The sequence below is a fragment of the Candidatus Zixiibacteriota bacterium genome, assembly GCA_018820315.1.
Taxonomy (GTDB): domain Bacteria; phylum Zixibacteria; class MSB-5A5; order JAABVY01; family JAHJOQ01; genus JAHJOQ01.
The window spans coordinates 1-54,285 of the sequence record JAHJOQ010000004.1; the positions used below are offsets into that span (position 1 = coordinate 1).

The window sequence follows — 54,285 nt, forward strand, 5'->3', positions numbered from 1 at the left end:
ATCATCCACAACTCTTGACAATATCTCAAATATTACGCTATCGAAGTCGTTCGCGGTAGACTGTGAACTGGCAAACGTCTAGAGGCTGTCCCGTAAGCTTCCTGTCGGTCGATTTGCAGGTCGAATGGTCGATACTGTCTTTCCCGCAAATGCGGGAACCTATTGAAAGAGCAGCCGTTAAATGGGCACCCGCCTGCGCGGGTGTGACACCACCGGCTTCTTTTCAAACGCTTACCGAGCTTGCGAGACAGCCTCTCTACATCAGCCGCACACCCGTAGTACAAAAAGAAAGCCGCATCGTAAAGATGCGGCTTCAACTATATGCTAACTCCAGAAGTCAGCTACGACGGGATTTTGCCGCCCGCGAGTCTGATTCGGTTCTCAGCGCGACGAAGAGCATTTGTAGCGCGCGTAATATCGACATCGGTACTGTGCAGTCCAATCCGCTCTTTGGCGCGAGTGTATGCCGATCGCGCGCGATCAAGATCGATTTCATCGATGAACTCGACAGCGTCGGCGAGGATTGTCGCAACATTATCGGAGACCTCGAGAAATCCGCCCGCAACCGCGGCAGTTCTCTCTTTATCATCTGATTCAGAAATTGTAATTTTGCCTGGTTTGAGCGCAGTGATCAGCGGTGCATGATGCGACAGAACACCGAGATATCCCTCGCTGCCCGGAACCACTATTCCTTTGACGTCGTGCTCATAGAGCACTTTTGCCGGTGATACTATCGATAGCTTAAACATACCGCTATGCCTTCTTCATCTTCTCGGTCCGCTCCAGAACCTCGTCGAGCGTTCCTGCCATATAGAAAGCCTGCTCAGGAATGTCATCGCACTTGCCCTCGACCAGTTCCTTGAATCCGGCAATCGTATCGGCAATCTTGACATATCTGCCGGAACGACCGGTGAACTGTTCAGCCACGAAGAAGGGCTGCGAGAAAAACCGCTGAATCTTCCTTGCTCGAGCCACTACCAACCTGTCATCCTCGGAAAGTTCGTCGATGCCGAGAATCGCGATGATATCCTGCAGATCTTTATATCTCTGCAGAATCTGCTGTACAGCTCTTGCGACCAGATAATGCTCCATTCCAACAACTGCCGGATCGAGAATTCTGGAGGTCGATGCAAGCGGATCGACAGCGGGATAGATTCCGAGTTCTGCAATCTGACGTGACAACACCGATGTAGCATCGAGATGCGCGAATGTCGTTGCCGGAGCAGGGTCTGTCAGGTCGTCTGCCGGTACGTAAATCGCCTGCACCGATGTGATCGAACCCGCCTTGGTCGATGTGATTCTCTCCTGCAGTGCGCCCATCTCTGTTCCGAGAGTCGGCTGATATCCGACTGCTGACGGCATACGTCCGAGCAGCGCGGATACTTCAGAGCCGGCCTGCACGAAACGGAAGATGTTGTCGACGAACAGGAGCACGTCCTGATGCATCTCGTCACGGAAATACTCGGCCATTGTCAGACCGGAGAGTCCGACACGGAGACGAGATCCCGGCGGCTCGTTCATCTGACCGTAACACATACAAGTCTTCGGCAACACGCCCGACTCTTTCATTTCGAGCCAGAGGTCATTGCCCTCACGCGTACGCTCACCGACGCCGCAGAACACTGAATAGCCACCGTGCTCCTGCGCGATGTTACGGATGAGCTCCATGATAATGACGGTCTTGCCAACGCCGGCGCCACCGAACAGACCGACCTTTCCACCCTTCACGTATGGCTCAAGCAGGTCCACGACCTTGATTCCGGTCTCGAACTGCTCGGTCTTGGTGTCCTGGTCCTGGAATGTCGGCGGGGGATGGTGAATCGGAAGTCTCGGCGTGTCCGCTGGAATCGGACCGAGCTGATCGATCGGCTCGCCAAGCAGATTGAAGATTCTGCCGAGAGTAACTTTACCAACCGGCACCGAAATCGGAGCACCGGTATCGATCACTTCCATATTTCTTACCAGACCGTCTGTCGAACCAAGAGCAACACATCTGACGACGTTGTCGCCGATGTGCATAGCGACCTCAACAGTCAGGTTGATGCCTCTCTCCTGATCTATGATCTTGATGGCATTGAGGATATTGGGCAGCTTATCGGCGTCGAACTCGCAGTCGACTGTCGGCCCGATCACCTGCACAATCTTCCCTTTGTTGCCAGAGACTAAGATATCGCTATTTACCGCCATGAAAACAAACCTCTATGTTAATAACATTCTTTTCGCAATGACCGAAAAACTATCCTTTCAAGGCCTCGGCACCGGAAACGACTTCGAGGAGTTCCTTGGTAATTGTTGCCTGGCGTGCCTTGTTCATGACAAGCGTCAGGTTATCTATCATCTCTCCGGCGTTTTTGGTCGCAGATCCCATAGCGATCATACGCGTGCCGTGCTCCGAAGCCAGCGCCTCAGCCATAGACATCTGTGCAACGGTCTGGGCATAGTTCGGAAGGAGCGCGGCATAGATGCTCGCAGCATCCGGCTCGAAAATATACTCTTTGCCCAAGTGTGCTTCTTCGCCGACGCCGAATTCCTGTTCGATCGGAAGAAACTGTTTGCGCGCAATCCTGAATCTCGCTGTCGAGATGAAGGCCGTGTACAGGAACACAATCTGGTCAACCTCGCCGGAGACAAAACTATTCGTCAGAAAATACGTCATGTCCCTGACCTTGGCGAGATCCATATTGCCTGAAAAATCGAGATATGATGCGACAATCGAGACATTTCTCCTGCGGAAATAATCGCGACCTCGTTTGCCAACACACACCAAATCAAGATTCTCCGGTGCGTAGTCCTTCCTGAAAGCCTCCGCGGTTCTGATCAGATTGGAATTGTACGATCCGCAAAGTCCTCTGTCAGACGTGAAGAGCACGAGAGTCGTCTTCTTCACTTCCCGTTTCTCGAAAAACGGATGAGTCACCTGACCCGACGCCGAAGAGAGATGCCCAAGCATCTCGACCATCTTCTCGGCGTACGGTCTGTAAGACTCTATTCTCTGCTGAGCGCGTCGGAGTTTCGCCGCAGCGACCATTTCCATGGCCTTGGTGATCTGCTTGGTCGATTCAACCGCGCGGATACGTTTCTTTAAGTCTCTAGTAGTAGCCATTGTAACTCTCGGCTTAGAGTCTACTCAGTGATCTTGAACTTGCTATTGAATTCCTCAAGCGCCTTCTTCATCTTCGCCTGAGTATCATCGGAAATCACATTCTCCTTAGCGATTGTGTGACTGATGTCGGGATAGTCCTTATCCATGAATTCGAACAGCTCTGTTTCGTATCTTGCAAGATCGGGAACCGGTATCTTATCGAGGAATCCCTCACTACCGGCCCAGATAATGATAACCTGCCTTTCCTGCAGCATCGGTACATACTGCCCCTGTTTCAGGATTTCAACCATTCTTGCGCCTCGATTAAGCTGAGCCTTCGTCGCTTCATCGAGATCTGAGCCGAACTGTGCAAACGCGGCCAGTTCACGGAACTGCGCGAGATCGAGACGGAGACCGCCGGCGACTTTCTTCATCGCCTTGGTCTGTGCATTACCACCGACACGCGATACCGAGATACCGACGTTGATTGCAGGACGTATACCGGAATAGAACAGGTCAGACTCAAGGAATATCTGCCCGTCAGTAATCGAAATCACGTTAGTCGGAATGTATGCCGTTACGTCGCCTGCCTGAGTTTCGATAATCGGCAATGCCGTTAGCGAACCACCACCCAGCTCGTCATTCAGTTTAGCAGCTCTTTCGAGCAAGCGCGAATGCAGATAGAAAACATCTCCCGGAAATGCCTCACGTCCCGGCGGGCGTCTCAGCAATAGCGAGAGCTGTCGATATGCCGTAGCGTGCTTAGAAAGGTCATCGTATATACAGACGACGTGGCGTTTCGTATGAAGAAACTCTTCGCCGATTGCTACCCCGGCATAGGGCGCAATAAACTGCAGCGGTGCGGGGTCGGTTGCGCTGGCAGCAACTACTGTCGTGTACTCCATCGCGCCATGCTTGCGTAGCGTTTCCACTACCTGTGCCACCGTCGACGATTTCTGACCGATAGCGACGTAGATGCAGAACACGTCGGTGTTCTTCTGATTGATAATCGTATCAATCGCAAGAGCCGTCTTGCCTGTCTGACGGTCGCCGATAATGAGCTCGCGCTGTCCTCGACCAATCGGAATCATCGAATCGACAGCCTTCAGACCGGTATGAAGAGGCTCCTTCACCGGCTGGCGCTGCACCACGTTCGGCGCGATTGTCTCGATATTGCGAAATTTATCAGTTGCTATCGGACCAGCGCCGTCGATCGGCTGACCGAGCGGATTGACAACTCTGCCGACCATTGCGTCGCCGACCGGCACAGATGCAATTCGACCTGTCCTGCGGACTGTGTCGCCTTCTTTGATGCCTGTGTCCGAACCGAAGATCACAACACCAACATTGTCTTCTTCGAGGTTGAGAATCATGCCCATTATGTCTCCGGGGAACGTCACAAGCTCCGACATCATCGCATCTTCGAGTCCCCAAACTCGGGCAATACCGTCACCCACTTGCAAGACAGTGCCGACAGACTCAAGCTCGAGCTTGGTCTCGTACTTGGCAATCTCCTGCTTTATTATAGAACTGACTTCTTCAGGTTTTAAGGCCATCTGAAACTCCGTATCTTTAAACGAATCTTTTTTCCGAGCCTGTGTACGCCGAATCCGCGCCTAATGCACCTTCAATGCCTGGAGTTGATCCCTCAAAACACTGAGGCGATACCTGATTGACATATCGATTATCTTGTCTCCAAGGAATACAACCACGCCGCCTATGATCGACGGATCGACCGCCGTCCGTAGCATGATTCTCTTTCGCGTCTTGGATTCAAGTTTCCGAGCGAGAGTCTCTTTCTGCTTCTCATCCATGGGAACAGCCGTCACAACCTTAGTTTTGACATATCCTCTGTACTCGAGAACAAGATTCTCGAATGCCTCAGCGATGTCGCGCAGGTAAGGGTTACGCCTTTTGGTGACCACGTGCATCAGAAACTCTTCAAATTCTCTCGAGACTTTGCCGGAGAACACATTTCGCATTACAGCGAACTTATCATGATCCCTGACCTGGGGTGCTGCAAGAAAGCGCAGCAGAGATTTGTCGGCGCTGAGCAGATTATCGAGATCACGCATCTCCTCAGCCAGTCTGTCAATCAAATTCTTTTCAAGCGCAAGAAGAAACAACCCATGCGCGTACCGTTTGGCAACTTCAGCAGCAATCATTAAATCTTCTCGACCTCGTTAATGAACCCTTCGATCATCTGACGATGCTTCGCTTCGTCAAGCTTCTCATTGATCATCTTCTCAGTAGCTGAGAGTGTCATCCTGACGATATCGAGCTTAAGCTGAATCTTCGCCTTGTCGACATCGCGGGAGAGCTCTTCCTTGGCTCTTTCGATCAACTCGCGAGCTTCGTTACGGGCGGTATCCTTGATTTCGGCAGCCACATTCTGGCCGTCGCGGATAGCCTCCTGAATCTTCGCGCGAGCATCGACCTCGGCTTCTTTCATGCGCTGTTCGTAGTCGACGCGCAACTTCTCAGCCTTCTTGAGCTCGTCAGATGCCTTATCAAAGTCGCCCTGAATCTTCTCGCGGCGTTCATCGATCATGCCGAGGAGAGGCTTCCAGGCGTATTTCTTCAGAATCAAAAGGGCGATGACAAAACCGATAATATGGGTCAGTATCTGTTGCCACTCAATGCTAATCACAACAGACTCCTGTTAAGCGTAAGACAGTTTAGTTCCACAATGGGCGGGCATATCGTCCGCCCATGTGCAAAACCTGTTATTAGCCGATCTTGCCCGATAGAACGAAAAATCCGACTAGCGAGTAAATCGTGAGCGCCTCGATCAGAGCGGCACCGATAATCATGCCGAGCTGAATCTTACCAGCCGCTTCAGGCTGACGCCCCATGGCTTCCATCGCTGAGCCGACCGCACGGCCGAGACCCAAACCGGAACCGATAGCCGCAAGTGCCAGACCGATCGGCAACGAGAAACCTAATGCTGTTTGAACGTCCATGAGTCCTCCAAAAGAGTTAATTCAATCAATGTTCTTCTGATTCATGATGTTCGTGTGGCAGCATGAGTGAGAAATACACAGCCGCCAGAAGACTGAACACCAAAGCCTGTATTGTCGATGTTAATAATGCCAGGAATATGAACGGTACATGAAGCGGCAATCCGACCGGCGAATGGATAACCGCCATTATCATAACGCCCAGCCCCACAAACGCCGCAATCAGAACATCCTCCCCGGTGATGTTGCCGAAAAGACGAAGCGCCAGTGAAAACGGTTTTGCAAGCTCGCCGATAATATGAATCGGCAGGTTGATCGGCACGAGAACCCACGAATAGACGTCTCTCGGTTCGCCCATCAGATGGAAGCACCACTTCCCGATGCCGAGATGCCTGATAGCGCTTCCCTGGACATGCAGGAAAACACAGATCGCGAGCGCCGCAGTCGTATTCACGCTCGATGTCGAGGAGTGCAGACCCGGTATTAATCCCGCGAAATTCATCAGCAGAATATAGATAAACAGCGTACCAAGGAATGCTACATATTTGGGACCATATCGCTCGCCGACCACACCGATGAAAAAGCCCGAAAGCCCGTCGACGAGCATCTCGACAGCCGCCTGCAGACGCCCCGGGATCATTTTCTGATTCCTGTAGACATAGAGGGCGATTGCGCACATCACGAAGAGTATGAAAAACGCGAAAACGATGTTTTCGTTCGTGTGTAGCCAGTGTACAACGCCGTGTGTCGGGTGATGAAGTGCCTGATTGGTCAGAGTTATTACGTTTGGAAGCTCAGGAGCACCCTCGGAGGCATGCTCGGCTGCATGCCCGGCGGCAGCATGGACCGTATCGGCAACATGTTCGCTCTTAGACGACAGAATCATCCACAGAGGCAATAGCTTCATTGCTGTGCTCCATTCTTACTGTCGGCCATTTTCATCCAACGTGCGCTGGCAAGCTCGCGACCGATGACTTTCAAAACAACTATTGCAAAAAGAAGCGTAAATCCGACAAGAAGTGAGGTTACCGGGACTATGTCTGCTTTGAGTATCAGGTATCCGATCAAGTAGAGTATGGGAAACTTGATAGCAGAAAATAGAAAAATCGAAACCGGTCTTCTATCGCGCAGAGTGACTGTCTGTTCGATAAGTCCTCTAACAAACCAGAGATTCACGCAGTTGAAGACCAATCCTATAGCAATGCCGAGCGAATAGTTCCAGTCGTAGTAGACAGCGCCAAAAATCAATATGAACGCCGAGACTACAAGTGAAGTCTTTATTACTCTGCCGATAAACTCAAGACCCATTGCAAGCGATCCGTTTGTGTTGAACAAGCCTCACTCAGAAAGTCACTGTTCGTTGCTCTCACGCGAAACCTGTTTAACTATCCTGTAGACTTCTTTTCCTGCAGCTATGAAACCGAAGAGAATCAGCACCCACATCAGGTATGGTTCGGTTTCGAATTTTTTATCAAGCCAGTGCCCGACGAAGTAACCGATCAAGGGCCCGACCGCCATGATTGCGGGGATTACACCGATAAGCGATAACTGTCGGTAGAGCTTGGCTTTCTCCTTCTTGTCGTTGTTGTTTCTCACCACGAAAATTTGGATGCTAATATAAAGGCGCATACGGGGATGTCAAGTATTTTGTGAAAAAAATAACAGACTCGTGAGGGTTATCAGCGCATACCGACACAACCACCGCACACCCGCCGTCGCAACACACTGCAATATAGAGAGTTACAGCGCACGACCATAAGAGCATCAAACTGGACTGGCGGGAGGACTGTCGAGATTATGCCAGCATTGCATGTGTCCCGCGCCCCGGCGGTGCTGTCAGGAGACTGTCGTGTGATTGTGAGATTGAACGCCGACAGTTTGAGTTTCGCTTAGGCCGGATGGGAAGCCGTCGATGTAACGTTTTAGGTAGATCGTGAATTTCGTCCCGCGCCCCGGCGATAAGTCGACTTCAATCCGTCCACCAAGATTCTCCAGAATTCGTCTCACTATCGGCAGGCCGAGTCCGGTGCCTCTTTTTTTCGTAGAGAAGAAGGGCTCAAAAATCCTGTTCTTGACAGATGGGGGCAATCCGGGACCATTGTCTGCGACGGACAGTCTCACCCATTCAAGATCGGCTGGTTCTTTGGCAGAGCCTCCCCTGTCAGGATTTTCAATCTCGACTACAATCGTGCCATTTGAGTCACCGATGGCTTCTACGGAGTTCATCAATAGATCAAGCATGAACTGCTTGAACATATCCTCATCGCCGGCAATGTACTCGGTCGTGCTGAACGGTTCGTACTCGAGGTTGATCCCGTCGTGATACGCGGTGTGATGCCTCACAATGTCGAAAACGTCAAGGATCAGATGATTGATTTCCACTTTTGTGAATGTCGGACGTTTCACACGAGCGTAATCGAGGAATTCGCGGAGTATGTCGTTGAGTCGGGATGATTCCTTCAGGATCAGATTCATCAGACGATCGTTTTCGCCCACAAGCATCAGCTCATTTTGAAGAACTTCGACCGAGCCCGATATCGCTGCCAGAGGGTTGCGAATTTCGTGAGCTATGCTGGCGGCCAGCTCACCGACAGCCGCAAGACGATCCGCCCGCCGCATCCTTTCTTCGGTTTCCTTTGCACTGGTAAGATCCTGGAATACAGCTACCACACCCCGCACGCCGAAGCGATCATCCCCGAGAATCGAGGTCGAAATCCCTACAGGAATCTCTGCCCCATCCTCTCTTTGTATCGATATCTCTGCTCTAATATCCTGCTGGGACGATTTAAGAACCGCGAGCACTCTCTCGGCGAATTGCGGCATCCTCTCCCTAAAGACATTGAGGCAGTTCTTCCCCTTGATTTCACGTTCCCTGAATCCAGTTATCTCTTCCGCGGCTTCGTTGAAGTAGACAATCCTTCCGGAGTTGTCGACAGTAATCAAACCTGAACGAAGATGTCTTAGAATCTCATCTGTCTCCAACCTAACCTGCTTCAGATTTTCCGATGCGGTCAGCAACTGACGATCCTTCACTCTCACCCTGTCAGCAAGATAGCCCGCTATGAAGGCAGTCAGATAGAATATGCAGAGATGGATGAATACGGTGAAAAAGATGTCATCATTCGCAGTATAGAGATTCTTCAGCACCCCCAAAGTAATCGTCTCACTCACGACTGATCCGCTTGCAAGCCAGATGGCAGCCGAATACGCTACCGACGCCAAAGTCGCTACAGCCAGCGTTCCGACAAGTCGGTATGCCAGAGACGCCGAAACGATAGTCAGCAGAAACAAACCTGCAAAGGGGCTGGAGAGATGTCCCGAATTATATACAATGACCGATTCGAGGCAGAGTTCTGCCGTCAGTTGCATGAGAATCAGGGGACGATTAAACGCGGAAAGGAAGCCGCGTTTCCTGAGCAGCATAGATGTGAAGAAGACAAGCGTGACAACGCTGTAGATCAGAAGCGGCCGGAACACCTCGAGTTGAGTGCGCATAGACAGCAGAATACTTCCGAACACAACCAGAAATACGACAAGCCTGAGAGGTAAGAACCAGGTGTTGTAGACATCAAAATGTTGAGTTCGTTCTCTGCGCATGGCACACAAAAGCATCTCCGGCCTTAACCGGAGATGCTCTTTCTGGATCTAAGTCTTCTAATTTATCTTACCGATGATATCGAACATCGGCAGATACATTGCAATCAGAATTCCACCTATTACGGCGCCCATCACGACGATCACAACAGGCTCAATCAGCGATGTCAGCGCTGCCACCGCAGCATCCACTTCTTCGTCATAGAAGTCTGCTATTTTGTTGAGCATATCGTCAAGACCGCCCGTCTTTTCACCGACTGAAATCATCTGTACGACCATCGGAGGAAATACACCCGACTCTTTCAGAGGCCCGGTGATCGTATCACCTTCGGCGATTGCCACGGTCGCTTTCTTGATTGCATCATGCACAACTCTGTTGCCGGCGGTTCTGGCAGTCGTATCAAGAGCGTCAAGAATCGAAACACCCGATGAAATGAGCGTACCGAGAGTTCTCGAGAATCTCGCCACGGACGACTTGCGAATCAGAGTACCGATAGCCGGGATTCGCAACTTTAATTTGTCAATTTGCAGGCGTCCGTTAGAAGTTCTGCCAATCAATCTGTAGGCTACTACCATCGCAACGATAGCCAAAATGAATGCCCAGAAGTACTCATTCAGGATGTTTGAGACATTGAGCACGATCTGGGTCGGCGCAGGCAACTCGGCACCAAGATCTGAGAACATCTTCGCGAACACCGGGACGATGAATTTCAACATAGCCACGGTGACACCGATAGCAACAATGGAGACCACGATTGGGTACACCATCGCGCCTTTCACCTTGCGAGCGAGTTGATCCGCCTTTTCGCGGTAATTCGCGAGCCTTACGAGGATGGTATCGAGCGCGCCACCGACCTCGCCTGCCTCTACCATGTTGACGTAGAGATCATCGAACACCTTCTTGTGTTTGCGCAGTGCCTCCGAAAGTGTCGTTCCTGACTGCACCGACTCCTTGATCTGCCCTACGATCTTGCGGAGTTCGGCAGCCTCCATTTGCTGAGACAGAATGTCGAGGCACTGAACCATCGGGAGACCGGCGCCGATCATCGTGGAGAATTGTCGAGTAAACCGCGAGATGTGGATCTTCTTGATGCCGGTGCCTATCTTGATGTTCAGTTCCGATGCCTTCCTGGAAACTGACGTCACGAGGATGCGATTACTCCTGAGCATCCTTTGAAGATCGGCTTTGTTCTTAGCCTTGAGCTGTCCTTGTACGGCGACTCCTGTCACCGACTTTCCTTTGTATTCAAAGACGGGCAAGGTTACCTCCTTGCATTAAATAGAGTATTCACTATGCCGGAACTCCCGCCGTACGACGGGAAATCATTTCGTTCAACTCAGTCGGGTTGGCACTCCTGGCCAGTGCGTCACCAACAGTTATCTTCCGTGTAAGATATAGTTCTGCCAGCGAATCATTCATCGTCCTCATGCCATATTTCTGGCCAGACTGTATCATGCTGTATATCTGGTGCGTCTTGTCGTCTCTGATTATGGCGCGAATAGCCGGTGTTGCCACGAGAATCTCAGTGGACAGACATCTTCCTCCGCCGATCTTCGGAATGAGTTGCTGTACCACAATCGCCTGCAGGACGAACGACAGGGTCACTCTTACCTGATCTTGCTGACTGCTCGGGAAAACGTCAATGATTCTATTGATCGTCTCTGCGGCCGAGTTTGTGTGAAGTGTCGCGAACGCCAGATGCCCCGTTTCGGATATCTTGATTGCCGATTCAATCGTTTCGAGATCGCGCATCTCACCAATGAGTACGACGTCGGGATCCTCACGCAATGCGTACTTAAGCGCTTCGCCGAATGACTTGGTATCCGCGTAAACTTCCCGCTGGTTGATAATGCAGTTGATATGACGATGCAGGTACTCGATCGGGTCTTCGACTGTCAGGATATGCTCCTGTCGTTCACGATTTATCTTGTCGATAAGAGCTGCAAGAGTTGTCGATTTTCCGCTGCCTGTAGGCCCGCAGACAAGCACAAGTCCCTTTGGCATCTTGGCAAATTCAGCGACGGTCATTGGCACGCCAAGATCCTCAAAGCTCCTCACCTTGTAGGGAATCTGTCTGATGGCAACTGCGACGTTACCTCGCTGCACAAAGACATTGCAACGAAACCGCGAGAGGTTCTCAATTCCGAATGACAGATCGAGCTCGCTTTCCTCTTCAAATTTAAGCCTCTGCCTTTCGTTCATCATTGAATAGCCAAGTTTCTTCGTCATTTCCGGTGTCAGCGTGTCAACATCAAGCTTCACAAGCTTGCCGTCCACTCTCACAACGGGAGGAACGCCGACAGTCAGATGCAGGTCAGAGGCGTTTCTCTTGACCATCATTTCCAGCAATTCGCGAAGCGACAGCATATTATCTCCTCACATTCTTCTTTCTATTATCCATGTGGAATCTTCTCAATCACCTGTTTTTCACATCTATTGATCACTGGCTGTCGTAGCCAGAACCTCCTGAAGATTAGTCATTCCGGTCTTGAGTTTCATGATGGCGGCCTGTCTTAGTGTCAGCATATGTTCCTCCTTGCAGGCTTGCTCCCTCAATTCCGGAACAGAGGCGCCCTGCAAGATCATGCGCTCGAGCGTGGCGGTAATAGGCATGACTTCAAAGATACCGTTTCTGCCCGACATACCGCTATCGCCGCAGTCTTTGCAACCCTTGCCTTCGTAGACTTCGAATGTTCCGATTTCCTCTTCTGGTATACCGATTCGAAGGAGCTGTTCCGGGGCGACTTTTACCGGTCTCTTGCATTTCTTGCAGAGCAACCGCACCATTCGCTGCGCCATTATCAACTTGGTGGATGATGCCACCAGGAACGGCGGAATGCCCATATCTATCAGACGACTTATCGTAGACGGCGCATCATTCGTGTGCAATGTTGCGAACACAAGGTGACCGGTCAGAGCGGCCCGGATGGCGATCTCTGCCGTTTCGGTGTCTCGAATCTCACCGACCATTATGATATCGGGGTCCTGGCGCAGAAATGAACGCAATGATGATGCGAATGTCAGGCCGATATCCGACCGCACCTGCACCTGATTGATGCCATCGAAGTTAAACTCGACGGGATCCTCGGCAGTCATGATGTTGACATCGGTCGTATTCAACTGTTTGAGAGCCGAATAGAGCGTGGTCGTCTTACCCGACCCTGTCGGACCGGTTACGAGGATTATTCCGAATGGAAGGTGAATGACCCGGTCAAATGCTTCAAGGGATGATCTCTCGAAGCCGAGTTGCGTCATGTCGACCATGAGCGATCTCGGATCGAGAATACGCATGACCACCTTCTCGCCAAAAATAGTCGGAAGTACTGATACACGAAGGTCGACAGTCCTTTCGGCTACTTTCACCTTGATTCGACCATCCTGCGGCAGACGCCTTTCCGAAATATCCAGATCGGCCATGATCTTCACGCGCGAGATAATGGCAGCTCGATACTTGAACGGAAGCGGTGCCATCTCCGAAAGCTTGCCATCTTTACGAAAGCGCACCCTAATCCGCTTTTCGTAGCACTCGATGTGGATGTCCGACACTCCCTTACGGATAGCATCAGCGACCATCGAATCGACAAGTTTAACAAGCGGCTTGTCCTGAACCTGCGACTGCAAGTCCTGATCCGATAGAGAATCCTCGCGGGATTCAATCACTTCCAAATCGGATTCTTCAATATCCCTGATTATATCAGAGAAGCCATTTGACTCGATGTAGTAGGAGTCGATTGCCTTCGATATCGCCGCTTCGGGAGATATTACCGGCTGGACATTGCATCCGGTTATGAACTTGACGGCATCCAGAACATAGATATTGTTCGGGTCGCTGATCGCGACCACCAGCGTACGATTGATCTTCGATACAGCAATGACATTGAATTTGCGCGCGATATCGACCGGTATCAGCTTGACAACGTCTGGATTGAGTTCGATATCCGACAGCTTCACCGCACCGATATTGAGCTGCTTGCCGATGAATGTTGACAACTCATCCTCATCACCGACCACTCCCATGCGAATGAGAATTTCGTCGAGCTTGCCCTTGCCTTCTCCATGAAGCTCTAGCGCTTTGGTTAGCTGGCCCTCAGATATTCTGCCAGCCTTGAGAAGCATGTTGCCCAGTTCGTCTGTCATTGCGACAGAAGTCCTTCCTGTTTGCCTGATTCAGGGTCGGTCAATCACATCAGTCATGAAAGATGTCATCGAGCTTGTCGCCGGCTGACGCCGTAAATTCATCCGTCAACCCATTGCTGTCAGCACTTCCCTTTGCCAGGGTGTCGGCGAAGATCTGTTCGAGATCGACCGAAGCCTCCTTAGCATAGAGTCTGACCATGCCGATTGTCGTTCGATCATCGAATACCACAACCAGAATGCTGCGGTCTCCAACAAGCGACATGTGAATGTGGTCACGTTTGCCCTGGTGGAACAGGACCGAAAATTCGGGTTCTCCGACCAGCTTCGCGATCTCTCTGGTAGATGCAAAGCTACCGGCCAGAAGCGCTGCAAGCGACGTGGTATCGAGCGATTGTGTGAATCCCTGCCGAGTGACAAGGTGCCCGTCTTTGTCCACCAGAAGCGCGCATTTCGCCTCCGACCCCTTCAACAATTTCTTCAGGGTGAGATTGATTCTCTCGGTCTCAGCCTGATAGATTATCAAACTGTCATCCGTCACGGTGTATCCTCCTGGTTTCAACCTCTCCGAAATAGCCAGCGGAAAAGGAAGAACCCTTTCTTTTTTCGTCTCTTCTGACGCAGCGATTTCTGCATTGTAGGCACAGAGAACGCATCTATTCCATTGTTATCCGTCACATCCGCAGACAATTCATCATCGGGCTGCTGATTGAATGACGGCAATTGCCCGTAGAGCTGATCCTCAGTCTTACCTGAATCGGAGTCTTCGGTCTGTGATGTATCATAACTCGCTTCCGAGCCGGACATGCTTTCGTCGCTGATGTCTGTGATTCCCACAGGTCTGAGCTGATTCTCTCTGATAACCGGAATTCGATCGGTCTGATTCGCATGCACCGCATCTGGAGCCGACGTCGGACTCTCAGCAACCTCGATATCGATCGATACTCCCGCCAGGCTCTCATGGGCACTGGTCCGAGTGTATTCGTCAACCGATGATGGCAACACGCTCCCAGCGTGACCATCGCCCAAACTTGATTCTTCGCTGGCAGCAAGCGCACCGTACCCATGAGCCGGCTGAGTCGACGGTCCTGAATGACCTGAAGTGCTCGCAGAAGTCGCAGCTGCTGGCACGCGGACAGAATCGTCGCCGCCTCCCGACCCTGGAATATCATCGTCGGCTGAAAGCTGTGCGTCCTCTACCCGTTCCGACTGTTCTGAATCTTTGGCGTCGGGGGACTTCTTGGCTTTGTCGAGAACGAGTTTGATCACAAACTTGAGGGTATCGAAAACTCCGACTCCATTGGGTGCCGCGGCTTCGAATACCGGCCAACCGAGCTCGTTCATGAGCTGATTCAGTTCGTCAACCGACATCACATCCGGCAGATCGCGCTTGTTGTACTGAAGCACTATCGGGATGCTGCTCAGTTCGACACCGTATTCAGCGAGGTTCTCTTTGAGGTTGTTCAGGCTTTCCACGTTTTCATCAGCCTTGGCGCGCTGACTGTCAGCCACAAATATTATCCCGTCCACACCTCTCAGGACGAGTTTGCGAGTGGCGTTGTAGAAAACCTGTCCAGGCACGGTGTAAATCTGAAACTTGGTCGTAAATCCGTTGATATCTCCGATGTTAATCGGCAGAAAATCGAAATAGAGTGTTCGGTCGGCATCGGTAGCAAGGCTTATAAGATCGCCCCTTGTTTTTCCCGGGACCTTGCTGTGGATATATTGCAGGTTGGTCGTCTTGCCGGATAATCCCGGACCATAGAAGACGATTTTGCAACTGACTTCGCGAGTATTATAATTGATGACTACCATGAATGATGTGCCCTTCTCACACAGTCTTAATTCTTGACATTGCATGCTTCATTTCGAGTCGAATCAACCCGATGTTGACTTCGGGATCGGCTGTGACAACGAGAATGCCGGTCTCATTGGAAGACATGAACAGCTTTCCGTTCGCTGCCTCGATCGTAATCTGCGAAAGTTCCTCATCACTCAGTCGTTCGAGCGATTTGTTAACATTTGCGGTAATTGATGCCGCAATAGCACCGACGGTCTCGTCCTGGAAACGTGCGTCGAGATCGGCTGCTATCACGATGCCGTCATGCCCGACTACCATAGATCCGGTCACACCGCTGGTGCGATTGATATCTTCAAGAACATCATACATAGTATTCCTCCGGAACCCTTTGAAAGCTCGCGTCTGGGTATTTAGTCTCAAATGTTTTCTTTATCATTTCAACCGCCTGGCTGATTCGCACCTTCTCGAGCTCCTCAGACTGACGATCAGCGCCTACTAAGAGCCACATTCCGCAAACCTGCACCGAATGGAGCCTGTATGTGTCCAGTGAAAGGTCGAATCCCTGCAGCACCAGATTCCCGGCCCTGAGTAGCGTTGACTGAACTTGCTCACTGAGCAGGCGCCCTATGGGTGCCCACACATCACGATGTACAAGCTCATCGCCGGCGTACGCAACCGGCAGGCCTTCCGTATCAAGCAGCACGCAGAACCGCACCGCCGACAACTCGAAGACGTGTTCAACAGCATGGTCGAAACTCTTCGGCGAAGATTCAAATGTGTCAACGGCCGGCTGCATCGGGATCACGCGTCCCCTCAGGGGGTTCTTCGATACGTATTCCGGTTCGTGCCTGACTTGCTCGGGCTGAATGGACTCAGTTAAGCTGGACTCTGAAAGTGGAGTTATCGAGAATCTGCTCTTGACCTTCTGCCTTGACATTCCAAGCAGTGGTCTCAGTATGGTCAGCATAATGAATGGCGCACTCAGGGTATGCAACAGCACTGCAGGCTTATAAGAACTGAGACCTGAAGCGAAAGCCGTACCGACACTGATGCCATTCATGAGAACCAGCAGCAGTGCGAATCCGACTCCGGCACAAAGTCTGAATCCGAAACATATCATCAGCGAATATGATAGACCTTTCGCTGTCGGATCGTCATTGATTGTCCAAAGTACGACACCGAAGTAAAGGAATTCGAGAATCATCCACAAAATCGGCGATATATCAAACCCGACTCCAAAGTTCTTCGGATAGAAAATGAGCGGCAATACGATCACGATTAGAAAGAGCAACACGGTGTGCCGTGTTTCCTGAGCTTGTAACTGCATTTTATCCTCTATCAATCCCTTCTGAGTGAATCTGATATCCTAAGAAGCTTCTGTTTCAGGGAGCCTATATTCACTTCTGATTTGCACACCCCTACGAGGATCCTGGAGTCGATGACTGCCATGGCATACTTATATGTGCTGGTTTCCACGAGAATCTGCTGCAGGGATCCGAACGAAACCGAATCGAGACTTGCAGTGACATATCTGACAATTTCCGCCATCTCCGCAGCGTTTTCGTCCAGGGCATAATCATCCGGCGCTATCGAGTTCTCGACAAGACCTTGCGAATTGACCAGGAACGCTGCACGCATATTGGGATATTTCGCCACTGTTTCCAGGGCGCGGTCGAAAGTCATCGGTTGGTCATCAATTCCATCATGCTGGACTTCCGGGCTTCTCTCAGCTCTGAGACTCTGGTTGTAGAACTCTTTGGTCGCGGCGAGTGCAGCCTTCTTATCGGCTCTGCCATCGTCGATCTCAGATTGGAGCGTACGGTAGTACTCATTTCGCGAATCCGTCGATTTCAATTTATCGAGTACAACCTGTGCTTTGGCGAAGAACCCACGCTTGATCAGTATTTCGACCTCCAGAAGATCAGTTGTGCGTGTCCGGCCCTCAAGCCGGATAGCCTCGGCCAGTTCTTTTTCGGCCCAGTCATACATCTTGCGATCGAAGCAAATCTTAGCCATCACCAGCCTTCCGCCACCGTAATCCGGATGCATCCTCAGGCCCCGATGGCAAGCCTTGAACGCGCCGTCAAGCTCACCTTTCTTCCGAAGAGCATCGGCGAGCGCAGCGAATATTTGGGACTGGGGATTTTCCTTGAGAATTCTATCGCATTTCTCAATCCGGTCGTCAATTTCCACTGTATTTAGCATTTTGTTCCCCGGTGAATGTCGCCTAAACGGCTCTTCAACTCAGAACCTTCCGTATCTTTGAGACTCCGATCATGATCGTTGCCAGACCGAGTAGTCGAATCACCATTGCCGTGTACTGCCCGACATTCGCCACATCGAGAATGTTGAGCAAGGACACAGCTTCAGCTATCAGAAGGATTATGAACGATACCGCAAGTATCTGCCAGGCCGCAGCCATCTCTCCGCCCCGAAGAGATGAGAATATCTTCAGTGCCACGAAAAAGCAAATTGCGGCAAGCAGAAGCATCAGGGCCACGAGAAGTCCCTCGGTGATACCACTGCCTCCGGGCTGAACTCCCGCATACGTTACGGCGGGGGTGAGCCACACGGAAACGCCGGCTATAACTGAAAAGAGCAGTCGGTTCATCGCTAACCTCATGTCATAAAGATTTTCTTGCTGTCCTTAAGGACCTGAAAGATATTTTCCTCAAGTTCATACTTCGAACTCACACTGCGCCGCTCGGCAAGAGGGATTGATATCTCTTTCTTGATCTCCGATTCCAGGGAGCGAAGCACATTTGTTCCGAGCATCGATCCGACAAACGCGAGCTGCTCTCCAAGGATGTGGTTCAGACCCGATAGCAGTTTGTGGAGTCTCGCCTCCTTGGGGATCTTATTTGCGGTTCGTCGAAAATTCTCGAAATTCGTCTTGAAATCGGACGATCCGAGCCCGGTGAAATACGCCCAGACACCTTTGCGATATGCCGCAAACATATTGGTGATGCACGAATTATCGGGGCCGAGCTTACGTTCCAGCTTTCGGCGAATCGAGTCGAAACAGGCTGTATACAGGCGCAGAACCAGCCACCACAGTTGCTCTTCCTCATCCGTGTCCTCTTTTTCCGCGGCGGCTTTGACGCCTGAGACTATAACAAGATTCGAGAGTATGAGTTTGTACATTCCTCGATATGTTGCGAACTCCCCTATCGGGGAAGCCGCGACTATATCAGGAAGTGATCGCTCGCCATTGATAAGCCACAGGATCTGGAATTCTTCCGGCGAAAGGACTATTTCATCAGACTTAGCATTGGGACTGAGAACCACTTTGAGCAACTGATTCTCCTTCGGAAGGGATCTCTGAATTTCAAGCCACTCATCGATTCGACGAGTTCCTTCCATGATGAGGCTCACAGTCTGCAGTTCGACAAGAATGTCCTTCACAGTGGGAAGCTTCCCCTCGCTGAAGATGAACTCGCCTGACTCCCAGGAGAAGAGATTATAGACGATCTCTTCAACTTGGAGCTTGAGGCAGTCTGTAATTTCCTCGCGCGAGAAGAGTCCCATATCTACAAGAACCTGGCCAAGTCGCTTCCCGGTATTCTTGTGCATATGCAGCGCGCGATCGAGATCGGCCTTGACTATTCGTCCCCGTCTCAACAGAAGTCCGCCGAGATAATCTTCCTCTGCTCCTCTGGAGGTCGCATAGATGATGTTCCCAGCTTTGAAGCAGACTTCCTTCTGCGTAGCGCCCTTAGTAATTGATAGAATACCGGTCTTCTTTCCGGTTGAAAGGAGCTGCAGAATATCCGGAAACGCTACCGTTTTCAGATTGCCGGTAAAGCTCATATATTATCCAGGCCGAGGTTACTCTACCACGTATTGTTTCTCTATCATTATCGGGCAGCAGGATGAATTACTTTACTGCGCGGGAGCAAAACTGCTTTATATGAAGCGGGTTTACAGCGAAAAAGTGGGAGATTCCCCATCATGGTTTCAGTTGCTGTTGTCAGTCAACGGTGATGGCGGTTTTGACCTCAATCTTGGCACTTCTGATATCGAATTGAACAGCACCAGACCGAGAAACATCAAACACAGCGATGCCGAATTCACCAATCTCCTTGTCCAGAAAATCAAGATCAGCGTGATTCTCATCCATTGGACGATTGAAGACAATCAACCTCTTTGGAGCCAGCAGTTTAAGTTTGTCGATGAATCTCAAAGCATCTGTTCCCGGATACGGCAACGCCAGGATTTCGAGGTTCCTCACATCATTTGTATCTAGCAGATCGAGATGAGCCCATCGAGAGAGCCAGATCATGAGCTTACCATCAAGTAGCACTTCCATTATCTCAATACCCTGAGATGACTTAGCCATTTCCACACGGTAAATTGAACCAACTCGGACAAAACCTGTATCAGGAGGAAGCAGGTCTGCCGCTTCCACGCCAACCGCCTCGGAAATCTCAGAGTCCGATGGAGCGCACTGCTCCCATATATCGGCGCTGCCAACGCCTTCACCGATCAGATATGGCAGAATGATCTGATTGACCTGGTCGAAACCCTCTCCTGAGTCAGCGTTTGTCGCGATCAGATCGAAATCAGGCGGAATGTGAACATGCAGCCCGGACCGCTGCCCCAGATCCAGAAACGTGACGGTCGGCCCACTTCTCCAGTCAGCAACCACACTTCTCCAGGACGCAATGCTCCCCCAGGCGAGCAGAATTGCCAGAAGATACCTGACATTCCGTCTCGATCTCATGACCGAGAAAAGAGCGAACAGGGTGCAGTAATAGAAGATGATAGTCGAGAGATCAGGTGGAGAGAGTGACAATTTCACCAATGGAAGTGATGCAAAGAAGTCGACAGCCCTGATCGACATATGCAGGAAGAATTGCGTTCCGACGGCAATGACATCCGATAGAAACGGGATCGGTGCGAGGATTACGAGCAGCAACGACAGCACTACTGCAATTGACGAAATGGGAATCACGACCAGATTCGACAGAAAAGATATCAATGGGATCCTGCCGAAATAATAGGCAAGGATTGGGGCAACCATCAGTTGGACGACCACTGACGAGAGCACGATCATCAGCCCGTAATCCAGAACCCATCTCTTCCACCGCGATCGCCAGCGGTGTCGCGGCAACATATGCTTCAGGAAGTACACAAGACTGAACGCTGCCACAAACGATAGCTGAAAGCCGATGTCGAACAGCATCAGAGGATCGTACAGCAGTATTAGCAGCGCTGCCACTGCCACTATATTCACCAGACTTCCCTTGCGATAGACGATTCTGCCGACCAGGACCAAGCCGATCATTAGTGATGCTCTTATCACAGAGGGCTGGTTGAATGAAAGCTGACAAAAGATCACGATGACCACCAGCGACAGTGCAAACAGAAGCCGTCTCGGCAATCCCGCGAGCCTGAAAAGCAGCATGACCGTGCCGGTCACAAGGGCAACATTTGAGCCGGAGACCGCGAGAAGGTGCAGTGTGCCGGTGTCCTTGAAACGCTCATAAATCTGCCGTGGAATGAACCTCGTCTCTCCTATCAGAAATCCGGCAATAAGATACCTTTCTGAGCCTAGAATTTGTTTCCCAAACAGGTCGAGAATATAGCCACGCAATGGAATTACGACTTTCGACAGCATCGGGCTTCCAGTTCCATGCTCAAGTACCTTGATCCTCTGCCAATGATTCGGATGGATACAAGAGGCAATCTTTTTCAGCATAAGATACCGCTTGTAGTCAAAACCGTGGAAGTTTCGCCGCTCAACTGGAGGGCGGGGGACACCTTCAACAGATATTCTATCCGCATAATTGAAGCGATCATCGAATCGATCGATTTTTACAAGAAGTAGTCCTGATGTCTCCAGTGTCCCGCTCTTGAGACGGATACTGTCGCATCTGACTGTCAAATACGTTCGGTCAGGCCTGAGATCCGGTTCGTTAGCCAGCACCCCGTAGACAGTGGATTCCTGTCTGACGTGGTTGAAATGTGAGATATGATTGGCCGGCATGTTCGATGCAAGCAAGTTATATCTGAAGATGCCCAGAGTCACAATGCAGCATGCTGCCGCGACACGCCATGCGATGTCCCAATTCTTGATAAGAGATACGAGCGTCACACAGAAACATCCCACCAGGACGCAGAAAGTCAGGAAATCTGGTGGATGCACTTCCCTGCCGATCAGCACGCCTACTATCAGCAATGTACATGCAACGAGCCCCGGATACTTTTTCATTTACGTTTCCCGAATAGCTCCTTCAGAGAATCGAGTTCGATAATTCGCATAAGTCTCGTGATCCCGAAATAGATTAGGCCTGCCCCGACAAGCATCACCGCAGAGTAAGCCAACCATTCCAACTTTGCGCCGTCGTGAATGTCACAAGGGTAGAATCTCTGCCCAATGATAAGAACAAGAGCTATCAGAGTGGCAGATGCGGCAATCTTGATGAAGCCGATCAACTCTCCCCTGACCGAGAGAATCGGCAATCGCCTTGACAGGAACAGAAGCAGCAGTGCGAAGTTGAGCCAGCCTGAGCACGCCACGGCGAGACTCAGCCCTTTGAAATCGAGATACCCTTTGAAAACAAAACAGAGGATTATATTCACCAATACACTTATCACGGATACTGCTACGGGGATACGAGTCTCTTTCATCGCATAGAACATAGGGACGGTGATACGAACAGAAGAGTACGCCACCAGCCCGATGGCGTAATATGCCAGCGCCGATGCAGTCTCCACAGTGTCGGCTGCAGCAAATTGACTATGCTGGTACAACAGCGCAACGATAGGTTCTCCTGCAAATAGCAATACCGCCTGAGCAGGCAGTACAAGAAACAATCCGAATCTGAGGCTACGGATATAGAGCTGAGCCATACCATTCAGGTCTTTCTCGGCCGCAAGTCTGGAGGCGCTTGGCAACGCGACTGTAGCTATCGCAACACCGAACAGACCGAGCGGAAGGTGCAACAGCCGATACGCATAGTCAAGATACGAGACCGCTCCATCCGATAGTCTGGACGCAAGGTTAGTGATTACGAAGACATTGACTTGCGTGGCCGCGAGGCCGATCACCATCGGCGCCATCAGTTTCAGGATCAGCTTGAGATCGGGATTGTTGAATTTGAAGTCGAATTTAAACCGAAATCCGGCCCTTCGGAGCTGAGGCAACTGCACAAATGTCTGGCCAAGACCCCCGACAAGTACGCCGATTGCCATGCCGAGAATCGGTGGATCAGTAAATGGGCATATCAGGAATCCGGCGGCTATCATTCCCACATTGAGCAGCACCGGAGCGAATGCCGGAGTGCCGAACTTGCCGAGCGCGTTCAACATCCCCATGAAAAGAGCTGCAATAGAGACAATCAGCAGGAACGGCATCATCACTCTACCAAGCATGACCGTCAGTTCGAATTTGCCGGGAATATCCTCGAATCCCGGCGCAAGCGCCGAGACGATCGCGGGCGCCGCCAAAATCCCGACTATGACCAGCAGTCCGACAGCCACCAGCAGGAAACTCAGCACCATATTGGCTGTCTGCATGGCGTCAGATCTGCCAACTTCTTTGAGCTTTGTTGTGAAAATCGGTATGAATGCCGCCGACAACGCTCCTTCGGCGAACATATCTCGAAGCAGGTTGGGGATTTTGAACGCAGCAACGAATGCATCGTTAGCGTCGGATGCCCCAAACAGACCCGACATTACGCTCATCCGCACCATGCCGAGCACTCGCGAGGCAAATGTGCCCGCCGAGACCTTGGCTGTCGATCTCACAAAGTGCGGTTGTTCGGGACTATTTTTCATTGACAAACCAGACGTTTTGGCTATATTCAGCCTTCAGAATAACGTTTTTTAGCCAAATAAAGGAGCTTTGATTGGCGCATCACTTACACACAAAGAAAGCTATCCGGCAGTCGGACAGGCGCAGAAGGCGTAACCAGACCACGAAGTCGAAGATGAAAACCTCGATCAAGCAGTTTCTTGCATCCGAGGCTGCCGATGTGAAGCTGGCCGCTCTCAAGCGGGCGCAGACGGCAATCGACCGCGCTGCCAAGAAGAACATCATTCATAAGAATGCTGCTGCTCGCAGGAAATCTCAGCTTGCTCGCGCTTATAACAATCTGGTCAAGTCTCATTCCTGATCTGCCGCTTTCGGTTATGTAGATATCTGCCGGCGCCTGTCACCGGCAGTTCCTATTTCCAGACCAATCGGGGGGCGAGTTTATCAACCCCGGCATCCGTGTCAGAATCTTTCTGATCACGTCCACAGAATCTATGGCGTAAGTCTTCTTCCCGGCAAATATTTCTTCCGCAAATCCAACCACAAAATCGAGTTCCTCCGGCTTCAACCTGCGGAATATCTGGTGAGCCAGAGAATACATGCGTAGTCTACGCCCGAATATCGCCATGAATCGCTTCGGGTATTCTTTCAAAATCGCCGCCCTATTCCCATTCTGCACACTTTCGGCCGCAAGTTCTCCCGCCAATTTGCCGGAATATAGCGCCGTAGCGATTCCCGCACCGGTAAGAGAATCGATCAGACGAGCAGCATCGCCTACGACCATGAGATTATCCTTCAGCATGGTGTGGCGACCCTCGAACAGCGGCACAACGCCCATCATCTTCTGAGTGATCTTGAACCGATCAAACCGGCTGCTCATGAAGCGATCAAGCTGCTCAAACGGATTCAAGTGTTTCGCCATTGTCGGGATCAATCCGAGGCCGACATTGGCCGAATCTGGCCCCTTCGGGAATACCCATATATATCCACCGGGAGCGATGTCGAAATTGAAATGGAATTCGGGAGTTTCCGGTTCAATGGAGATGCCCTCGATACGGTATTGTGCGCAACTCGCTACACGAGACGGCAGCAACGGCTTCACCAGCCCTGCCTGCCTTGCGATGGTCGATTCGATGCCATCGGCTGCAACAAGAATCTTGAACTCGACAGTTTTCCGCTCACCGTTTGAGACCACATCTATTCTGACAAACCGCCCATCTTCATATACAGGTTTCTCAGCCCTCCAGCCCTTAGCGATCTCAGAACCGGCATCTTCGGCCATCTTTGAGATATACGGCTCGAATTTCGATCTATCGAGTATGTAACCGGCATTGGGATGATCGATAAACATCGATTTGCCGTTCTGAGAAAACAGCTTTGCGCCGCTGACCCTGCTACTGATCCAATCTTCATTCGGCTCCAGCACTTGAGACAGTCCCGTGCAGCTTATCCCCTCGGCACAGGAGACCGGCTGGCCGATCTTGCGGTGGGTTTCGAGCAGAAGGACTTCGGCTCCGGCACGTGAAGCCGACAACGCGGCGGACAGACCTCCCGGCCCTCCGCCTACGACTACGACATCATACTTTGATTTCATCTTTGAGTAAAATCGCTCGTGATGGACATGTGATTACGCAGAGATTGCACAGCGTGCACGCGTTCGGAATCTCGCGGACGCCATCAGCTTCGAGGATAATGGCGTCGAACGGGCATACAGCCACACATCCGCCGCATTCCCCGCACAGCGCCTCATCTATTGTCAAACAGAGTTCAAACATGACAGAGGATATGGTAAACCGAATCGGTCACGATTTCAACATAAATATGGGGGAGTCACTGATGGTAGACCAGAGAGGCAGAACCGCTCCGGGATTTTGCCCTACATATATCAAAAACTCACAACCAACCCGACACCCTGTCCCGTAAACGCGAGTTTGATTGTGGTCGATGGTTTTTCGGAGCGCATGAGCTGCTTGTTGTTGAATATCTTGACGGCTGTGTTGCGGTGTTTATAGACACGTTGATCAAGATCGAAGCTGATAGCAGCCAGAGCAACACCTGCTACCATTGTAGCCGTCTCATTGTCCCATCCGGTTCGAAATGCGCTCGCCAGCGACATTCCGATACAGGCGCCGCTTGCTACCATCAAGAATGAGGAGGTCGCACGACACGCATCTGCCTTGCTCAATCTGGATATTGCTTCGGGGCAGTCGATCATGATTTCCCTGAGATTGGATGACCCCACCTTATATACGCCATGGTAGTACTCGCAACTCGAGTGCTTATGTCTGATTCTGATAGTGTCGACCTTAGCTTCGGTCTGGGCAAGACACGGTGCGGCTGTGCCGACCATCATAATGATCGTGCAAATGGCAGTTAGCATATACCCGAATACTGCAATCTTAGTTTGTATCCACATATGCCTATGCAGACTCCCGGCTCACCGATGAGGATCTGCTTTCCATTGTGACTGTTTCGGGCCGACCGGTCCCATCATCAGGCGGGTGTCGTCGATCTCCCCCTCCGCAGTGGAATAGACCTGCGTGTATGCGCCATACCCGTCGAAATCAGCGAAAACGAATGTTAGTTTCGACGAACTGTATCTTGAGAACACGCTCGTTGTTTTCCCTCTACTTGCCGGGCGATCATACTCCCACACAATGACAGATCTGATTCTGAACATTTTGAATTCCGGTTCGCTCTGCTCTGTCATCCAGCTCTCAATCTGAAAACCGCCGATATTATCGAAATCCTCCCTGACCATCGGATCTAGGTAGATCTCAGCAGGAGGCCCGTAAATGATATAGACACGCCCCCGATCAGTCTGAGAGCCTCGTAAATTCGACTCGCGGAAGTGCTCTTCGGAGTATTGGAATCGTCTGTCATATTCCTGCTTCACTTCATTCTCAGGTGTGCCGGGCGTTGGATCGAGGTTTGCCCAGAAATCACTGAGAAATCGCTCGACATCTTCTCTTGAGTCGAGCTTTTTCAGTTCGCGGAGCTGTTCGTCGGTAGATATGTGGCGAATTGCCCTCGCAGCCTCATCGCCTAAGGTATCAGCTTCCCGCAATGAAGAAAGGCAGCCATTCAGAAACAAAGCAGGAATCATGCTGTAGATAAGTAGTACAACCGTAGCTGCGCGCGTCATGTGGTTTCTCCGCTGTCTGATCTTGAAAAGCCTACCCCGCGACAACCTGCCAAGCCCCCCACTTGTGTTCCAGCCGGATCAACAACTGAATCTTAGATCGTAGGAATAGGATAATAGCGTATTGCGTTGATGTCAAGGTGGAAACTACAGATTGACATCACTTTTTTCTATGCGACAATCTGTATTGAAGATATCAGTCATTCATCAGGAAGACGGACTGCGGATAATAAGCGGCGCGGCTGCGTGAGAGACGCATGCGGATCAGCTCATCGAGAAAGCCGTTCTTGTCATCGGAAGGCACATCCTGCGACAGGATATCCAGCGAGATTCTTATGCCGAGATAGCGGCAGGGGAACGAATAGCAGAGTGTGTGCGGCGGCAGAAGATAGCCGGACTTCATTAGATGGCTCACTTCGGACTGCGTATAGACCGGCAGAGTGATATGAGCCTCACCACCTGTGCGGCTGATAAGTGAACCGTCAATCAGCGATTCAGAGGGAAGGCGGATGACCTGTGAATTCGCCGAGTAAGCGGTTATTAGTCTCGACAAAGTCTGGTTGAACGATATCAGGTCCGATCGATCGAATTCAATGCGATAGGTTTTATCGTCTCCGAGCAGCGCAACGAGAGTATCTGCACCAATGTGTCGGTCGTGAATTGACACCGTCTCTTCTGCTGTGCTGAGTGTCAGCTTGAGCTTTGAGGCCATGTTCTCGAGTTCCCGTGCGGTTAGATGCCTCACAACATGGTTCCAACTGGACAACTTCGACAGCGGATCATCGAGATCGACAACCTGTGTCAGTGCGTCCCTGATTCCGAGCCGCTTCAGCGCGCTCCAACGGGCGACTCCGTCGAGAATTATGAACTCTGACGAACCGACCGATGCAACCGCAATCGGGTTTTTCTGAATGCCAGCGGCCGCCATGCCTGCTGCCAGCCGCCTCGTGATCGGCTCCGAAAGGCTCGAGAGCGGCCTGAGCAGATCGGTGCCGATAATTCTCAATGGATGCCAATGATGGCTCATTTATTTCCCCACGTTCGGTACATGCACTCCGAAAAAGCAAACGCCGTGCCTCTATGAGCAAATGCCGGATTATAAAGCCCAAATCTTGTCGCCGTAACCATTTGCCGCACAACGCAGTAAAGTCAGTAATTCTAAGGCTGAACCACGGGCCGCGAATCGATCAACTTGTTCGCATAAGGCGATCTAATAAGTGCAATTCGATGCGCAGGTGAGTCGATTATCGTGAGATTGTCAGAAGATATGCTTCGTTGCGAGTGGCGATCTTTAGCAGCTCACCGCCTGATGAAAAACGCACCAGGGGATGTCCGATGGTCCAGTCGGCATACTTGAGTTCCATGTTGTGTAACTCGGTGCCGTTCCAATCAAGCAACAATACACCTCCCTGGGTGTGGCTGGTGTTGCCGTTGCGCTTCATGGGAACATCATAACCAACCGCTATCAATCCATCATCAGAGCTGTCCAATGCCGAATATCTGGCATTTGGCTCACGTGATTTTAGCTCCCATATTAACTCGAGAGTCGGCAGACTGTAGACTCGCAGATGATCGAATCCGAGAACCGCCAGTCTGGAGGCACCGGAATCGAATCTCATGTCAATATCAGTCCCTGTCAGACCGGGAGCCTCTGCCATGGACTTGATTTTCAATCCGCTTTTGAAGTAGGAGATGCCGATTGAATTGGTTGTAGCGACAAACTCGCCATCACCGGAAACGCAGAAATTCCGGGCGATTCCGTAACGATGCACCTCAACACCTGACATGTCGTAGGCCACAAGCCCCGAGTCGGCGCTGTTAACGAACATAAGGCCACTGGCAGGCTCAAAAGATATACCTGTCAGGAACGTGACATGAAGGGTGTGACTGATCATCCCGGCGCGGTCGTAAACATCAAGTTCGGAAGATGGGAATCCTTTTGCTCCGACAATTCCAACGGCGCTGCCGTCTGCATCAGAAAGCCGAATGGATGATGCTCGCGGCTTGTCAACAGAATAGACTCTCTCACCGGCGTTGTTGAACACATCTACCCGCAGCAGCGAGAAGGTCGTAGGTGAGTTATCGTTGTACTTAAGAATACTGTAATAGCTGCCGGCATCGGAGATCTCAACTCTTTCGTTAAGCTTGGTGCTCTTCTCATGAGCCGGCTCATGATTATCTTCGTAGACTGTCACAAGCTTTGGCCTGTGCGATATCCAGCCCGATTCTGACGGTACAATGGCAGCACCATCAGGAACCTGCATGCGTGCAGTTTCGGTGATATCGAGAGAGAAGACCGCCGGAGGCGTTGCAGCCAGCAGCAGCAATATCATGAGTCCAATAGATCGCATGTACATCCTCGATCGTCTAAGCAGTTCAACGCATCATCGCTGAATTGAACATTCGAAACCTCGAGAAGTTTCACCTTCAGCCGCAGGCGTCTTCTCGTACACTTATGAAGTCGGCAGAGTAGTGCGATTGAATAATGGGTGTGGCTTAAAATAGGGGAAACATAGATTGCGAATGTTGCTAGAACACTTATGAGAGGTTCATCAGGAAAACCTGCTGTGACCTGGCAAATCCTGACTCTGCGCATCGGGAGCTACGCGCCTGCGAAATTCTAGGGTTCGCCCGAAATCGTCGGAAAGTCGGAATTGGACGGCTGTTCAATATCCCTTTTCGCCAGTGCAAAATTGAAGTTGAACTTGACCTTTAGAGGAGGGAGTGCCGGTACAGGCTGGGCAGCTCTATTGACGGATTGCGGTATCCATGAAATGTCGAAATTGAGTTCGTTCCTGTATTTCGTGACGCGCCTGTAGTAGGGCATCAATTTGGACGATACAGGCATCTTCTTTGTCAGCTGATATACGACGACAGCGGAGTCACTGAGAATTTCGAATTTCTGATTGCCGACTGTTGTCGAGTTGACAGAGAGAAACTCGAGAAGGGTCAAAAGGGCAAGATACTCACATTCAAACCTGGCGCCTTTCCGCCTTGTGCGAAACAGCACCCCAAGATCCGGTATTGCAAAGCTGGTAATGCAATCGCCCGAAAGCCCATCCCCATTTCGCAAGCCATATCCACAGAAGTAACACTTCATGAGTCAGACCTCCCAGGACCAACCCTTGTGCAAACAGTGTGCCGCAGTGAATACGATCTGACAGAAGAAAGTGCGAGAACGTAAACGATTATCCGTCAACAGACTCGTGAGATGTGGAAGATGTGCCTGCATTGAACGAATGATCTCTCAATGCATAAGATTCAGCACTTGTGCAGAGACTTGCAGCAATGGTGCAGCAGTACAAGCCTATTCGATCGACTCGGTCAGTATAGAGTAAAGGTCTCCTTTGGCTTCCAGATAAGTTGCTTTGGAGGAGGCGACCTCCTCTCCCAGATCATTGACCGCACTGCCAACCGCCTTGAACACTCTGCGCCTCTCTTCGGTCACTGTCCCGGTGAATGAGATTTTCTGACCTGTCAGAACAGGACGTTTGAATTTCACCGTCATCTCCGCAGTCACCGCGAAAACACCTTTTGCAAGCACAGCCTTTATCATCACTTCGTCGAGCATCGATGAGATTATGCCACCGTGCAGAACATCTTTGTAACCCTGAAATCGCGCGTCAGCTACGATTTTGGAGATCACCGCACCATCATCTCGAACAAAGAACTTAGCCTTCAGGCCGATCTCGTTTTGCTCACCACAGACAAAACAGTCCTTATATCTGACGACTTCTTTCATTCGTCGCTCCTCACCTTATGTTACACAGAAATGCGCTGCGTTGTATAACATTGTGGATGATACGGATCGGGAGTCGGCAGGGCAAGCTCAATCAGAAAATCAAAAGGCGGGAAGATTCCGATCTTCCCGCCCTGCAATCACGATTCAAAGGCGATCTTCAGCTTCCAAATGTATCGCTGTATGTCCAGCGGGTATTGTTCGAGATCACTTCGATCGAGGCAGTGCCGTTTGACGAGAAGGTCACTGTGATATTCCAATCTCCGGACGTATTAGTCGTGGTGTTATCGACAGTCACTTCAGTCGTACGCGTAACTGACAGGCTGATACTTCCACCCTGAGGCGCAGCATTATCCCACTGCGCGAATTCGTGCTCTCTGTCGAACTGCATATCTGTGACAGTGACAGTGTACTCGGAATTGATATGCATTGTCGAGCTGCCGTCAATTGAGTAGTCATCAACATCGAATTCTGCAAGCGCATCGACCGTAGCCGTTGCCAGATTCACACCGGAGAAGCTGCCCTCACAGTATATAGTCTGTTCTGAGTAATCGGACTCCTCACCCTCGTATGTCTGGTTGACATGCCTCTTGACTTCAATGCCATCTGTGTACGAATTGTAGTTAAACATTGCCTCCCCATTCCTGAGGAACATCACACTGTCGACGACAATCGAGACGTTCGATGTGGCAAAACTGCCGACATAGAGCGAATACCAGCCATCATCGCTGTAATTGTAGTCGATGGTATCATCCGGATGCAAAGAGCTGTAGTCAGGCCAGTCGTTAATCGAGTCGAGTGGAAATCCCCACGGGTTGGTCAGCGGTTCATAGCTGTTGTCAACCAGCTCATCGATAACCTCTCCAACCTCCGCACGAACGGCAAGGAACGTGGCGTCATTTGGATTCCCCTGCTTGATTGTTGTGTCGGTCCCGCTGTCGGAAGAACATCCTATCAACAGCGCGAGAGCAAGCAGTGTGGCAAACATTCTCAGGTGAACAGGGCGCATCATAACCTAAACTCCTCTTATGCGTTATGTCTTTGACTTATTTTTCAAGAGTTGAGTCATTATTGCCTTCTGAATGTGGAGCCGGTTTTCTGCCTCGTCAAAAACGATCGAATGGGGTCCGTCCATCACCTCGTCTGTTATCTCCCTGCCCCGTTCTGCGGGCAGGCAGTGCAGTACTTTAACATCCGGTTTCGCCAGCGAGAGCAGATCATCATTCACCTGGAATTCCCGTAGCTGATTCATCTTCAGCTCGGCCTTATCCTTCTGGCCCATGCTGGCCCACACATCTGTATAGACTACATCGGCATTGCGAACCGCTTCTTTAGGATCGTGAAAGATATCTATTTTCGAGACCCCTGCTTTCTGCGCCCTGTGCAGAATGTTGGAATCAGGAAGTGTGTCGGGAGACGTTCCTATGGCAAGATCGAACTTGAACAGCATCGATAAATTCAGCCACGAATTCGTTACATTATTGCCATCGCCAAGATAGGCGATCTTGATATCTTCGTATTTGCCAAGATGTTCCCATACCGTAAGGATATCACCGAGAATCTGGCATGGATGAGTTAAATCGGTAAGACCGTTCACTACTGGAACATCCGCGTGCTTACCAAGATCCTCGACGTCCTTATGCGAGAATGTCCGTATCATAATCAGGCCGACATAGCGGGACAACACCTTTGCGGCATCATGAATTGACTCTCGCTTGCCAAGTTCAATCTCCTTCTCCGTGATATAAAGCGAATTGCCACCGAGTTGAAAAATGCCGGTTTCGAACGAAATCCTGGTGCGCAGTGATGCTTTGTGGAAAATGCATGCGACGGTCATTCCGTCCATCGGCTTCTCAGTGAACTTGCCAGACTTCATGTCGCGCGCAAGCTGTAAAGTCTCGATGACTTCGTCGCGAGTGAAATCTGTGATCTGCAGAAAGTCCTTGGTCACAGTCCTACCTCCTATATGTAGATGTTTTTCTTTTCACAGTGAATTTCCGCTCGAATTTAGGCGCTGGACGTGAACTGTCAAGCAAATTGATCCAGCGATGTCTTCCGCAGTCCATATTTAGGAAACCAGCACTGTCTCTGATACGTAGCATAAGTACATATCAGCAAACCTAATCCGACGGGCGGTGACTATGAATCGAAAGTGGACTCTTTTGGGAGGAGCGGCTCTGATTGTCGTAGGAATGTTGCTCGTACTCGACAATCTCTATGTAATCCGTTTCGATTTCTGGGATACGATTGGCCGTTTCTGGTCTGTTGCGCTGATCGCGGTCGGAATCTGGCTGATCTATCGTCAGGCAGGCTGCAAGGTCGGGGATGCCACGCCTTCTGAAGCAGGCAGGATCACGCGAGTGGTCGGTCAGATTCGCACGAAACCAGACTCAATCCATGATCGCGGTCTCGATGTGCAGCTCGGCGCAGGCAGCATCGAAATAGACCTTACAGAGACAAACCTTCGCGAAGGTGAAAACTCGGTTGCGGCCTCCGTAGGCTTAGGCGAGGTCGTAGTCAAGCTGCCGGCAGAGATCGCCTGCAATGTCTCAGGATCGTGTGGTATTGGCGATGTTCATGTATTCTCCGACAGTTCCGACGGTTTTTCTCCGCGCGTGAATCAGACCGATCCGGACTACGACAGCGCGCCGAAGAAGATCAAGGTGACTGCGAAGTCCGGTCTGGGAGACGTCAAAATATCGAGGAGATAACAGAGCCGGGACCGTAGTTCAGGACAGCCCCGGCATGTGCGCGCTTGACCTGTTCGGTTTTGGTGGCGACAAAAAACAAACGGGCGCGCTTCTCTGGTTTGTTGAGTGCAGACTTTCGCTGCAGCTCCATCTGCTCAAGAGCTATACATTCTGAGATGTGAGTTATTCCCGAAGAGGTAAGAGATTTCTCGCTGCAAGCCTGTGTGGCCGCGATCTCTGATCGCGGTTTGCTGTCTGCATATCACTCGTTACAACGCCTGGAAGCGCTGTTGCGTCAGTGGAAACCGGTGTCCAAATTGGGGAAAAGGTCGAATTGTCAATTTTGAGGCAACTGTAACAGACACAAAGACAATCGATTGCAAGGCCATACCCCATTAAGATCAAGAGCTTGATCTTAGTTGACGGTACGTCGCTCGCGGGATTATGCCTCATTGCCGGCGAACAGAGGGGCAGACCGAAAGGTCTGCCACGATGAGTCTATTACAGAATATACTTCGAAAGGTCTTCGTCTTCGATCACTGTGTCGAGGCGCTTCTTGACCAGCGCTTTTGTGATCTTGATTGTCTTGGGCTTGCATTCGGAATATTCGAACATTATGTCTTCGAGCAGAGTGGTCAGAACTGTGTGAAGCCGCCGTGCGCCTATATTCTCCGAACTTTGATTGACCTTGTCGGCAATCGATGCGATCTCTTCGATTGCGGTTTTCTCGAAAACCAACTTTATCTTCTCGGTCTGCAGCAGTGCCGTGTATTGCTTCACAAGCGCGTTCTTAGGCTCTGTAAGAATCCTGACAAAATCATCTTTATCCAAGCTGTCCAATTCAACGCGAATCGGGAATCGTCCCTGAAGTTCCGGTATCAGGTCTGACGGTTTCGTCATGTGGAACGCACCTGCGGCGATGAAGAGAACGTGATCGGTCCTGACCATACCATATTTGGTCATAACGCTGGAGCCCTCAACAATCGGGAGGATATCCCTCTGCACACCCTCGCGGGAGACATCGGGACCCGAAGTCCTCCCCTCGGGCGAGGCAATCTTATCGAGCTCATCGACAAATATTATTCCGGAATCTTCAACACTCGAAAGGGCAGCACCGATGACTTCATCCATGTCGATCAACCTGCCGACCTCATCGGCAGAGATGATCTTGAACGCCTCCTCGACCGTCAACCGACGTTTCTTGCGCTTCTTCGGCATCATCTCGGAGAACATTTCCTGAAAATTGACACCGAGTTCCTCCATACCGGATGGTGAGAATATCTCGACGATCGGAAACGCACCGCTTGTTGTCTCGATTTCGACTGTGCGCTTGTCAAGCTCGCCCTCACGGAGCTTCTCGCGGAGTTTTTCCCTGTTACGCTCCCATTTCTCAATCAAGTCCTCTTCCGGCTGCACCGGCGTTGGACCGCTGAACTTGCCATTCGTGATCTTCCTCGGAGCTTTTGGCAGCAGAAGATCAAGTATGCGTTCTTCAGCAACCTTCTCTGCCTTGGCGCGGACCTCTTCGCCCCGCACCCGCTTGATTGTGGTCACGGCGAGATCGACAAGGTCGCGAACCATCGACTCGACATCACGGCCAACATAGCCAACCTCGGTGAATTTCGACGCCTCGACTTTAATGAACGGAGCATTGGCAAGCTGCGATAGCCTTCTGGCAATTTCAGTCTTGCCTACTCCGGTTGGGCCGATCATGATGATATTGTTGGGGAGAATCTCATCTTTGATCTCCCCCTCAACCTGCTGGCGGCGCCACCTGTTGCGAAGAGCTATGGCTACAGCTTTTTTCGCTTTTTCCTGTCCGATGATGTATTTATCGAGTTCGCCTACTATCTCTTTCGGTGTCAATTCTCTGTCCATTTAAATCCTCCAAAAGGACATAGTATACGTATCCTTCGAGCCATGTCAAGAAGTTCGGCGCAGTCCACTCGGAATATCACCACTTCGCGATCTTCTCTTCTACACCACATCTCGTTCTTTGTTGCAGTAGGCTACAGTACTTCAGAGAAGCCGAACACGCCTGGACTGGTCCGGGAGAATTCATGGGTCTACACTCTAAACAGCTTGATTTATCGTGTTTTTACTGTTAGGATTGAGAAGCAACCTGCGCGCAATCAGACATCGAGCAGAGTCAATCATTCGTCCGGGAGGTGTGTCAATGGACCACGATCCACGATGGTACGAGAATGAAGATTTCTGGCGTGAACTCAGGCCGATGTTCTTCAATCCGGAACGCTGGGCAAGCACGGTCGACCAAGTGGACAAAATAGTAGAATTGCTCGACCTCCAACCGGGAGCGAGGATTCTGGATCTTTGCTGCGGGCCGGGACGACATTCCCTGGAATTTGCCAGACGCGGGTACTTCGTTACAGGAATCGACAGGACAGCAGAGTACCTCGATGAAGCAAGGGCAAGCGCTGATAAAGAGGGGCTTTCGATCGAGTTCAAACAGATCGACATGAGGGATTTTCGCGACGAAAGCGCTTTTGACGCGGCCCTCAACATCTTCACTTCATTCGGATATTTCGATAATCCTGAGGATGATCGTCGTGTTATCGAGAACATCAGTGCCTCTTTGCGAGTCCATGGAAAATGTGTGATAGACACAATCGGCAAGGAAGTGGTGGCGCGAAACTTCAGGCAAAGCGATTGGCATCGTGACGGCGATGGTACGATAATCATAGAAGAGCGGAGTATCTGCGAGGATTGGTCGAGGATCAATAACACTTGGACAATCATTAGAGATGGCAATCAGAAGGAGTTCGAGTTCACGCTCCGATGTTATTCGGCTGTGGAACTGGCATCGCTGCTTACCGAAGGCGGCTTCAGCAATGTGAATTGCTACGGTGGCCTGTCGGGTAACTGCTACGACCACGAGGCAAGCAGGCTCGTCGTGGTCGGCGAGAAATAGTATTGCGTCGATTCCAACAATTCCGTTTACTTCTCCAGAGACGATCTGCAATGTATCGCATGCGGGGGATGTGCCATGAGACGGATTCCCGACAAGATTAGAACTGCTCTGCCGGTGGCAATGCTGCTATTGCTGTCCTGCTCTTCGAGTCTCACCGATAGGGTCAAGGCATACGAGGCATCGCATAACAGCCATGACGTGGAGGGAACGCTCGCGTTCTTCGCCGAGGATTTCAGATACGAAATGGTCGGAAGCTGGGTCGCTGAAGGCAGAGAACAGATGCGTAAGTTCGAGGAATGGGACGCTTCCATTGGCAGCGAGTTGATTTTCGATAATTACGACGTCTCCGGCGATACGGTAACATGCACCGTCATCGAGCGGAATGACTGGTTCTCCCTTGTCGGAGTCGACGCGATCTACTATGAGTGTGTGAGGATCATATTCAAAGACGGCCTGATCACAGAGATAACAGCCGAGCAATCGCACGAGAGCATGCTGGCGACGCAGACCGCGTTTCAGGCGTTCATTGAATGGGCGGTTGAAGAGCATCCACAGCGCCTCGCCGCGCTGATGAGCGGCGCGAAATTCGAATTCAGTAAAGAGACTGCGGACAAATGGCTCTCGCTTCTGAAGGAATGGAGACAGCAACTCCGTCAGTTTGACCGGATCACGAGAAGAATTGCTGATCGGAAATCCTCAGTCGTATAGCATATTTGCCAGCCTTGCCGTTATCTGCCATTTACAATGAATCCGGAATCTGAGTGAAATCTCGTATGAAATCGATTAAGGTGTCATTTCGCAACAAGAACGACGACAGTCTTGCGGCGTCGATGGAGTTGCCGATAGATGGCCGACCGCGCAGCTACGCGCTCTTCGCGCACTGTTTCACGTGCAGCAAGGATTACAAAGCGGTATACAACATCAGCCGAACGTTGACGGTTAGAATCTCTGATACGGCGCTACAGAAACAACCATCTCAGTCATTCACCGTTTGAACTGCTTTAGCTCTCATAGCTTTTGCACGTTCGGCAATCTCTGCCATGGCTTCAATCGCAGCGTCTATGTGGTCCTCGGTGTTAAACGGTCCAATTGAGAATCTCACGCCTCCATGTATCTTGTCTATCCCGAGCTGCCGGTGCACCAGAGGTGCGCAGTGAAGACCAGTTCGTATGGCGATGTTGAAATCGACATCCAGCATTATTCCGACATCACCTGCCTCCAACCCATCAATATTCACTGTCAATGTCGCAAGATGGTCATTCAGGCTGTCGCAGCAATAGGCAATCACGCCGTCGATCTGCTTGAAACTCTCGACAAGACGCGTGCAGAGTTTCATTTCATGCGCATAGATAGCATCGATTCCACCCCGCTCCTCGATCCAGTCCTGCGCCGCCCAGAGTGACGCCATGCCGACCATGTTGGGTGTCCCGAATTCCATTCTGTATGGGTAATCTTCAAGATGATACGGATAAGCTGAGCGAACACCGGTTCCGCCCGATCTCGTCGGTCTTATGTCGAGATGCTCGCGTACACATAGTCCACCAATGCCGGTCGTTCCAAGCAGAGATTTGTGCCCTGTGAACGCCAGGACATCGACATTCATGTCGCGCATGTTGATCGGAATCATGCCTCCGGTTTGTGATGCGTCGACAGCGAAGACCACACCTGCATCTTTGCAGACGGCACCGATTTCCTTCACAGGCTGAATTGTTCCGATGACGTTCGAGCCATGATTCACTATTACAAGCTTCGTGTTCGACCTGATTGCCTTCTTGATCGCATCCGGTTCGACGAATCCATCGCCGTTAAACGGCACGTAGGTAGCCTCTACTCCGCCATCGCGCACGAGGTGATTGATCGGACGAATTACCGAATTATGCTCGACGTTTGTGGTGACAACGTGATCGCCTTCCGATAGAAGCCCCTGGATAATCAGATTCAGCGCATCGGTGGCGTTGTAGGTGAAACATAACCGCTCGGGAGTGGTCTCATCACCCCCAAAGAATCTCGTGAGGCGTTTGCGGAGATCTTCAAGAAGATTGCCCGCTTCGATTGCCTTGTCAAACCCGCTCCGCCCGGGGTTGACCCCGCAGCTACGGTAGAACCCGACCATGTAATCATAGACGCTGTCTGGCTTTGGCCACGATGTTGCAGCGTTGTCAAGATAAATCAGCTTTTCCACCTGCGACTCCATCTATTCTTAGCGTATCTCATGCACTGTAAGGTGAGATGACTACACCATCTTCTCAGAAAACTCTGAATTGCATGTGTAGATTAGCTAAGATTCCTGGCCATGTCAAGGCAATATAGCCGACAGCTTCCGAGAAGAATGGGAAAATTGACATTGACGCAAAAATGTCGAATTCGTATCTTCACGGCGAATTAACAGCAACTCACCCTTGGGAGGAAAAACAAATGCGCAGAATTCTTGTATTGAGCCTGATCTTTTCGCTGATCCTGACTGCACCTGCCATTGCACAAGCCGGTTCTAAAATCGGATTTCTCGGCTGGGGACCGCGCGCGGGCCTGACGGTAAATCCTGACCAGATTCATTTCGGTGCTCATGTCTCTTTTGGTGCTCCCACAACTCCGCTGCTCATTCAGCCAAACGTAGAACTTGGATTTGGTGATGATGTTACATTGATAGCAATCAATGGAGATATGTCTTACCTTTTCCGCTCAGCAAATGGCGCTTGGACTCCGAGCCTCGGTGGCGAGCTTGGCATGGTCAGGGTCAATGTTGACGGTTTCGGTTCCAACACCGATCTTGGAATCAGCATATTCGGTGCAATTGCCAAGACGATGGCCAACGGCAACCAGCTTTTTCTGGAGGCGAAGGTTGGCGTCGCGGATGCCCCCGATTTCAAAGCGACTATCGGATATACGCTGTTTTAGCATGGTAGGGCAGGATTCCCCGAAACCTGCCATTTTGTGAACATTCAGGAGGCGATATGGACGCCCCGCACATGATCGAAACGCTGAAAAGAAACCGCAAGCTATTCAAAAAGCTTTTCGAGGGCACCACCGTCGAGCAGGCGCGCTGGAAACCCGCTCAGGACAAGTGGTCGATGCTCCAAGTGATGAATCATCTATATGATGAGGAGCGCGATGATTTTCGAATGAGACTCAGCTTGATCCTGGAAGATCCCGAACTCGATTGGCCGCCGATCAATCCCGACCAGAAGGCCATCGACGAAGATTACAATTCGAAAGACCTGGCAGAGACACTGAAGAAGTTCAGTGAGGAACGGAAAGCGTCGATCAAATGGCTTGAAAGCCTCGACAACCCCGATTGGGATATCGAGAAAACTCATCCTCGTGCAGGCAGCTTGAAAGCGGGCGATTTGCTGTCGTCGTGGGTGATACACGATTTCCTGCATCTGCGGCAACTCGCGAATATTCTGATCAAGTATACTGCATCTATGGCACAGCCCTATGCAACAGATTACGCCGGACCACAATAGCTGTAAATTTGCATTGTATTCTCTAGTGTGGCCGTGATCTCTGATCGCGGTTTGCGTAGCAAGGCAGCGCGCTACGACGAACATCGGCCACCGACAATAACAGTTGCCGTATCCCAGCGCTTTTATTATCCTGAGCCTGAAGCAGGCATACCAAGACACAAAGGGTTGGGGAGGCTTATGAAATTGCTATGGGTATCGGAACCACTCATCTTCATTGTATGGGTGGCCATTTCAGCGTTTTTGTGGAACAATCGCTTTCGCTTCGTGAGCGACACAGCTCCAGTTTTGAGGGGACTCATATTTCCTGCCATTCTCCGCATACTGGAGATTCTGCTGCCATTGGGTGCAGCAGCTCTTATTTTCGTTCGCTATGGCATCTTGCTCAGTCTATTAACCGTAGCTGTGTTTTACATTGTCTGGAGAGTGATTTCATCCACGTACTATAAGTCAGTATTTCGCCAATATAGTCTCTTGCACATGGACGATCTGGCGCAAAAAGGAGATATCTACGCTCACAGTAAGGCTGAGATCGACGAACTTGTGCACGAGTTGTTGATGACGAATCTCAGGAAATGAACAGGCTCGGTAGCCTACGCTTCAGGCAGGCGCGGTCGCGATATTTGATCAAGTGTGGCCATCACTGCGAAGCAGGTTATCGCCAAACGTTTCAACTACCTCTCTCGGATCGCGCGATGGTGTGATGATAACCGTCCCCGCCCACAGGGATACAGGCAGTCCCCACTCTCATTGTCCTTGACGCTGTATGGCGAGACTCTTATATTTGCTGCGCGGCATGAGTCGCTATTGAAACAGGTTCAGGCGAATCGATAGGACAACTTAGGAGCAAACAACCGCAATGGAAGGCGTAGCCATCTGCGCATGCTAAACGCGGGTCATATCACGAGCGAGGTGACGTAAGTGGAAATCATAGCCCTTATCGCTGCAATAGTCACGATCTTGGTTGGAATAAGTGCACTAGTGAAATACATCAGGAAAAAGGGTGACCCGCCATCTGCCACAAGCAATCAAACAACCCAGTCTGGAGATAACCTTAATATCACAGGTAACGTGTACATGAATCTGGGAGAGAATTTCGATCATAAGAACATGCAAGAAATTATTTCCAGTGCGGCAAGGAAGTATCTCGAGAGAGAATTCTCCCAGTTGCACGAGAAAATCGACGATTACGTGAACCTGATCAAGTCCTCGCCAAACCGTGAGACACTGAGGAATGCAGTTGCAACTGTTTCGGGCATGGCGGCGAAAGAGACACAACACTCCAATGCGAGAGATATTGAAGGATCAATCTGGGGCACGGCCAATACAACTCCTGAAGATAGTCAGACGTATGAGTTGGAATTCAACACGTGGAGGTCCATCTATCCACTTTTCATCTGGAATACAATAAAAGGCTCAGACCAGCCGCCCATTCATTACGCTGGAACAGGGTTTTTCGTAATCATAGAAGGTTTTCTTACTCTGATCACAGCTGGTCACGTCATGCTGGATCGCGACGCGACAAAAGGAGAACGTCTGGTGCTATCGGAGCGAATCGGCAATACTGGCAAGCTCCACGTTCTAGAGGGTATCCCAATCTGGAAGGGCTCCGAAGATTTTTCTGCATTCATTGTATCTCAGAGCTTTGTTGATGGGCTACAAGGTCCTGTGATCGCTCTCGACGTTCATCGCGAGTTCCTGAAGCCGTTAGAGGATGTGTTTACTTTTGGATTTCCGTTTAACGTCGTCGAGAAGGCATTTGCGGACGCCCTGACCACGCAAGAGGCATTCCAGATTGAGTTGAACCACATGCATCTCAAAGGCTACATAACAAGCGATCCTAAAGCTCAGAGTCTTCCACCGAAAATGAGACCTTTCTCTATCAATTATCAGTTGGATATCCCGAGCTATCCTGGGCTTAGTGGTGCTCCGCTACTAACAGTAAAGAACAAACGTGTAGAAGTGGCAGGCATTCTATATGCGAGCCGCAGGCTAACACAAGGTGGTACGACAGGGGACTTCGCGGTTGCAAGCACGCACGAACCTATTGTTGAATTGGAAAATATAATCAAGGATGGCAAGGCTTCGGGCCGCATACACTGAAACGGAATGGAGATGCTCCCGATCACACTTCTTGCGCTGACAGGAGCCCTTTCCTGTCAGCTCTATTAAGTCGTCAGGAAAGGGTTCCTGACGACGCGTTTGTGACCGCGTAGGTGAAACCACCCCTTACAGCGTCTTCACATTAATCTTGTCATTGGTGTAGACACAGATTGAGGAGGCAATCTTGAGGGATTCGCGTACGACCTGTTCGGCGTTTAGCTTCGAGTGAGCCATCAGCGCGCGTGCGGCTGCAAGTGCGAAATTCCCACCCGAGCCAATCGCCACGATTCCGTCATCCGGTTCGACAACATCGCCGTTGCCCGAAATCCAGAACGCATGCTCTTTGTCGATAACCGCCATCAGAGCCTCCAGACGCCGGAGAAATTTGTCACTGCGCCAATCCTTGGCGAGTTCGACAGCGGCCCGTGAAAGGCTCCCCTCGTATTCCTCGATCTTCTGCTCGAAACGTTCGAATAGAGTCAAGGCATCGGCAGCAGACCCCGCGAATCCGGCGAGGACTTTGCCATCATACATCGAGCGAATCTTGGTAGCGGTCTCTTTCAATATCGTCTCATCATACGACACCTGACCGTCGCCGCCGATAGCGACCTTACCCTTGTGCCGCAGTCCGATAATAGTAGTCGAGCGAACCATACTCCCTCCCTGGTCACGTCATGCGCGCGGGTGAGCTTTCTTATATACCTGTTTCAATCTCTCCAGCGAAACATGCGAATATATCTGCGTTGTCGACAGCGACGAATGCCCGAGCATTTCCTTGATCGCCATAATATCAGCACCGGCATCGAGAAGATGCGTTGCGAATGAATGCCGCAGCTTGTGCGGCGATATCGGATCGGTCGTGCCGAGCATCCTCGAATACTTCTTCACTATACGCGCCATTGTGCGCGCTGTCAACACTCCTCCGAGCCGATTCAGAAAAACTCTGTCATGTCGCGCATCGGGAAACTGGGAAACACGCCTCGCAAGATAGTTGTCGAGTGCGATTTGCGCGTATTTGCCCACGGGTACCAGTCTCTCTTTTCTACGCTTACCGATTACGCGCAAGTTGCCGCCCGCCGGATCGATGTCATCAAATCGAACGGCAGCTAACTCGGATACACGGCACCCTGTAGAGTATAGCGTCTCGATTATAGCAAGATCGCGGCTGCCGAGAAACGTCTCAGGATCGGGAAATCCCATCAGCCGTTCGACATCGGATTGAATCAGGAATCGGGGTAACTTCTTCTCGAATCTCACGGTCATTATCGCCGCACCAAGATTCTCTGAGGTGACGCTGTTGCTGTGAAGATACTTGAAGTAGCTCTTGAGTGACGAAAGCACGCGGCAAATCGACCTATTGGAGAGCCCGTCAGCATGAAGCCGCCTTATGAAATCTCGGATCACACGAGATAGTCTTTGCTCGATCTCTTTCGTCGGGATTGACTTCTCTTCGACGAATGCGCGGAATCGCACGAGATCGTTTCGGTAAGCAGTAATAGTGTTGAGTGAATAGGATTTCTGTTCGAGGAGGTGCTTCAGGAAAGCTTCAGAATGCCTTTTACTTGCCGGCATTTTCCAATTCCGCCGCCGTTACCTCTTCGGCCTTTTGCTCGGTGTGCTTGCAGCTTGGGCAGGCAAAATGCTTACCAATTCTCTTGGTGTCTTTCTCGACCATGATCTTGAATCCACATGCCGGACATTCGCGCGCAACAGGCTGATACCATGTGGCATAGTTGCAGTCGGGATACTTGCTGCAGCCGTAGAAGAGCTTTCCGCGAGAGCTTCTTCTTGCGGCGAGTTCGCCGTCGCAACCATCCTTCGGGCATTTGACACCGGTTGTGATCGACTCGGTATACTTGCAGTCCGGATAGGAACTGCACGCGATGAATCTTCCGAATCGACCCTGCCTGTAGATCAGTGGCTCGCCGCATTTCGGGCAGTCACGTTCGACCGGCTCACCGTTACCCTCGTTGTCTAATGGGCGGGTGTTCTTGCATTCAGGATATGCTGAGCAGGCAAGGAATTTGCCGTTTCTCCCCCACTTGACGATCATCGGGGAGTTGCATCTGTCGCAGATTTCATCAGACTCGGCCTGAGTCGTCGTCTTTATCTCGGCGATCTTGCCTTCTACTTCTTTTATATTTGCGGCGAACGGCTCGTAGAAATCATGCAGCACCTTCTGCCAATCGTCGGTACCATCTTCGACTTTGTCGAGCTCATCTTCCATTTCGGCTGTGAACTTGACGTTGAATATCTTCTCGAAATGAACCGAGAGAATGCCGTTGACTGTCGTCCCCAGCTCTGTCGGAACGAGCCTTCTATTGTCCAATTCGACATATTTGCGATACTTAATCGTATTAATAATCTGAGAATATGTGGATGGCCGGCCGATGCCATTGGCCTCGAGTTCTTTCACGAGCGACGCCTCTGAAAAGCGTGGCGGTGGTTTTGTGAAATGCTGATCGGGAGTCACACCGTTGAGATTCAGTTTCTGATTTTCTTCAAGAATCGGGATCAGCGTGTTTCCATTGCCGTTGCCGTTATCATCATCCCTGGATTCTTCATACACACGGAGATAGCCGTCGAACTTGAGCTTCGTATCGACCGCCCTGAACAGATACTTGCCGCCCTCGATCTCGACCCTGATCTGATCATAGACCGCCGGCATCATTTGCGAAGCGAGGAAGCGGCTGAATATAAGATTGTAAAGCTTGTACTGATCGCTTGTCAGATAGCGTTTGCACTCCTGCGGGCTGTGCTCCAAATCGGTCGGTCGAATCGCCTCGTGCGCATCCTGCGACCGCGACTTGACCTTAAATTGACGAGCGTGCGGCGGAAGATATTCCGGTCCGAACTTTGAATGGATATATTCTCGTGCGGATGTCAGGGCCTCGGCGGCGATTCTGACTGAGTCGGTACGCATATAGGTTATGAGACCGACAGGGCCTTCCGATCCGAGTTCGATACCTTCGTATAGTTGCTGTGCCACGATCATAGTCTTCTGCGTAGAGAACCCGACTTGCCTGTAGGCATCCTGCTGCAATGTGCTGGTGATATATGGTGGAAGTGGCTGACGCTTCTTTTCATCTCTGACAATTTTGCTGACTATATACTCATGTTTCTTTATGTCTTCGACGATCGCTGCTGCATCAGATTCGCTTGGGATCTCAAAGTCATCACCACCGATCTTGGCTAGTTTAGACTCGAAACAGCACTCGCCATCACTGCCGAATTCTGCATGAATACTCCAGTACTCTTTCGGTACGAATGCGAGAACTTCTGCTTCCCGTTCGCAGATCATTCTGAGTGCAACGGACTGCACTCTTCCGGCAGACAGGCCGCTGAATACGGTCTGCCACAGAATCGGTGATATCTTGTACCCAACCAGTCGATCAAGAACTCGCCTTGTTTGCTGGGCATTGACCCTCTTCATGTCGATTTCAGTCGCATCTTCCAGACCCTGCAAGACAGCGTTCTTCGTAATTTCATTGAATGTTACACGCTTGATCGTTCCGGGAACTTTGTCCAGCTTCAGCAGCAAATGGTATGCTATGGCTTCCCCTTCTCGATCGGGATCGGGGGCGAGATAGATCTTCGCCTTCTTCTTCGCTTCCGCCACCAGTTCCTTGATGATGGGACCCTTACCGTGAATCACGGTATAATTCGGCTGAAAACCATTCTCAGGATCGACACCGAGCTTACTCTTCGGCAAATCGAGGATATGCCCCTTGGTAGCCATGACAGTATACTTCTTGTCAAGGAACTTCTTCAGGGTCTTGATCTTGGTCGGGGACTCGACTATTATCAATTCACCCTTGGGTGCAGCCGATGTGCTCTTGTTCGCCTTTGGCTTAGCACTCCGCGATCCAGCCTTCTTGCTGATGCCGGTTCCCTTCTCGGTTTTCGTCGAACTCTTAGCCATAGATTACTTCTTCATGCCCTCACTCAGCGCTCGGTCTTGATTAGACCATCAGAAAGCTCTTTGAGAGCGATTTCAGTTACTTTTCTGGTGTCAATGTCAATACTCTCATCTTCGGGCATAAGCTCCAGCTTCGCGAGCCGCTCTTCATTGAGCTGTCGGGCTCTCTTCGATGCCACCAGAACCGCCTCATAGACATTGGTCGTATGCTTCCTCACATTTTCCATCGTCCATCTCTCAGTCTTCTTCATGCTGTCTCCTTTCATTACCCAGTGTTGAAATGACCGCCGGTCTCAGATTGTTCCCATTCTGAACAGCCTCGAATTACACTGGAGAATCCAGAAGACGACCAGGATTGACCTGATGCAGCCCTGAGCCGATGTGTTGAGAATGTCGTCAAATGGATAAGATCCTTTAGAATCAGGAGGACTCTTTTCTGATGAATTCTCCGGTGTAATTCAGCCTCATCACTCTATGTTCTGTACCTGCTCTCGCAGTTTCTCGATCTCTTCTTTGAGCAATATCACTTCTTTCGATATGCCGGTTGAGATGGATTTCGAGCCAATTGTGTTGGCTTCGCGATTAAGTTCCTGAAGAAGGAAATTGAGCCTCTTGCCGACCGGACCTGATTCATTGAGAGTATCGAGGAACTGTTGCAGATGGCTATCTATCCTAACGCATTCCTCGGTTACATCGCATTTCTCAGCGACTATTGCCGCCTCGACTGCTACCCTCTCTCCGGGGTCGGCCAGTTCGCTCAACAGCTCCTTGATGCGCGCTTCGAGCTTTGCACGATACAGATCTACTGCTTCGCTCGACATAGAACGCACCTGCTGTACTGATTCCCCTATCTTCGCAATACGGGGTCTCATGTCGGCTGCCAGCCTTTCGCCTTCCTGACCCCGCATTTCCATCAGACTATCAAGCGCGAGATCAACAGCCCCTTCGACTACCTTAGCGATCGCCTCTAGATCATCCTTCTCCTCAATCGGCTCAAGAATGTCCTCAAGGTTCATGAGATCCGACAGGCTGATATCTTTAGACAGGGAGAATTTGTCCTGCAGCTGCTTAAACACTTTTACATACATCTCCGCGACAGACTCGTTCAATTTCAATTGCCCTGCCGCGACAACATCTGATTTCCACGACACAGTGCAGATGACCTTGCCGCGCTTAATCCTGGAGTTCACCTGCTCTTTGATCTTCGTCTCAAGCGAATAAAGCGTCCTGGGGAGCTTGATCTGAGTTTCGAAGAACCTGTTATTCAGCGAGGACAGTTCAATAACTACTCTGGAACCGTTCTCGGCCTTGTCGCCCTGACCATAACCTGTCATACTACATATCATACGTGTCTCTCCAAAAACCTTACAGAATACATCCGAAGCCCACCAAAGTCAACTTCAATGTCCAAAAATCGGTTTCCGTCTGTCGGAGCAGGAATGGGAGATTCCACAGTCCCATGGGCGGCAACCAGGAAGAAAGGGGTTGATTATGTCCAACGAATAAGCGTTATAATCCATATATGAGACTCTCCGCATTGCAGATAGCACGATGGGTGCACGAAACCAGGACCGAAATCGAGGATTCATCTGTCGACACTCTTGTCAAAGATGAGGTGCGAAAACAGGTTAGTATCGATCTGGTAGGAAGCAAGGACAGGAGGCTCTCCTATCTCTTCCTTCCGGGCGAAAGCCTCCTCTTTCTGGATGATCCAAGTCGTTGGAATTCAAGGAAGTCGGCCAAAACCACCAATTTCCTGCCGCAATTGACAGATTCGGTCATATATTCCGTCGAACAACTTAACTTCGATAGAATTGTCAGATTTACATTGGGGCGAGATGAGCGGCAGTTCTTTCTCGTTTTCGAGCTCTTTGGCCCCGGAAGCAACGTCTACCTGCTGAACAGCGAAAGTGCAGTCATAACAACATTGCGGAGATCGACGCAGGCTGAAATCTATTCACCTCCGAATCCACCGGCCGGCATCCCACCAGGCGCAATTGACTCCAATACAATTATAGAGATGGCTGCCGGGAGACCATCCGAGAAGGCGACAAATTTCTTCAAAGAGCAGATTCGAGGGTGTGACACATCATTCTGGGAGATCGCTTTGTCGGAAGTGAACGATCAAACCTGTCTTGGAGATATGAGTCGCATCGAGATCGAGAGAGCCGTAAGACGGATCGGAGAATGCTATCAGGATTGCGTGCAGGGAAGCCTGCCGATCGCCCTGGATGACGGCACCTTGGTTTGGATCGGGCAAATGGACCAGACGCGAGAGACATCTAGTCTTAACGACACAATCGCCGAAGTTGCGGTAGAATTGAGTCATCAGTCCGCAGAGAGATCGATCAGACAGAGGATTGCGCAGGGGATTAAGTCTCAGAGGAAGCGTCTTGAGGGCAAGCTCGACAAACTCAACAAGATAATTCTTGAAGCAGCGGACGCCTCTCGCTACAAAGAATGGGCGGAGCTACTGACAATCAATATCAGCAATATTCGGCGAGGCATGTCATCAATTACAGTGGTCAATCTCTACGACGAAAGCCTTCCGGAAATCACAATACCGTTGCCGACCGAGCTTGCTCCATCTGTCAACATCAAACGTCTGTTCAAACGCTATCGCAAGCTGACGGACGGTGTCAAGGAATCAGAAAAGCAAATAGCGCAGATAAGCATAGAACTCAAGAATCTGAGCAATCACAGAGATGATTTAGATCATGCGGAGAATCTCGGCGACCTTCTCAAACTCGAAAAAGCGCTCGTCAAGGATGCCATTCTCAAACGACGGGAAGTGCCGATTTCGAGTCACCGCGCCGAGCCGGTAGCAGCGTTCTATCCGCGAACCTTTACTACACCGGCTGGTGAGCATGTGTTGGTCGGACGGAACGGTAAGGAGAATGAGTATGTGTCGTTTGTCGCGGCAAAGAAGCACGATTTCTGGTTTCATTCACAGCAGACTCCCGGATCACATGTCATCCTCAAGCTCAAGGACAAGAATAGCGAACCGTCACACGAGAGCATCTTGATGGCTGCCAGAATCGCGGCATACTATTCACAAGCAAGGACATCTGAGAAGGTACCGATTATCTACACCGAAGCGAAGTATCTCCAGAAGATCAAGGGAGGTCCGCCGGGAAAAGTGCGATACACTCGTGTCAAATCGATTATGGTCGAGCCGGGATTGCCGGAATAGAACTAGTCGACGGGAATCACGTTGTCTTTTCGCTTGACTTCACCTAAGTACTCATCGATATAGCAGCTAATCAGAAAGGAATATCGCGGAAATGCACTATCGGTCCATTGCAATATTGTCATTCATTTCAATTGCTCTGCTGACCGTGTCATGCTCTGGTGATGCCACCAACGATATTCACTCCAAAGATTTCGACAAGTTTACAGATGTATACGCGGAATTGTCTGTCGGATTCGAAATGGCGGGTCACGACAGCACTCTGTATATGCCTATTCGCGATTCGATCCTAACCGCTCTCGAAGTCGATTCTATCTGGATCGCCGACTACCTGAAGAAAATCGGCGATGATTCCGAAAAGTGGCTTGTAGTGTGGAAAGAAATCACGAGGAAGCTCGAAGCGAGGAAGGATTCACTCACGCCATAAACGCGCCCTCGATGTGATCGAGGGTGTAGCCTCCTCCCTCTTTCGGATAGAGCGCGATAACATCCAGCCTAAAATCGTAACCTTCAAACATATTATCAATCACGTACTGCTGTGCAGCCGCGATGATGTTCATTCTCTGTTTTCTTGTCACGCGCTCGGCAGGATGTCCGAATCGAAGTTGCCGGGCAGCCTTGACTTCGACAAATATCACGACTTTGTCGTTTCTCGCGATAATGTCGATCTCCTTGTGCCCCACCCGGAAGTTGCGTTCGAGGATTTGAAAACCCTGCTGCTCAAGATATATCGCCGCAAGACTCTCGGCATTGGCCCCGAATTCCTTGCGGTCATCTTTCAAAACTTCAGCTTCCCCTGAATCAGACCTTCTGGCAGCAGTTTAAATGTCCGTCTGTGAATGTCGCAGGGACCGTGAGCATGGATAGCGAGCCTGTGCTCCCGTGTCGGATAACCCTTGTTCCGGCTGAATTTGTACCCTGGGAAGAGCTGATCATAATCTGCCATCATCTTATCCCGCTCAACCTTGGCGAGAATCGATGCGGCACCTATTGTCACACATTTCGAGTCACCGCGCACAACCGTTATCTGTTCGTGCTCAATGTCGGGAATGCGGCGGTTTCCGTCGACCAGCACCACATCTATTTGCACGGAAAGTCGCATCACAGCCTTCCGCATTGCCAGAAGTGATGCCTGCAGGATGTTGATTCTGTCGATTGTCTCGGGGTCTATTGATTCGACTGCCCATGCGATCGCGATCGACTTGATGTGTTCGGCGAGAATCTCACGCTTTGCCGCAGTGATTGCTTTTGAGTCCCCTATGCCGTTTCGTTTCGTCTCTGGAGGAAGGATTACAGCAGCAGCAGTGACTGGTCCCGCGAGAGGACCACGTCCCACTTCATCTACTCCGCAGATATTTAGAAAGCCTTCATTCCACAGACCGGTTTCATAAACAGCCATGCCGGTCACCTCGCTCCAAAGATGTCGCAAGGAATCTACAGCGGCTGTGAAGGCCAATCAACAAAAACAAAAAGCGGGCTATTCCACTGTGACCGACTTAGCAAGATTGCGAGGCTGATCGACGTCGCATCCACGGTTGACTGCTATATAATACGCCATCAGCTGCAATGGGATTATCGACAGAAGCGGAGTCAAGTGATAAAGCACTTTGGGAATATAGATTACATGATCCGCGAGGCGCTTAATATCTTCATCACCCTCTGACGCCAGCGCGATCACTCGTCCACTGCGAGCCTTGATTTCCTGAATGTTTGAGATGACTTTGTCATATACCTGATCCTTGAGGGCGATGACCACAACAGGCATATTATCATCGATCAACGCAATCGGGCCATGTTTCATCTCGGCGGCAGGATAGCCTTCAGCGTGGATGTACGATATTTCCTTCAGCTTCAATGCGCCTTCCAGAGCGACGGGGAAGTTGATACCGCGCCCGAGATAAAGGAAGTTGTTGTGACCTGAATAGAGGTCGGCGATTTTCTTGATATCGTCGCAGTGATCGAGTATCGACTGCACCTTCCCCGGAAGGTCCTGCATGGCATCGACGATCTGTCGGCCCTTCTCGATAGACACATGTCGCATTCTCGCAAGCAGCAGCGTCACAAGTGCAAGCACCATGATCTGCGATGTGAAGGCCTTCGTTGAGGCCACACCGATCTCGGGACCGGCATGTATGTAAATACCTCCGCTGCTTTCACGGGCAATAGTCGATCCAACGACATTGCAGATGCCGAGCACAGTCGCCCCTTTGCGCTTCGCCTCTCTTAGCGCCGCCAGAGTATCGGCTGTTTCGCCCGACTGAGAAATTACGAACACCAGGGTGCCCTCATGTACAATCGGTGACCTGTATCTGAACTCCGATGCGTATTCGACTTCGACCGGAAGTCGCGCAAGGTCTTCGATCATATACTCGCCGATCAGAGCAGAATGCCACGAGGTCCCGCAAGCGGTGATGATTATTCTGTCGATCTTGTGAAGCTCATCGAGCTGCAGATGCAACCCATTCAATCGAGATATTCCCTCTTCGTAGTTGAGCCGTCCTCTCAGTGCATTCTGAAGGGCACTCGGTTGCTCGTAGATTTCCTTCAGCATGAAATGATCGAAGCCGCCCTTCTCGATCTGGCCGAGAGACCATTCGATCTCCTGAAGTTTCGGGTCGACTTCTTTGTTTTCGAGCGTCGACACCGAGAATCCATCCGCAGTCACGCGAGCCAGTTCCTCATCCTCGAGATAGACAACTTGATTTGTGTAGCGAAGTATGGCGGACACATCCGACGCCACGAAGTTCTCCCCGTGTCCCGATCCCAACACCAGCGGAGAACCATGACGCGCGGCGACTATCTCGCCCGGGCTCTCTTTGCAGAGGACCGCAATACCGTATGTTCCTTCGACCTGTGTAAGAGCATTTCTCACCGCAGCAAGCAGATCGCCGTCATAGTTGTCTTCTATCAGGTGGGCGATGATCTCAGTGTCTGTCTCTGTGCGGAACGTGTGCCCTTTGCCTTCAAGGTATTGCTTCAATGTGCGGTAATTCTCGATAATCCCATTGTGTACGACCGCGATTTTCCCGGACTCGTCCGTATGCGGATGTGCGTTGGTGTCGTTCGGCTCACCATGAGTTGCCCAACGAGTATGGGCAATACCACACATAGACGCGAATTCCCTGCCGGCGATATGCTCTTCGAGGACTTTGATCTTGCCAGCATTTTTCTGATGGATCAGATCTCCATTCTCGAGGAGAGCAATCCCGGCCGAATCGTACCCGCGATACTCGAGTTTCTTTAACCCTTCCATCAGTATTGGGACAGCAGGCTGGTGTCCCACATATCCTACGATTCCGCACATTTGGCCCTCCAGTGTCGCTTATGAAAACAAATCATTGACCATATCTATCAAACCGACAGCTCTCTTCTTTGTCAGTGCCTCAGAGATTAACCTGTATATCGGTTCGGTATTCGACATTCGTATGTGTACCCACGAGTCGGGATAGTCTATCCTGATTCCATCGGCTTCGTTGATGGTCACATCCGTGAGTTTCTTCTTCAATCTCTCCAGTTTTATGTCGAAATCATCCGGCAGTTCCCCCTTATCCTTGACAATAACGTAATTCGGATATTCTGTCATCGCCTCGGATACCGTCTTTCGCGTAGCCGCGAGGTGCTGAAGTACAAGTGCCATTCCAACCAGTGAATCGCGGCCGTAGTGAGAGGCAGGCAGTATGACGCCACCGTTTCCCTCGCCACCGGCAACAGCATGTTTCCGCCGCATAACATCAACAACATTGGCCTCGCCGACCTTCGATCTTAGAAACTTGCATCCAAATTGCTCAGCGACATCCTGGCACATACGGGAGGTCGACATGTTGACCACAACCGGCCCTCGCTTGTGAGACAAGACCGCATAGAGCGCCAATGCGAGTGTATGCTCCTCACCTATAGCAACTCCCTTTTCGGATACAATCGCCAGCCTGTCAGCATCCGGGTCGAGTGCGAATCCTATGTCGGCTTTCTCCTGCTTAACCCTCTTCTTCAACTGGCCGAGATTTTTCGGAAGCGGTTCCGGACCGCGCGGGAATCTGCCATCGGGAATATCATTTATGGCTATAACCCGACACCCGAGTCGCCTGAGGAGTTCCGGTCCCGCATGCGATCCGGCTCCATTGACACAGTCGATCACAACTTTGAATTTGCGCGAGCGAATCTTTCGCGGCTGGATGAACTTCAGCTTCATGACCGTCTTGATGTGCATGCCTATTGCCGAGTCATCGCGGGTAAGCTTGCCAACCTTCCGCCAATCCTCCAACGTCTGCAGCGGCATTGCAAGAACGCGCCGAAAGACCTCGTACTGCGTCGGCGTGACGAACTCTCCCTTATCATTGAATAGCTTCAGACCGTTCCATTCGAGCGGATTGTGGCTCGCGGTGACACCAATCCCGCCTCGTGCTCTATTATGCCTGATAGCTATACCGATAGTCGGCGTCGGGCAGATTCCTATGTCGATAACATCGCATCCCGCAGAGAGCAACCCCGCCACAGCGGCGCTCTTAAGTGCGTCGTGCGAAGTCCGCGTGTCTCCGCCGACGATAACCTTCCCCCCACCGAGAAACGCACCGAGAGCGAGACCGTATTGCAGCGCGAGGTGCGGAGTCATGGATTCGCCGATAATCCCACGGGCACCGGAAATGCTCTCGATTAAATTCTTCCCCATATTGTTGCTCTCACCTGTTTGATTCGAATCTATACTTAGTTAATCGTCAATATATAGACTCACCAACGTCTATTGCAACACAATTCACAGATTCACAAATGCTGCAAGCGACTTCACAAGTCCGGACAAGTGTGCAAGCCATAGCACACAGTCTAATGCTTTTGAATAAAGCGGCTTAGGCCAAGAGGCACTTACCAACCCGCAATGGCACGCTTTTTGAGCCTAGCACTTATGTCATGAACAAAGAGAATTCCACATCAAGCCCCAGAGGCGGTGAAATAGTGAAAAAGGCGGCCATAATTACACTGATTTTGCTGGCAGCGACACAAAGCGCCGGCGCGTTTATGTTTTCATATCCCCGCGATGGGGAGTTCAAGCAACTCGCAGCGTCAGATGATGCCTGGTATTACGAAGGCGATCCTAACTGGACGCTAAGAGCTCCCGACAAATGGCAGCACATGATGGGCTCGTATGCCAGCACGGAGATATTCAGCATACTCATGGACGACAATCTGGCAGGTGGACTCGTATTCGGACTCGGCATTCTCAAAGAAGTCGAGGATGGTTATCGTGAAGGTTGGAGTGCGCGCGACGTTCTGATGGATGCTGCGGGTGTCGGGGCATCGTTGTTCAACAGCGACAAATACAAATTCTGGTGCGATTGGAAGGACAACTACCTTCAGTTAAAGATATCGGTCACTCTGAAATAGCACGGACATTATGAAATAGCAATATCTCGCGTTACTCTACATAGAAGCACTCTCCAGCGCTCTCTGCACTACTAGTCTCCCAGGGCGGCAGGTTTAACCAACAGACCTGCCGCCCTATTTTTGTCGGGCTTGCAAGAAGAATCTCGATTGGATCAATAGAGACGCGAGCTTTGACCATCGACAATTCCGCGATTCCAAAAAAGAAAGATTGGATTGAACATATCTGTTGACATAGACTTAGTAATTGATTTATTGGGTCAAGATCGCGGGGTGGAGCAGTCTGGTAGCTCGTCGGGCTCATAACCCGAAGGTCGTTGGTTCAAATCCAGCCCCCGCAACCAGTTGATAAAAAGCCCCTGTCGAGGGGCTTTTTATTAGCTTCAAGCCAGGTCGCCGGCATCTACA

The 54,285-nt window shown here is 50.9% G+C and carries 56 protein-coding genes and 1 tRNA gene; 13 read left to right on the top strand and 44 right to left on the bottom strand.

The features are described from left to right. Positions 1-341: 341 nt before the first annotated feature. The 23 genes from atpC to murJ form a co-directional block, all read right to left on the bottom strand. Positions 342-749, bottom strand: a complete 408-nt coding sequence (atpC, locus tag KKH67_00340) for an ATP synthase F1 subunit epsilon (GenBank protein ID MBU1317619.1) — start codon at positions 747-749, stop codon at positions 342-344. A gap of 4 nt (positions 750-753) precedes the next feature. Beyond that, positions 754-2,187 (bottom strand): F0F1 ATP synthase subunit beta, encoded by a 1,434-nt coding sequence (gene atpD, locus KKH67_00345; protein MBU1317620.1) that lies wholly within the window; start codon positions 2,185-2,187, stop codon positions 754-756. A 49-nt stretch (positions 2,188-2,236) separates the two neighbouring features. Next, positions 2,237-3,103: an ATP synthase F1 subunit gamma gene (gene atpG / locus KKH67_00350; GenBank protein MBU1317621.1), complete on the bottom strand. Its 867-nt coding sequence runs from the start codon at positions 3,101-3,103 to the stop codon at positions 2,237-2,239. A gap of 20 nt (positions 3,104-3,123) precedes the next feature. Further along, positions 3,124-4,638, bottom strand: a complete 1,515-nt coding sequence (gene atpA, locus KKH67_00355) for a F0F1 ATP synthase subunit alpha (protein MBU1317622.1) — start codon at positions 4,636-4,638, stop codon at positions 3,124-3,126. A 60-nt stretch (positions 4,639-4,698) separates the two neighbouring features. After that, a complete protein-coding gene (gene atpH, locus KKH67_00360) occupies positions 4,699-5,247 on the bottom strand; it encodes an ATP synthase F1 subunit delta (GenBank protein ID MBU1317623.1) in 549 nt (182 codons plus the stop codon). Beyond that, positions 5,247-5,732, bottom strand: a complete 486-nt coding sequence (gene atpF, locus KKH67_00365; GenBank protein MBU1317624.1) for a F0F1 ATP synthase subunit B — start codon at positions 5,730-5,732, stop codon at positions 5,247-5,249. Before atpF ends, atpH begins: the two co-directional genes overlap by 1 nt. 79 nt (positions 5,733-5,811) lie before the next feature. Further along, on the bottom strand, positions 5,812-6,045 hold the full coding sequence (gene atpE / locus KKH67_00370; protein ID MBU1317625.1) for an ATP synthase F0 subunit C: 234 nt from the start codon (positions 6,043-6,045) through the stop codon (positions 5,812-5,814). Positions 6,046-6,070: 25 nt separating this feature from the next. After that, complete coding sequence (gene atpB / locus KKH67_00375) at positions 6,071-6,949, bottom strand: F0F1 ATP synthase subunit A (GenBank protein MBU1317626.1); 879 nt, start codon at positions 6,947-6,949, stop codon at positions 6,071-6,073. Continuing rightward, complete coding sequence (locus KKH67_00380) at positions 6,946-7,377, bottom strand: ATP synthase subunit I (GenBank protein MBU1317627.1); 432 nt, start codon at positions 7,375-7,377, stop codon at positions 6,946-6,948. Before KKH67_00380 ends, atpB begins: the two co-directional genes overlap by 4 nt. Before the next feature lie 15 nt (positions 7,378-7,392). After that, positions 7,393-7,671, bottom strand: coding sequence for an AtpZ/AtpI family protein (locus tag KKH67_00385; protein ID MBU1317628.1), 279 nt, complete (start codon positions 7,669-7,671; stop codon positions 7,393-7,395). Positions 7,672-7,878: 207 nt separating this feature from the next. Next, a complete protein-coding gene (locus KKH67_00390; protein MBU1317629.1) occupies positions 7,879-9,639 on the bottom strand; it encodes a PAS domain S-box protein in 1,761 nt (586 codons plus the stop codon). A gap of 57 nt (positions 9,640-9,696) precedes the next feature. After that, positions 9,697-10,896: a type II secretion system F family protein gene (locus tag KKH67_00395; GenBank protein ID MBU1317630.1), complete on the bottom strand. Its 1,200-nt coding sequence runs from the start codon at positions 10,894-10,896 to the stop codon at positions 9,697-9,699. Positions 10,897-10,927: 31 nt separating this feature from the next. Further along, on the bottom strand, positions 10,928-12,004 hold the full coding sequence (locus tag KKH67_00400) for a type IV pilus twitching motility protein PilT (GenBank protein ID MBU1317631.1): 1,077 nt from the start codon (positions 12,002-12,004) through the stop codon (positions 10,928-10,930). Positions 12,005-12,070: 66 nt separating this feature from the next. Further along, the gene (gene pilB / locus KKH67_00405; protein MBU1317632.1) at positions 12,071-13,774 is read right to left on the bottom strand and encodes a type IV-A pilus assembly ATPase PilB; all 1,704 of its coding nucleotides are present in this window, start codon (positions 13,772-13,774) and stop codon (positions 12,071-12,073) included. 49 nt (positions 13,775-13,823) lie between these two features. Beyond that, a complete protein-coding gene (locus KKH67_00410; GenBank protein ID MBU1317633.1) occupies positions 13,824-14,312 on the bottom strand; it encodes a roadblock/LC7 domain-containing protein in 489 nt (162 codons plus the stop codon). A gap of 17 nt (positions 14,313-14,329) precedes the next feature. Beyond that, complete coding sequence (locus KKH67_00415) at positions 14,330-15,586, bottom strand: hypothetical protein (GenBank protein ID MBU1317634.1); 1,257 nt, start codon at positions 15,584-15,586, stop codon at positions 14,330-14,332. A 16-nt stretch (positions 15,587-15,602) separates the two neighbouring features. Then, on the bottom strand, positions 15,603-15,941 hold the full coding sequence (locus KKH67_00420; GenBank protein ID MBU1317635.1) for a roadblock/LC7 domain-containing protein: 339 nt from the start codon (positions 15,939-15,941) through the stop codon (positions 15,603-15,605). Continuing rightward, entirely contained in the window at positions 15,934-16,899 is a 966-nt protein-coding gene (locus tag KKH67_00425) for a hypothetical protein (protein MBU1317636.1), read from the bottom strand. Before KKH67_00425 ends, KKH67_00420 begins: the two co-directional genes overlap by 8 nt. 11 nt (positions 16,900-16,910) lie before the next feature. After that, positions 16,911-17,777 carry a hypothetical protein gene (locus KKH67_00430; protein MBU1317637.1) on the bottom strand — a complete coding sequence of 289 codons (867 nt, stop codon included), beginning with the start codon at positions 17,775-17,777 and terminating at the stop codon, positions 16,911-16,913. A 34-nt stretch (positions 17,778-17,811) separates the two neighbouring features. Next, the gene (locus KKH67_00435) at positions 17,812-18,183 is read right to left on the bottom strand and encodes a hypothetical protein (GenBank protein MBU1317638.1); all 372 of its coding nucleotides are present in this window, start codon (positions 18,181-18,183) and stop codon (positions 17,812-17,814) included. Between the two features lie 8 nt (positions 18,184-18,191). After that, entirely contained in the window at positions 18,192-19,382 is a 1,191-nt protein-coding gene (locus tag KKH67_00440; protein ID MBU1317639.1) for a DUF4388 domain-containing protein, read from the bottom strand. Between the two features lie 160 nt (positions 19,383-19,542). Beyond that, positions 19,543-21,786 carry a ComEC family competence protein gene (locus KKH67_00445; GenBank protein ID MBU1317640.1) on the bottom strand — a complete coding sequence of 748 codons (2,244 nt, stop codon included), beginning with the start codon at positions 21,784-21,786 and terminating at the stop codon, positions 19,543-19,545. After that, on the bottom strand, positions 21,783-23,354 hold the full coding sequence (gene murJ / locus KKH67_00450; protein ID MBU1317641.1) for a murein biosynthesis integral membrane protein MurJ: 1,572 nt from the start codon (positions 23,352-23,354) through the stop codon (positions 21,783-21,785). The genes KKH67_00445 and murJ overlap by 4 nt, the downstream gene beginning before the upstream one ends. Before the next feature lie 71 nt (positions 23,355-23,425). Between murJ and rpsT the strand changes: the two genes are divergently transcribed. Then, entirely contained in the window at positions 23,426-23,692 is a 267-nt protein-coding gene (gene rpsT, locus KKH67_00455) for a 30S ribosomal protein S20 (GenBank protein MBU1317642.1), read from the top strand. Positions 23,693-23,731: 39 nt separating this feature from the next. Here rpsT and KKH67_00460 read toward each other — a convergent pair whose 3' ends face one another. The 10 genes from KKH67_00460 to argF form a co-directional block, all read right to left on the bottom strand. Continuing rightward, positions 23,732-24,925 carry an NAD(P)/FAD-dependent oxidoreductase gene (locus KKH67_00460; protein MBU1317643.1) on the bottom strand — a complete coding sequence of 398 codons (1,194 nt, stop codon included), beginning with the start codon at positions 24,923-24,925 and terminating at the stop codon, positions 23,732-23,734. Further along, positions 24,909-25,091: a 4Fe-4S binding protein gene (locus KKH67_00465; protein ID MBU1317644.1), complete on the bottom strand. Its 183-nt coding sequence runs from the start codon at positions 25,089-25,091 to the stop codon at positions 24,909-24,911. Before KKH67_00465 ends, KKH67_00460 begins: the two co-directional genes overlap by 17 nt. A 125-nt stretch (positions 25,092-25,216) precedes the next feature. Continuing rightward, entirely contained in the window at positions 25,217-25,747 is a 531-nt protein-coding gene (locus tag KKH67_00470; protein MBU1317645.1) for a hypothetical protein, read from the bottom strand. Between the two features lie 21 nt (positions 25,748-25,768). After that, the gene (locus KKH67_00475; protein ID MBU1317646.1) at positions 25,769-26,476 is read right to left on the bottom strand and encodes a GWxTD domain-containing protein; all 708 of its coding nucleotides are present in this window, start codon (positions 26,474-26,476) and stop codon (positions 25,769-25,771) included. 193 nt (positions 26,477-26,669) lie between these two features. Continuing rightward, positions 26,670-27,500: a ParB N-terminal domain-containing protein gene (locus KKH67_00480; protein MBU1317647.1), complete on the bottom strand. Its 831-nt coding sequence runs from the start codon at positions 27,498-27,500 to the stop codon at positions 26,670-26,672. 217 nt (positions 27,501-27,717) lie between these two features. Next, positions 27,718-28,824, bottom strand: coding sequence for a hypothetical protein (locus KKH67_00485; GenBank protein MBU1317648.1), 1,107 nt, complete (start codon positions 28,822-28,824; stop codon positions 27,718-27,720). A 269-nt stretch (positions 28,825-29,093) separates the two neighbouring features. Continuing rightward, positions 29,094-29,573 carry a hypothetical protein gene (locus KKH67_00490; GenBank protein MBU1317649.1) on the bottom strand — a complete coding sequence of 160 codons (480 nt, stop codon included), beginning with the start codon at positions 29,571-29,573 and terminating at the stop codon, positions 29,094-29,096. A 207-nt stretch (positions 29,574-29,780) separates the two neighbouring features. Then, entirely contained in the window at positions 29,781-30,215 is a 435-nt protein-coding gene (locus KKH67_00495; GenBank protein ID MBU1317650.1) for a PaaI family thioesterase, read from the bottom strand. 157 nt (positions 30,216-30,372) lie between these two features. Then, positions 30,373-31,224: a hypothetical protein gene (locus tag KKH67_00500; protein ID MBU1317651.1), complete on the bottom strand. Its 852-nt coding sequence runs from the start codon at positions 31,222-31,224 to the stop codon at positions 30,373-30,375. A 21-nt stretch (positions 31,225-31,245) separates the two neighbouring features. Beyond that, the gene (gene argF, locus KKH67_00505) at positions 31,246-32,163 is read right to left on the bottom strand and encodes an ornithine carbamoyltransferase (protein MBU1317652.1); all 918 of its coding nucleotides are present in this window, start codon (positions 32,161-32,163) and stop codon (positions 31,246-31,248) included. Between the two features lie 190 nt (positions 32,164-32,353). On the opposite strand from argF, the gene KKH67_00510 reads away from it, so the two are divergent. Then, positions 32,354-32,923 (top strand): cell wall-active antibiotics response protein, encoded by a 570-nt coding sequence (locus KKH67_00510; GenBank protein MBU1317653.1) that lies wholly within the window; start codon positions 32,354-32,356, stop codon positions 32,921-32,923. A gap of 480 nt (positions 32,924-33,403) precedes the next feature. On the opposite strand, the gene hslU is transcribed toward KKH67_00510, so the two are convergent. After that, complete coding sequence (gene hslU, locus KKH67_00515) at positions 33,404-34,780, bottom strand: ATP-dependent protease ATPase subunit HslU (GenBank protein ID MBU1317654.1); 1,377 nt, start codon at positions 34,778-34,780, stop codon at positions 33,404-33,406. Between the two features lie 298 nt (positions 34,781-35,078). Between hslU and KKH67_00520 the strand changes: the two genes are divergently transcribed. From KKH67_00520 to KKH67_00530, 3 genes are all read left to right on the top strand, one after another. After that, positions 35,079-35,831 carry a class I SAM-dependent methyltransferase gene (locus tag KKH67_00520; protein ID MBU1317655.1) on the top strand — a complete coding sequence of 251 codons (753 nt, stop codon included), beginning with the start codon at positions 35,079-35,081 and terminating at the stop codon, positions 35,829-35,831. 75 nt (positions 35,832-35,906) lie between these two features. Then, positions 35,907-36,539 (top strand): nuclear transport factor 2 family protein, encoded by a 633-nt coding sequence (locus KKH67_00525; GenBank protein ID MBU1317656.1) that lies wholly within the window; start codon positions 35,907-35,909, stop codon positions 36,537-36,539. A 65-nt stretch (positions 36,540-36,604) separates the two neighbouring features. Next, a complete protein-coding gene (locus KKH67_00530) occupies positions 36,605-36,826 on the top strand; it encodes a hypothetical protein (protein ID MBU1317657.1) in 222 nt (73 codons plus the stop codon). Here the strand turns inward: KKH67_00530 and KKH67_00535 are convergent. Continuing rightward, complete coding sequence (locus tag KKH67_00535) at positions 36,808-38,013, bottom strand: aminotransferase class V-fold PLP-dependent enzyme (protein ID MBU1317658.1); 1,206 nt, start codon at positions 38,011-38,013, stop codon at positions 36,808-36,810. The two genes, KKH67_00530 and KKH67_00535, sit on opposite strands and share 19 nt — an antisense overlap. 233 nt (positions 38,014-38,246) lie before the next feature. Here KKH67_00535 and KKH67_00540 point away from each other — a divergent pair, with 233 nt between their 5' ends. From KKH67_00540 to KKH67_00555, 4 genes are all read left to right on the top strand, one after another. Further along, positions 38,247-38,726 carry a hypothetical protein gene (locus KKH67_00540; protein MBU1317659.1) on the top strand — a complete coding sequence of 160 codons (480 nt, stop codon included), beginning with the start codon at positions 38,247-38,249 and terminating at the stop codon, positions 38,724-38,726. 56 nt (positions 38,727-38,782) lie between these two features. Beyond that, complete coding sequence (locus tag KKH67_00545; GenBank protein MBU1317660.1) at positions 38,783-39,295, top strand: DinB family protein; 513 nt, start codon at positions 38,783-38,785, stop codon at positions 39,293-39,295. A 177-nt stretch (positions 39,296-39,472) separates the two neighbouring features. Beyond that, positions 39,473-39,871: a hypothetical protein gene (locus KKH67_00550; GenBank protein ID MBU1317661.1), complete on the top strand. Its 399-nt coding sequence runs from the start codon at positions 39,473-39,475 to the stop codon at positions 39,869-39,871. Positions 39,872-40,213: 342 nt separating this feature from the next. Next, the gene (locus KKH67_00555; protein MBU1317662.1) at positions 40,214-41,395 is read left to right on the top strand and encodes a hypothetical protein; all 1,182 of its coding nucleotides are present in this window, start codon (positions 40,214-40,216) and stop codon (positions 41,393-41,395) included. Positions 41,396-41,521: 126 nt separating this feature from the next. On the opposite strand, the gene hslV is transcribed toward KKH67_00555, so the two are convergent. The 5 genes from hslV to KKH67_00580 all read right to left on the bottom strand — a co-directional run bounded on the left by hslV (position 41,522) and on the right by KKH67_00580 (position 46,660). Then, positions 41,522-42,049 (bottom strand): ATP-dependent protease subunit HslV, encoded by a 528-nt coding sequence (hslV, locus tag KKH67_00560; protein ID MBU1317663.1) that lies wholly within the window; start codon positions 42,047-42,049, stop codon positions 41,522-41,524. Between the two features lie 18 nt (positions 42,050-42,067). Then, positions 42,068-42,967 carry a tyrosine recombinase gene (locus tag KKH67_00565; protein ID MBU1317664.1) on the bottom strand — a complete coding sequence of 300 codons (900 nt, stop codon included), beginning with the start codon at positions 42,965-42,967 and terminating at the stop codon, positions 42,068-42,070. Next, the gene (topA, locus tag KKH67_00570; GenBank protein MBU1317665.1) at positions 42,954-45,317 is read right to left on the bottom strand and encodes a type I DNA topoisomerase; all 2,364 of its coding nucleotides are present in this window, start codon (positions 45,315-45,317) and stop codon (positions 42,954-42,956) included. The genes KKH67_00565 and topA overlap by 14 nt, the downstream gene beginning before the upstream one ends. 23 nt (positions 45,318-45,340) lie before the next feature. After that, positions 45,341-45,565, bottom strand: a complete 225-nt coding sequence (gene rpoZ, locus KKH67_00575) for a DNA-directed RNA polymerase subunit omega (GenBank protein MBU1317666.1) — start codon at positions 45,563-45,565, stop codon at positions 45,341-45,343. Positions 45,566-45,781: 216 nt separating this feature from the next. After that, on the bottom strand, positions 45,782-46,660 hold the full coding sequence (locus KKH67_00580; protein ID MBU1317667.1) for a YicC family protein: 879 nt from the start codon (positions 46,658-46,660) through the stop codon (positions 45,782-45,784). A gap of 191 nt (positions 46,661-46,851) precedes the next feature. On the opposite strand from KKH67_00580, the gene KKH67_00585 reads away from it, so the two are divergent. Both KKH67_00585 and KKH67_00590 read left to right on the top strand, forming a co-directional pair. Further along, entirely contained in the window at positions 46,852-48,507 is a 1,656-nt protein-coding gene (locus KKH67_00585; protein MBU1317668.1) for a DUF814 domain-containing protein, read from the top strand. A 91-nt stretch (positions 48,508-48,598) separates the two neighbouring features. Beyond that, complete coding sequence (locus KKH67_00590) at positions 48,599-48,931, top strand: hypothetical protein (GenBank protein MBU1317669.1); 333 nt, start codon at positions 48,599-48,601, stop codon at positions 48,929-48,931. On the opposite strand, the gene KKH67_00595 is transcribed toward KKH67_00590, so the two are convergent. The 4 genes from KKH67_00595 to glmM all read right to left on the bottom strand — a co-directional run bounded on the left by KKH67_00595 (position 48,921) and on the right by glmM (position 53,170). Beyond that, positions 48,921-49,286 (bottom strand): YraN family protein, encoded by a 366-nt coding sequence (locus KKH67_00595; GenBank protein ID MBU1317670.1) that lies wholly within the window; start codon positions 49,284-49,286, stop codon positions 48,921-48,923. The two genes, KKH67_00590 and KKH67_00595, sit on opposite strands and share 11 nt — an antisense overlap. Further along, positions 49,283-49,903 carry a ribonuclease HII gene (locus tag KKH67_00600; GenBank protein MBU1317671.1) on the bottom strand — a complete coding sequence of 207 codons (621 nt, stop codon included), beginning with the start codon at positions 49,901-49,903 and terminating at the stop codon, positions 49,283-49,285. The genes KKH67_00595 and KKH67_00600 overlap by 4 nt, the downstream gene beginning before the upstream one ends. Before the next feature lie 78 nt (positions 49,904-49,981). Continuing rightward, entirely contained in the window at positions 49,982-51,808 is a 1,827-nt protein-coding gene (gene glmS / locus KKH67_00605; protein ID MBU1317672.1) for a glutamine--fructose-6-phosphate transaminase (isomerizing), read from the bottom strand. An 18-nt stretch (positions 51,809-51,826) separates the two neighbouring features. Continuing rightward, positions 51,827-53,170 carry a phosphoglucosamine mutase gene (gene glmM, locus KKH67_00610; GenBank protein ID MBU1317673.1) on the bottom strand — a complete coding sequence of 448 codons (1,344 nt, stop codon included), beginning with the start codon at positions 53,168-53,170 and terminating at the stop codon, positions 51,827-51,829. Positions 53,171-53,406: 236 nt separating this feature from the next. On the opposite strand from glmM, the gene KKH67_00615 reads away from it, so the two are divergent. Both KKH67_00615 and KKH67_00620 read left to right on the top strand, forming a co-directional pair. Then, the gene (locus KKH67_00615; GenBank protein ID MBU1317674.1) at positions 53,407-53,880 is read left to right on the top strand and encodes a hypothetical protein; all 474 of its coding nucleotides are present in this window, start codon (positions 53,407-53,409) and stop codon (positions 53,878-53,880) included. A 264-nt stretch (positions 53,881-54,144) separates the two neighbouring features. Beyond that, a tRNA-Met gene (locus KKH67_00620) sits at positions 54,145-54,221 on the top strand. Positions 54,222-54,285: the final 64 nt, after the last annotated feature.

Bases quoted from the DNA above. Each gene is read 5' to 3' on its own strand.
- KKH67_00400 (MBU1317631.1), bottom strand. From the start codon at position 12,004: ATGCTGTCGCTTCGCGAATTGCTGGAAATGATGGTCAAGAGAAACGCC.
- KKH67_00470 (MBU1317645.1), bottom strand. From the start codon at position 25,747: ATGTGGATACAAACTAAGATTGCAGTATTCGGGTATATGCTAACTGCC.
- KKH67_00600 (MBU1317671.1), bottom strand. From the start codon at position 49,903: ATGGCTGTTTATGAAACCGGTCTGTGGAATGAAGGCTTTCTAAATATC.
- atpG (MBU1317621.1), bottom strand. From the start codon at position 3,103: ATGGCTACTACTAGAGACTTAAAGAAACGTATCCGCGCGGTTGAATCG.
- KKH67_00485 (MBU1317648.1), bottom strand. From the start codon at position 28,824: ATGCGATCTATTGGACTCATGATATTGCTGCTGCTGGCTGCAACGCCT.
- KKH67_00390 (MBU1317629.1), bottom strand. From the start codon at position 9,639: ATGCGCAGAGAACGAACTCAACATTTTGATGTCTACAACACCTGGTTC.
- topA (MBU1317665.1), bottom strand. From the start codon at position 45,317: ATGGCTAAGAGTTCGACGAAAACCGAGAAGGGAACCGGCATCAGCAAG.
- KKH67_00460 (MBU1317643.1), bottom strand. From the start codon at position 24,925: ATGAAATCAAAGTATGATGTCGTAGTCGTAGGCGGAGGGCCGGGAGGT.
- KKH67_00510 (MBU1317653.1), top strand. From the start codon at position 32,354: ATGAATCGAAAGTGGACTCTTTTGGGAGGAGCGGCTCTGATTGTCGTA.
- rpoZ (MBU1317666.1), bottom strand. From the start codon at position 45,565: ATGAAGAAGACTGAGAGATGGACGATGGAAAATGTGAGGAAGCATACG.
- KKH67_00590 (MBU1317669.1), top strand. From the start codon at position 48,599: ATGCACTATCGGTCCATTGCAATATTGTCATTCATTTCAATTGCTCTG.
- KKH67_00525 (MBU1317656.1), top strand. From the start codon at position 35,907: ATGAGACGGATTCCCGACAAGATTAGAACTGCTCTGCCGGTGGCAATG.
- KKH67_00385 (MBU1317628.1), bottom strand. From the start codon at position 7,671: ATGCGCCTTTATATTAGCATCCAAATTTTCGTGGTGAGAAACAACAAC.
- atpE (MBU1317625.1), bottom strand. From the start codon at position 6,045: ATGGACGTTCAAACAGCATTAGGTTTCTCGTTGCCGATCGGTCTGGCA.
- glmM (MBU1317673.1), bottom strand. From the start codon at position 53,170: ATGGGGAAGAATTTAATCGAGAGCATTTCCGGTGCCCGTGGGATTATC.
- KKH67_00430 (MBU1317637.1), bottom strand. From the start codon at position 17,777: ATGCTAAATACAGTGGAAATTGACGACCGGATTGAGAAATGCGATAGA.
- KKH67_00415 (MBU1317634.1), bottom strand. From the start codon at position 15,586: ATGGTAGTCATCAATTATAATACTCGCGAAGTCAGTTGCAAAATCGTC.
- atpC (MBU1317619.1), bottom strand. From the start codon at position 749: ATGTTTAAGCTATCGATAGTATCACCGGCAAAAGTGCTCTATGAGCAC.
- KKH67_00425 (MBU1317636.1), bottom strand. From the start codon at position 16,899: ATGCAGTTACAAGCTCAGGAAACACGGCACACCGTGTTGCTCTTTCTA.
- KKH67_00445 (MBU1317640.1), bottom strand. From the start codon at position 21,786: ATGAAAAAGTATCCGGGGCTCGTTGCATGTACATTGCTGATAGTAGGC.
- KKH67_00580 (MBU1317667.1), bottom strand. From the start codon at position 46,660: ATGATATGTAGTATGACAGGTTATGGTCAGGGCGACAAGGCCGAGAAC.
- atpB (MBU1317626.1), bottom strand. From the start codon at position 6,949: ATGAAGCTATTGCCTCTGTGGATGATTCTGTCGTCTAAGAGCGAACAT.
- hslU (MBU1317654.1), bottom strand. From the start codon at position 34,780: ATGGACAGAGAATTGACACCGAAAGAGATAGTAGGCGAACTCGATAAA.
- KKH67_00520 (MBU1317655.1), top strand. From the start codon at position 35,079: ATGGACCACGATCCACGATGGTACGAGAATGAAGATTTCTGGCGTGAA.
- atpA (MBU1317622.1), bottom strand. From the start codon at position 4,638: ATGGCCTTAAAACCTGAAGAAGTCAGTTCTATAATAAAGCAGGAGATT.
- KKH67_00500 (MBU1317651.1), bottom strand. From the start codon at position 31,224: ATGATGCGCCCTGTTCACCTGAGAATGTTTGCCACACTGCTTGCTCTC.
- KKH67_00540 (MBU1317659.1), top strand. From the start codon at position 38,247: ATGCGCAGAATTCTTGTATTGAGCCTGATCTTTTCGCTGATCCTGACT.
- KKH67_00475 (MBU1317646.1), bottom strand. From the start codon at position 26,476: ATGACGCGCGCAGCTACGGTTGTACTACTTATCTACAGCATGATTCCT.
- KKH67_00440 (MBU1317639.1), bottom strand. From the start codon at position 19,382: ATGAGCTTTACCGGCAATCTGAAAACGGTAGCGTTTCCGGATATTCTG.
- KKH67_00490 (MBU1317649.1), bottom strand. From the start codon at position 29,573: ATGAAGTGTTACTTCTGTGGATATGGCTTGCGAAATGGGGATGGGCTT.
- KKH67_00420 (MBU1317635.1), bottom strand. From the start codon at position 15,941: ATGTATGATGTTCTTGAAGATATCAATCGCACCAGCGGTGTGACCGGA.
- glmS (MBU1317672.1), bottom strand. From the start codon at position 51,808: ATGTGCGGAATCGTAGGATATGTGGGACACCAGCCTGCTGTCCCAATA.
- KKH67_00495 (MBU1317650.1), bottom strand. From the start codon at position 30,215: ATGAAAGAAGTCGTCAGATATAAGGACTGTTTTGTCTGTGGTGAGCAA.
- KKH67_00545 (MBU1317660.1), top strand. From the start codon at position 38,783: ATGGACGCCCCGCACATGATCGAAACGCTGAAAAGAAACCGCAAGCTA.
- KKH67_00480 (MBU1317647.1), bottom strand. From the start codon at position 27,500: ATGAGCCATCATTGGCATCCATTGAGAATTATCGGCACCGATCTGCTC.
- KKH67_00435 (MBU1317638.1), bottom strand. From the start codon at position 18,183: ATGAACCGACTGCTCTTTTCAGTTATAGCCGGCGTTTCCGTGTGGCTC.
- KKH67_00550 (MBU1317661.1), top strand. From the start codon at position 39,473: ATGAAATTGCTATGGGTATCGGAACCACTCATCTTCATTGTATGGGTG.
- hslV (MBU1317663.1), bottom strand. From the start codon at position 42,049: ATGGTTCGCTCGACTACTATTATCGGACTGCGGCACAAGGGTAAGGTC.
- KKH67_00565 (MBU1317664.1), bottom strand. From the start codon at position 42,967: ATGCCGGCAAGTAAAAGGCATTCTGAAGCTTTCCTGAAGCACCTCCTC.
- murJ (MBU1317641.1), bottom strand. From the start codon at position 23,354: ATGAAAAATAGTCCCGAACAACCGCACTTTGTGAGATCGACAGCCAAG.
- pilB (MBU1317632.1), bottom strand. From the start codon at position 13,774: ATGACAGACGAACTGGGCAACATGCTTCTCAAGGCTGGCAGAATATCT.
- atpH (MBU1317623.1), bottom strand. From the start codon at position 5,247: ATGATTGCTGCTGAAGTTGCCAAACGGTACGCGCATGGGTTGTTTCTT.
- atpD (MBU1317620.1), bottom strand. From the start codon at position 2,187: ATGGCGGTAAATAGCGATATCTTAGTCTCTGGCAACAAAGGGAAGATT.
- KKH67_00530 (MBU1317657.1), top strand. From the start codon at position 36,605: ATGAAATCGATTAAGGTGTCATTTCGCAACAAGAACGACGACAGTCTT.
- KKH67_00615 (MBU1317674.1), top strand. From the start codon at position 53,407: ATGAACAAAGAGAATTCCACATCAAGCCCCAGAGGCGGTGAAATAGTG.